Raw genomic sequence first — 52,360 nt, forward strand, 5'->3', positions numbered from 1 at the left:
CATGGTTCCATTCTACATGAAAAGCAGCGCCGAGTCCAGCATCATTTTTTAATTTCTTGGGGTGGCTGAGTAGTTACAAATTTTCTAGACAGGAGCCGCCGCCTCGGTTAAAATGGAGGTATCATGGGTGAAAGGAGCAACCGGTAATTAAATGCACCTGCAGGGAACAATGGTAATAAATGAACGCGGCCGGCTGGTCATCGGCGGTTGTGAGGTCGTCCAGCTGGCCCGCGACTTTGGTACCCCCCTTTATATTTTTGATGAAGACTGTATCCGGGAGAACTGCCGCCGGTTTTACCAGGCCTTTAACGCCGGCAGCGGCCGGGCGGAGGTCATCTATGCCGGCAAGGCCTTTCTTACTACAGCCATGTGCCGCATCATCGCCAGTGAAGGTCTGGGGCTGGACGTTGTCTCCGGTGGCGAATTATATACCGCCCTGGCGGCCGGCTTCCCCGTGGACCGGATCTACTTCCACGGCAATAACAAGAGTTATGCCGAGCTTTGCCAGGCCCTGGCGGCCGGGGTGGGCCGGTTTATGGTCGATAACTTTGCCGAGCTGGAGTTATTGAGCCGTCTAAGCGTGGAACGGGGCCAGGTGGCCAAGGTTATCCTCAGGGTTACCCCCGGGATTGAGGCCCATACCCATGAGTATATCCGCACTGGGCAGATAGATTCCAAGTTTGGTTTTACCCTGCCGAACGGCCAGGCCTTGGCGGCGGCCAGGAGGGCCGACGAATTACCGGGTATTGAGTTTAAGGGCCTGCACTGCCATATCGGTTCCCAGATCTTTGAGCTGGAGCCTTACAGTGAGGCGGCGACGGTAATGATGGAACTGGCCGCCGCTGTAAAAGAAGCCACCGGCCTGGTGACCGCCGAGCTGGATCTGGGCGGCGGTTTCGGCATATACTATTCTGCCGGCGATGAGCCCCGGCCGGTTAGCGCCTGGGCGGCAGCCATCTTGACCAGGGTGGAGGCGGAAGCCCGGCGCCTGAATCTGCCGCAACCGCGGGTCCTGGTGGAACCAGGCCGGGCCATTGTCGGGCCGGCAGGCAGCACGGCCTACACTGTGGGAAGTATAAAAGAGATACCCGGTGTCCGCAAGTATGTCGCCGTGGATGGCGGCATGGCGGACAACATCCGCCCGGCCCTCTACGGGGCCAAGTATGAGGCGATCCTGGCCAACAAGGCTAATCTTCCACCTGCTGAGAGGGTGGCCATTACCGGTAAGTGTTGCGAATCCGGCGACATGCTCATCTGGGAGGCAGAACTACCCCGGATAGAAAGCGGCGATATCTTGCTCATATCCTGCACCGGGGCCTATGGCTACACCATGGCCAGCAATTATAACCGCCTGGGCCGGCCAGCCGCCGTCCTGGTCCGGGATGGCGTGGCGGACCTGATTATCAAGCGCGAAGACTACAGTGATCTGATCCGCAACGACGTGCTGCCGGCCCGCCTGGTCCGTACCTGTTAGACCTGGACGACCATGATACCCTACCGGAAACTCTTTAACCAGCGCCAGCTGCACATCCTGGCCCGGGCCAGGAAAATAGCCTGCCTGAAGGGACAGCGGGTCTTTCTGGTGGGGGGTACGACCCGGGACCTCTTGCTGGAGCGACCCCATGTCGACCTGGACCTGGTAGTGGAAGGACAGGGGCTCCCCTTTGCCCGGGAACTTACCCACCGGCTGGGAGGCCGCCTGGCCTACCATGAACCCTTCCTCACGGCTAGTATTTTCTGGGCCGGGGAAAGGATCGACGTGGCTACAGCTAGGCGGGAGCACTACCCCCACCCCGGTGCCTTGCCGGAGGTTGAGCCGGCTACCTTGGACGAGGACCTAGCCCGGCGCGATTTTAGCATCAATGCCCTGGCCCTGCCTTTAACAGCCCGGGATCTAGGAGAAATCATCGACCCTTTTAACGGCCGGGATGATTTGGCGGCCGGGGTTATCAAGGTCTTACACCCGGCAAGTTTTCAGGACGATCCCACCCGCCTCCTGCGCGGTGTGCGCCTGGCAACCAGATTACACTTCCAGCTGGCGGGGGCGACCAGGGAACTGGCCCGGGAAGCCCTGGCTGCCGGCTACCTGGACCTGGTGGCACCCCGGCGTTTCTGGCAGGAGTTTATCCTGCTCCTCAAGGAACCGCGGCCGGTTGCCGCTTGGGAAGCCCTCCTCGACCTAGGCTGGCGGGGCCTGCCCGGGGGAGGCGGCCCTCCTGATGTGGCGGCTGGTTTCCGGACGGAAAAGCTCCTGCGCCAGTGGCAGTGGCTGGGCCTGCACCCCCCTGACGCGATGCTTGTTTATTTTTTGGCGGCTACGGCTAAATTAAGCCCGGCCGCCCTGGAAGTTGTTCTGGAGGAATTAAACTGGGGCCGCAAGCGGCGTCGGGCAATTAACGCCGCCAGGGTTCTACAACAGGAGTATTGTTTTGGACCGGCACCTGGTCTACCTCCGGGCGAACTGCTGGCCGGGCCGCGCCCGGCCCCGGAGGCGCTGATCTTCGCCCTGGCCCAGGCGGGCGCGAGCCAGTTGCCAGGCTGGGCTTTACCCGGCGGGAAAGGAGACGGCCATGCACCTACAAAACTTGACCCAGTTACTCCTAGGAATTCCAGCCATCTTAATCGCCCTGACCTTTCATGAGTACGCCCACGGCAAGGTGGCCTATTTCTTGGGGGACCCGACGGCCAGAAATCAAGGTCGCTTAACCCTAAACCCTTTGGCCCACTTGGATATTTTGGGAACTCTTTTGCTCATCGTAGCCGGCTTTGGCTGGGCCAAACCGGTGCAAATCAATCCCTTCTATTTTCAAATGGACCGGCGTAAAGGGATGATGCTGGTGGGCCTGGCCGGCCCCGTAATGAACCTGGTCCTGGGGTATCTAGCCGCCGTCCTCCTGAATATCTTGCTGCGGATGAATCTGGGCGGCTTATGGCTCCAGACCTTTTTAAACCTGCTGGTGGGTTATAACGTCGTCCTGGCCGTTTTCAACCTGATTCCCGTACCGCCCCTGGACGGCTCCCGGGTCCTGGCCGGTATCCTGCCCCCGGAAGGAGCGGCGGCTGTATACCGGCTGGAGAGTTATGGCACCCTGATTTTATTGCTCCTGATAGCTACCGGGATAATTGGTCATATCCTGGGCCCCCTGGTGAACCTGGTCCTTAATCTCATTATTACTGCCAGCGGCCTGGCCTTCGTGTGAGCGCTGGCCATGGGCAATCCATGAGGTCGGGGGGAGTTAACCCTTCCGGGAGGGGGCGGTTGCTGGGTAACGTACGCCTGGATGTCTTCCAGGGCCCCCTGGACCTCCTCCTCACCCTGATCGAAAAGCAAGAAATCGACGTCCAGGCCATCCCGGTAGCAGAGGTCACGGCCCAGTACCTGGAGTATCTGGGTGAGGTCGAAGAATTGGATCTGGAATGGGCCAGCGAGTTTCTGATCCTGGGGACGGAACTCCTAGCCCTGAAGGCCAGGTTGCTGCTGCAACGCCCGGTTGAGGACGAGCCGGAAGAGAAGAATGCTGAGGAAACAGCCCGGGCCCTGGCCGAGCGCCTGCAGGCTTACCGTTGTTATAAAAGGGCGGCCGAACACCTGGGTGAATTAGCCGCCGCCGGGGCCCTGATCTTTACCCGGCCCAAGGACCAGGAGGCTGTGGTCCAGGCTATGGCCGGTATTAACCCCCTGGAAGGTGTTACCCCCCTGGACCTGGCCCGGGCCTTGGCGCACATCCTGGCCAGGAAGGGGCAGAAAAAGGAAGCAGACGCCCCCCGGGTCATACCTTGCCCGGCTTTTACCCTGGCCGGCCAGGTACGTCACATCTGGCGCCGCCTGCACCAGGAAAAATCCCTCAGCCTGGAGGAGCTCTTGAGTAAACGGCCGACCCGCCTGGAAGTAGCCCTGACCTTCCTGGCCCTGCTGGAACTGGCTCGTCGTGGTCGGATAATCATGGAACAGAAGGTTAATTTTGGAAATATTGAGGTCCAATTACTGCCCCACCAGGTAGCAAGGTGATTACCATTGCCTTTATTATTTAGTGACAACCTGCGGGCCGCCCTGGAGTGCCTGCTTTTTGTAGCCGGGGGGCCCGTCACTACTGCTGCCCTGGCCTCGTGCCTGGGCGTCAATCCCGCCGACGTCGACGAGCTGGCGGCAGAGTTACGCCAGCTCTATGAGCAAGAGGGCCGGGGCCTGCAGGTCCGCCACGTGGCGGGCGGCTACCAGATGTGTACCCGGCCCGAGTATGCCCCTTACGTGGAAGCCCTCCTGCGACCCGAGCTGCCGGTTTTATCCCGGGCGGCCCTAGAAACCCTGGCCATTATTGCCTACCGCCAGCCGGTGACCAGGGGCGAAATGGAATATATCCGGGGAGTTAAGGTAGATGGCGTTTTAAATACCCTCCTCAGCCGTGGCCTGGTCCAGGAGGTGGGTCGTAAAGACACCCCGGGGCGGCCTGTTCTCTATGGCACCACCTCCAAATTCCTGGAGTTTTTCGGCCTCCAGGACCTCCGGGAATTGCCGCCCCTGGAGGAGGCTGCCGCCAGCAGGGAAGGTGAACGGGAGACCGCGGCCCCTGACGGCGGCCCTGTTACGCCCAGGGAAGAGAAGTAACGGTAGTATAAATACACCCCTGGTGGAAGAATATTGAGGAATTGTTTCCCGAGGGGGTGAGGGCTTGCTCTGGGCCTGGCTAGCCGGTCTGCTGGTGGGGGGAGTAATCCTGCTCCTGGTACCGTTGCGCCTGGAGGTGGCCTACCGCCGCCTGGACCAGGATGACAGCCTCTGGCTGGAGTTCAGCCTCCCTGGCGACTGGGGCCTGTGGGAAGTCGAGATTCCTTCAATCCGTAACTGGTTGCCGGGATGGCCCCCTTTCCACTTGGAAAGCTTACTCCAGGCCGGGGGGGAAGGAACTCTGGCCGGGGAGGAACTGGCGGTCCGCCATCGCCGGAACGAGCTGCGCGCTGCAGGCCGGGTCCTGGGCTTTATCGCGAGGGGACGCCTGGCCAGGTGGCTTAATTTCCTGCGGCGGCTGCGTCTTATCTGGCGTCGTTTTTTTGCCAGGGTCACCTGCCAGCGCCTGCGGGTATTCCTGACCCTGGGAACAGGGGAACCGGCCACCACGGCCCTGGCCTACGGCAGCGCCTGGTCCTTGTTAGCCTGCCTGTACCAGAATCTCCGCCACCGGGCGCACCTGGATCTGCTAAAGCCAGAACTGCAGGTTACCCCCCGGTTTGCGGCTCCAGCCCTGCTGGGGGATTTTAACTGCATACTAACCTTTCGCCTGGGCCATATTATAAGCGCAGGTTTACATTCTTTATGGTTACTCCTTGGAATAATCCGGCAGGCGAGGGGAGCAAAAGAAAATGCCCGAACATCCCATCGAAGCCCTGATGAAGACAGCCATGGAAAGCATCAAGGATATGGTTGATGTCAATACGGTGGTGGGAGATCCCATTGAAACCCCGGACGGCCAGGTAATTGTTCCTGTGTCCCGGGTAACGGCCGGCTTTGCTGCCGGCGGTTCGGAGTATGAACCCGGGAACGCCGAAGGTGGCGGGGGGAGTAAGGAGGGGCTGCCCTTTGGCGGCGGCAGCGGCGCCGGTGTTTCTGTCCAGCCCGTCGGCTTCTTGGTAGTCGGCAAAGAGCAGGTCCGCCTGCTACCTGTTGACGGCAACGCCGTAGTCGACCGGATTATCGATGTCGCCCCCCAGGTACTAGAGAGGATCCAGGAGCTCCTGGGTAAGGGTAAGGCCCAGAAGAATAACGGCAACGGTACCCCGGCCACGGTGCGGACGAAAATGGTTCTGCGGCCTCAGGAGATAGAAGAATGAACCTGTAGCAACCCCTCCTGACAGAGTTCTATATATGATAACCCCTTCATAAATCTTACTAAGCGAGGTAATTTATGGGGGGGTTCTCGGTGGTCAATCTCATTTGGTTGTTAATGCTCCTGGCTGGCATTATAGTGGCCGGTATCAACGGCCACATCGAGATCGTCACCGATGCCTCCCTGGAGGCGGCCCAGACGGCGGTCACCCTGGCCTTTGAACTGATCGGCCTTATGGCTATGTGGCTGGGGCTGTTAAAGATTGCCGAGGACGCCGGCCTAGTGGCCCTCCTGGCGCGCCTCCTGCGCCCCTTTACCCGTTACCTTTTCCCCGAGATACCCCGGGACCACCCCGCCATTGGTTCCATAATCATGAATATGAGCGCCAACATCCTGGGCCTGGGTAATGCCGCCACCCCCTTCGGCCTCAAGGCCATGCAGGAACTGCAAACCTTAAATCCCCGCCCTGATGAAGCCACCCCTGCCATGTGCACTTTCCTGGGCTTAAATACCGGCTGTCTAACCCTAATTCCAGCGACCATTATCGGTATCCGGGCGGCGGCCAATTCTACCGATCCGACTATTATCGTCGCTCCCACCATCCTGGCTACCGGCTTCAGCATGATCATGGCCGTGGTGTTTGATCGCCTCTTCCGCCGTGTTTATGGCAGGCGCCGGGGGTGATGAGATGACGGATGCTTTTATTACCGTCTCCCGCTGGGCCATCCCCGTCCTTCTCTTTTTAATCCCCCTCTATGGCTACCTGCGCGGGGTGCCAGTTTATGAAACCTTCGTTGCCGGGGCCGAAGACGGCTTTCAGGTGGCCATCAAGATCATTCCCTTCCTGGTAGGGATGCTGGTGGCCATCAGCGTTTTCCGGGCCTCCGGGGCCATGGACCTTTTTGCCCGGGCCTTAAACCCCTTCCTGCACCTGGTGGGCATCCCCGGTGAAGTCCTGCCTCTGGCAGTCATGCGACCCCTTTCCGGCGGCGGCGCCCTGGGGATCGCGGCCGAGTTGATTGGCAATTACGGCCCGGATTCCTTTATCGGCCGCCTGGCCTCGGTCATGCAGGGGACTACCGACACGACCTTCTATGTTTTAACCGTTTACTTCGGCTCTATAGGAGTGCGGCACTACCGGTACGCCTTGGCCCTGGGGCTGATCGCCGACATCTCCAGTCTGCTGGCGGCGGTAGTTATCTGCCATTTGCTTTTTGGTTAGCCGGGTTATGATGTTCCAAGGCTAAAAGCCATTCCTTGACTGCCAGGCCGCCGCCGAAACCCACCAGTCGGCCATCCTTACCAATAACCCGGTGACAGGGGATAATAATCCCCACCGGGTTTTTGCCGATGGCCTGACCGGTGGCCCGGACTGCCCGGGGCCGGCCGATGGCCCGGGCCAGGTCAATGTAACTGCAGGTGGTTCCATAGGGTATTGCTTGCAGGGCTGTCCAGACTGCTTTCTGGAAGGGGGTGCCGTGGAGATCCAGGGGGAGGTCAAAGGCGCGACACCGGCCGGTAAAGTAGGCATCCAGTTGGGAACAGGCTGCTTGTATGAGGTTGTTCCCAGGGTGGCTGGAAAAGGTCGCTTCTTTGAATACCCTTGCCAGGTTGGCCCGCAGGGCAGTGCCATCCTCGTTGGCAAAGGCCAGCCGGCAGATGCCGGCTGGGCTGGCGACGAGGGTCAGGACACCGACCGGGGAGTTATATTGACTGATGGTGAGCTGAAGCGAAGGCATCGTGAATTTTCCTCCCCTATATATTTAAATATATTAAGGCCACCAGAGGCGGCACAGGGCCAGGACGGCCACGCCGGCGGCATAGCCGGCCAGGATGTCGGTGGGGTAATGGACGCCCAGATACAGGCGGCTCAGGCCCAGCAACAACAGGAAAACAACAGTACCCCGGATGACTAAAGGCTGGCGGCGGGGGAATATTTTTTTTAGCAGCATTAAGGCCAGCAGGCCAAAGAAGACGGTCCCCATCAGAGCATGGCCGCTGGGGAAGCTAAAACCGGGTACCTGCTCCAGGGGACCCAGGGTGGGGCGGGGCCGCTGGTAAAAGGCCTTTAACCCCTCCATCAAGGCCCAGGCGCCGTTCATGGTCAGGAGTAGGGCGGCGCAACCTCGCCAATCACGGTCCATGACCAGAATTATCACCACAATGGTGGTAGCCGGGAAGAAAAAGAGGGAGGTACCGAAGAAGGTGATCCCTTGGAAAAAGATTGTAGCCGCCGGGTTACGATAAACCATGAGCCACTTGAGGACCTGTTCATCCAGGTGCTGGATCACCGGCTGTTTGATGGCAGCAGTTAACAGGAGAAAGATCAGGGCCATAAAAAGGGTCAGCAGTAAGAGATGGTGCTTTCTGGACAATTGCCGGGCCTCCTTCTAAAATAATAGATAATAATAGATATAGATGGAGAAGGTGGAGGCAATAATGCGTTTACAGAAATACCTCGCCCTGGCCGGGGTGGCCTCCCGGCGCCGGGCCGAGGAATTAATCCGGGCCGGGCGGGTGCGGGTTAACGACCGGGTCATAACCGCCATGGGCGTCCAGGTAGAGCCAGGGCAGGACATGGTGGCCGTCGACGGCCGCAGGGTAGAATTAGCAGAGCAAAAATACTACGTCCTGCTCTATAAGCCGGCCGGTTATGTAACTACCACTGCCGACCCCCGCGGCCGGCTCAAGGTTACCGACCTGGTGCGGGATATTCCCGCTAGATTATATCCCGTCGGCCGCCTGGATTATGCCACCGAGGGTTTATTGTTGCTATCCAACGACGGCGAATTAACCCTGCGCCTGACCCACCCCCGTTACGGGGTGGAGAAAACCTACCTGGCCCTGGTCCGGGGCCTGCCCGATGCTAATACTATCGCCCATTTACGTCGCGGTGTCAACCTGGAGGACGGCCCTACAGCCCCGGCCCGGGTGCACTTACGCCGGGCCGGTAAAAATGAAGCCTTGCTGGAACTTACCCTCAGGGAAGGCCGCAACCGGGAGGTGCGGCGCATGTTGGCAGCAGTGGGCCACCCCGTTTTGCGCCTACGGCGTATTCGCCAGGCTTTTCTCACCCTGAAAGGCTTGAAACCCGGCGCTTACCGCCACTTGACACCGGCAGAAGTAGAGGGCCTCTACCACCTGGTAGGCTTAAATATAATAAGGTAGGCTAGGTGACGGGCTGGTGGGTACAGGCGGAAGGTCAGGGTATCCCTCTGAATGGAAGTGGTGGCATGTTCCCCTCGCCAGGTGACCCTTAACGTGGTAAAATGAAACAAAATGGCTCGGGAGGAGAAAACAATGGCAGGTTTAGAACAGGGATTGGTCCAGGTCTACACCGGCGAGGCCAAGGGTAAGAGCACTGCCGCCTTTGGCCTGGCCCTGCGGGCGGCGGGCCATGGCCTTAAAGTACTTATCATCCAGTTCATGAAAACACCCGATTATGGTGAGCACCGTTCTTTTCGGCGCCTGGCGCCGGAGATCGAGGTTAAAACCTTCGGTCGCAAAGGCTTTATTCACCGAGGCGGTGCCCGGCCGGAGGATCATGAGCAGGCAGCGGCGGCCCTGGCCTGCGCCCGGGAGGCTATGCTTGGCGGCACGGTGGATATCCTCATCCTGGACGAGATTAATAATGCTCTCTTTTTTGGCCTCCTCAAGGAAGAAGAGGTTCTGGATTTCCTGCAGGAGCGACCGCCGCAGGTGGAAGTCGTCCTGACTGGCCGCAATGCCCCGGCCGGGGTTATCGCTGCCGCCGACCTGGTCACTGAGATGCGCCAGGTAAAGCACCCCTACGAAAAGGGGATAAAAGCGCGGCCAGGAATCGAATACTAGCAGAAAAGCGATGGGATTTTTATTGTCCAGGCAGGAATTTCCGCATCAGTTGCGAATAACTAGGTTTAATACCATCATCAGGAGGTGAATTCCTGACCACATTTTACCGGTCAGGAGCGAAGTGGCAGTTGTTTATTATGATCAGGATGCTGATTTAAGTATCCTAAAGGGCAAAAAGATTGCCGTCATGGGTTACGGTAGCCAGGGACACTCCCAGGCGCAGAATTTAAAGGATAGCGGCCTGGACGTGGTTGTCGGCCTGCGTCCGGAGAGTAAATCCCGGGAAGCAGCTCAAGCCGCCGGCCTAGAGGTAAAAACGGTAGCTGAGGCTGCCGCCGAGGCTGACATTATCCAGATCCTGCTCCCGGATGAAACCCAGGCCCGGGCTTACCGGGAGGAGATCGCCCCTTACCTCAAGGGCGGCAAAGTATTGATGTTTTCCCATGGATTCAATATCCACTTCAACCAGATCGTACCCCCGGCCGATGTGGATGTCATTATGGTCGCCCCCAAGGGTCCCGGTCACCTGGTCCGCCGGACCTATGTCGAGGGTCAGGGAGTTCCGGCCCTGATTGCCATCTACCAGGACGCCAGCGGCCGGGCAAAAGAGATTGGCCTGGCTTATGCCAAGGGCATCGGTGCCACCCGTGCCGGGGTTATCGAGACTACCTTTAAAGAGGAAACGGAAACAGACCTCTTTGGCGAACAAGCAGTCCTCTGTGGCGGCGCCACTGCCTTGATCAAGGCCGGTTTCCAGACCCTGGTAGACGCCGGTTACCAGCCGGAGATTGCCTACTTTGAGTGCTTGCATGAACTAAAGTTGATTGTTGATCTGATCTATGAGGGCGGCATCAAGAATATGCGCTACTCCATCAGCGATACGGCCGAATACGGGGATGTCACCCGGGGACCGCGCATCATTGATGACCATGTCAAGGCAACTATGAAAGAAATCCTCAAGGAGATCCAGGACGGGAGCTTCGCCCGGGAATGGATCCTGGAAAACCAGGCCGGTCGCCCCAGCTTCAGTGCTTACCGGAAGAAAGAGCGGGAACAACTCATTGAACAGGTGGGGGACCAATTGCGGGAAATGATGTCTTGGTTAAAGAAATAATTAAGCAACCGGGTAGCCTTGGCAAAGGCCCCGGGGAACCCGGGGCCTTTGCATAATAACGAATGAGGGTTGATAGATCAGGAAAAGGGGTAAATTAGATATCGGCCGGGTGTAGATACTGAATTCTTCTACCGGCCGTAGCAACCAAACGCCAGCGGTCGCGACACTCTCAGAGCTCAATTCACAGGAAATGAGGGGATAAGCGAGATGGAGTTGTTTCCAATTATTCCAGTCGGCGGAATCCTGGGCGTGCTTGTTGCCATTTATATGACCTCCAGTGTTTTGAAAGAAGATACCGGTCCTAAAGAGATGCAGGACATTGCCGCTGCTATCCGGGAAGGGGCCATGGCCTTCCTGAACCGCCAGTACCGTACCATTGCCGGCCTGGCCATCATCGTGGCCGTACTACTGGCCCTCCTCACTCGCCAGTATCATACAGCCGTCGCTTTCATTACCGGTGCCTTTGCCTCGGCCCTATCCGGCTATATTGGCATGTATGTAGCGGTAAACGCCAACCTCCGGGTAGCTGCCGGGGCACGAAAAAGCATGAACAACGCCCTGACCGTAGCCTTTCGCGGTGGGGCGGTCACCGGGTTGGCGGTTACGGCCCTATCCCTGCTGGGCGTAACTATCCTGTTTTACGCCTTTGGCGGGCTGGCCAATCCCACCCGGGCACCATTAAATATCGTCGGTTTCGGTTTTGGTGCCAGTTTTGTGGCCTTATTTGCCCAGCTGGGCGGCGGTATTTATACCAAAGCTGCCGACGTCGGCGCCGATCTAGTAGGCAAAGTGGAAGCCGGTATCCCGGAAGACGACCCGCGTAACCCGGCGGTAGTAGCCGACCTGGTTGGCGATAATGTCGGCGACTGCGCCGGCCGTGGCGCCGATCTCTTTGAATCCACAGCGGCAGAAAACATTGGCGCCATGATCCTGGGTATTGCTCTGTTCCCGGTTTTCGGCGTCAAGGGGATCATTTTCCCTCTGGTAGCCCGGGCAGCAGGAATTATTGCCTCTATTATCGGGATGTTTTTCGTCCATGCCGAAGAGAACCAGGACCCCATGGCTGCCTTAAACCGGGGCTACATAGTGACCAGCATAGTGGCGATGATCTTCTTATATCCCATCAGCCATACCATGCTGAGCGGCTCCGGAGTCAACTTCATCTATTTCTACGGCGCCGCCCTCATTGGTATTGTCCTTAGTTTTATCTTCGTCCTCATCACCCAGTATTACACCTCCTATAATTACCGGCCGGTCAAAGAGATTGCCCGCGCCTCCTTAACCGGGCCGGCCACCAACATTATTTCCGGTGTCGCCGTGGGCTTTGAGAGCACAGCCCTGCCGGTTGTCTTTATCTCCCTGGCCATCCTCGGCGCCTACTGGCTGGGCCAGCAGAGCGGCATGCCCGGCGGTGGGCTCTACGGTACGGCGGTAGCGACCATGGGCATGCTCAGCACGGCAGCCTACATCCTGGCCATGGATACCTACGGCCCCATTACCGATAATGCCGGTGGCATCGTCGAGATGTCCGGAGCGCCGGAAGAGGTACGCAAGCGCACGGACCGCCTGGATGCCTCGGGTAATACTACCAAAGCCCTGACTAAGGGTTACGCCATTGGCAGCGCCGCCCTAGCCACCTTCCTGCTCTTTTCGGCCTATATTGATGAGGTTAAGCTCGCCCTGAACATTAAGGGTAACTTCCCGGTGGATATCGGTAAACCGGAGGTCTTCGTCGGTGCCTTTATCGCTGCCATGATGGTCTTACTCTTTAGTTCTACGGCCATCAGGGCAGTGGGCAATGCCGCCCAGTACGTCATCCTGGAGGTCAGGCGCCAGTTTAAGGAGATACCAGGCATCATGGAGGGCACCGCCAAACCGGAGTACGGCACCTGCGTGGATATTGTCACCCGCGGTGCCTTGAAGGAAATGATCCTCCCCGGCATCATTGTGGTCGTTACCCCCATTATCGTCGGCCTGGTCTTAAAAGCAGAAGCTGCGGCGGCCTTCTTGATGGTCGGTACCATTACCGGGGTAATCATAGCCCTGTTCCTCAACAACGGCGGCGGTGCCTGGGATAACGCCAAGAAATACATCGAACTGGGTAATTACGGCGGCAAGGGTTCTGAAGCCCATAAAGCCGGTGTAGTCGGTGATACTGTGGGCGATCCCTTTAAAGATACTGCTGGTCCGTCCCTGCACGTTCTCGTAAAGCTGATTAGTACCATTACCCTGGTCCTGGCCGCCCTGTTTATCTAATGGTGGTAACAGGAATAAAATACGGCCTTTAGGGGCTGGGGGTCCAGCCTCCAGCCCCAGCCCAGACCAGTATTCGAGTAGAATGCTAGTTTCGCCGGGAGAACGCGACCGCTACAGCGAATTAAAAAGGGAAGAGGCCAACGCCCCTTCCCTTAAATATTTATGGACTCTCTAGGCACTTCCCAGGAGGGCCTGGCGCAGGGCTTCCACCTCTTCCGCCCTGGCGGCAGCAATGACCTGGTCCCCGGGCAGCAAAACAACATCACCGCGGGGGAAGATTAGATCCTCCTGGCGCAGGATAGCCATCAGCAAGCACTGCTCCGGCAGTATAAGATCCTTGACGGCCACATGGGCGGCCGGGGCCTCCGGGGTCAGGACGGTTTCTAAAAATTCCACTTCGCCGCCCTTGAGGGTAAGTAAAGGAATCAGGCCGCAGACATCGACTTCTTGCAGGACCAAGCGGTAGATCAACCGGGTACTGTTGATGATATTATTGATGCCCAGCAGGCGAAAGGCGTCTTCATTCTGGGGGTTATTGACCCGGCCGATGACCCGGTTAACCCCGAAGACCTTCTGGGCCAGCCGGCAGATCATAATATTATCCTCATCGAAACCGGTGACGGCGGCCACCACATCGGCCCGCTTGGCTCCGGCTGCTTCCATGGTAGCTACCTCGGTGGCATCGCCCCGCAGGACTACCTGACCCAGGCGATCCTCCAGCCAGCGAGATTTGCGCGGATCCTTCTCGATTAACAGGACCTCCTGACCACCGTCCAGAAGGGTTTTGGTAAGGTTAAAGCCGATCTTACCACCACCGGCTACTATAACATACATTATTGGGCACCCCCCAGTTGCGCCATGACATAATCAATACCCAGGGTAGTCGGACAGAAGATATCCAACCCCATGGCCCGGTAAGCACCGGCAGCCTTGGGATCATAGACCCGGGCAATGACCCGGGGGATATGAAACTTTTCCCGGGCTACCTGGGCGGAGACCAGATTGGCGCTGTCCCGATCAGTGACGGCGATGAGGACATCGGCATTATCCGCCCCGACCTGGGTTAGTAACTCCAGGTCAATACCTACCCCCTGGTAGACCTGACCGGGAAAATCATGGGGCAGGCGTTCCAGGGATTCGGCCCGGGCATCAATAACGCTGACTTCGTGGCCGGCGGCAGCCAGTTGGATAGCTAAACTGGCCCCCAGGCGGCTGCAGCCGATGATTATAACGCGCATAATAACACCCCCTACGCAGGTTGACGGTCAATCAGTAATTCGCAGGTGGCCCGGCGTAAGAGCCATTCTGAGGTGCTTCCCAGGCCGCCGAGCTGGCGTTTGGGCCGGGCGCCAATAACGATCAACTGCACCTCTTCCTCGGTAGCGGCTTGCAGGATACCGGTACCCGCCGTCCGGGCCCTTATAATCCTGGTCCTGCTGGGCAGTTGATGAAAATTAACGATTTCTACCCCTTGTTGCAGGACCTCATTTAAGCGGGCCTCGGTCCCCGGCAGGGCTACCCCTAAGGGAGAGGTGAGGGGCACCTCCAGGACGGCCAACAAAATGATCTCGGCCTTTTGTTCGGTCCCCAGGCGGCAGGCCAGTTCAATGGCCCGGCGGGCATAATCGCTGTCCACTACTGGGACCAGGATCCGTTTTACGGCCTGGACAGTCCTGGTGACATGGGCGACTTCATAGGGAATGGCCGGCGGTACATGCAGCATCCACCAGAAAAGGCGGCCCATACTGACGATAAAAACCAGGGCCAGGAAAATACCCAGGGGATGGGTATGAATCGCCGTCATGCGCGGACCTCCTTGTGGCGCCGGGTGAAATAACGGATGAAGGCCAGGGCGCGGTAAATCCCGAGGCCCAGGAAACCGGCGCCGACTACCCAGGCCATGGGGCTGGGATGGACCAGGGCGCGGACCCAGATGGCCGGTCCCAGGAACAGCATGGCCAGGGTGGTCACCATCTGGTAGTAATCACGCCAGGTGAGGGACTGGCAAACCTTACGGCTGCTTCTTTTAGCTGCCATGGGCAACAGCCTCCTTGCAATCCCGTTCGGCCAGGGCCTGTTTGTACTCCTCCAGGAGATCGTACTCCTCCGCTGCCTCCAGGACCTTTAATTGCTGGCCTTCCCAATCCCGGGGTATATTACCGAAGACAGGGAAGCCATGCTTGCGACGGTAATAGAAATAATAAATAAAACAGAGGAGGATCCAGGCCGGGCCGGCGATGCGGCCAATGGCATGGGTCAGGATAACCTCAAAAAGAATGGTACTGATGCCCAGGGTGCCGATAACCCCCAGGAGGGGGAATTCCACCGTCCGGCCGCGGTAGTTAATTTTAATGTTTAAGGGTACTTTATAGGGCCGGGGCGCATAGGGGTCGGTGAAACGTAACTTAATTAGCGCGATAAAGACCAGGATATAGCCGGTGGTAGCCCCAAAGGCGTACATGTTACCCAGGGTATCCATGGCGTTGGGCGTTAAGAAAGAAAGGACGAGCTGCAGGACGCCGATGCCGGAAAAGACCAGGATGGTCCGGTAAGGGGTCCGGAAACGCGGGTGGACGGCATTGAACCAGTCGCTGATAAAGTGAAACTGGCTCATGGCGAAGGTAAGCCGTGAGGCGCTCATGACGCCGGAGTTGGCCGAAATCAGCAGGATGGTGGCCCCCAGCAGGGCGGCAAAGGGGCCGGCGATAATGCCGATAAAGGGGATGGCATGGGCCAGGGTAGCCACCGGGTCGCCGACGGCCTCGGCAATATCCTGCCACGGCAGGACGCCCAGGCTCATGGTGGAAAAGGCAGTAGCAAAGATAAATACGGTGAAGATGAGGCCGACGGAGGTCCGGGGCACAACCGTTGCCGGCCGTTTGGTTTCCTGAGCCGCCTGGGAAATGGATTCCAGGCCGACGAAGGAGATGATGGCCAGGGAGGAACCGTAAGCAAATTCCTTAAAAGTAGGGAACTGGGTGATCCACTGGTGGGCCAGGAGTTCCGGACGCCAAGCAAAGAGGAAGCCAAAGACAATAATGGTCGATTCCGTCAGGATATCAATGGCTCCCAGGATTTCGTTGAGCAATGAGGATTCCCGCATCCCCCGGATGTTGAGGGCGATAAGAAAGATAACCAGGACCAAGGCTTCGGCCATCCAGACCAGGTTGACGTGATGCAGGGGCCCGATGCTAATAGCCAGGGAATCAACATTGATGCTAAATAGATAAGGCAAAAAGAAGTTGATATAGCCGGCGGAAGCAGTAGCAAAGAGGGCAATATCGATAGTATAGTCCAGTAATAAGGCCGATCCGGCCACAAAGCCCCAGAAATCGCCCAGCCCACGCAGGGTGAAGAACTGCCCCCCGCCGGCCACGGGGTAGGTAGCGGCCAGTTCGGTATAGGCGAGACCGATCATAATGTACACCAGCCCGGCCAGGGCGAAGGCCAGACCGGTAGCCCCTTTAGCCCAGAGCATGACCAGGCCCAGGGCGGCGTAGATATCGGCGCCGACATCAGCGTAACCCCACATATAGGAGCCCCAGACGGTGACCTCCCGGCGTAACTCTAACTTTTCTGTCGCCGCAGCCAAATGCAACCCTCCTCCAGTCAAAAAACAAAACCAGAATAAACCAGAATAAACCAGGATAAACCAGAATAAAAGGAATAGAAAAAACCAGCCGACCCCTTATGGCCCCCCGCTGGTTTTCATCATGAATTCATCTCCCCTCCAGCCTGCGAGGTTAGCTGCCGGGTTCGGGCCGGAGCAAGCCCTACCCCACTCCCAGTCTGCCAGCTCCGTTACTCGCCAGTACCCTGAATTACCTGGAGTAATAAAGTAGACTGAGGGCAGGGATTCACCCCTGTGGTGGTTCCCCCGTTCCCTATTATTTGCGGGATTCGGCCTTCTCATGTCTTACAGGCATTTCGCGTTAATGTTAGCAGCCGGCAATCAGACTGTCAAAAGAGCCTTGGCCTGGTATATAATACTCTCGGTTTAAATAGGCCGGCATTTTTGTGTGATGGCTACAGGGCTTTGAAAAATAACAGTTTGCTATTCCGTAATGCTTCTTGCGGTACTGGCCTGGATGTAATATAATCGGTGCAAGCAAAAATAGGTGGTGGCATTTATGGAGTATGGCAGCAAAAAAGTGGCGGCAGTAGCCATTAAGATGGCCCTCTCGGAAAGCCGGGAGGAAGAGGCCCGGCTGAAAAAGGAGTATGCCGCCGGCGGTATAGCCACGGCGGCAGTGGATTACGGCGGGGAATTTATCAATTCCGTACAGAAAATAGTTGAACGGGCGGTGGTGGCGGCCAAGCGGGAAGGGGTTATCAAAGAGACCCATCTCGAAGAGGGAGCCATCGCCGGGGCGACCCGGGAAGCCCTGTCCCAGATGATGCCCAAGGCCATCGGCCTGAATGTAGGGGGCAAGATTGGCATCGCCCGCTGGCAGGATCACCTGAGTGTAGCCATCTTCTTCGGCATCGGCCTGCTCCACCTGGATGAAGTCGGCATCGGCCTGGGACACCGGGCTGTGTGAAAAACATGACCGATAAGGATATCATGAACGCGGTTTCCAGACCCCGGTGGGGTAATATTATCTACCGGCAGCGGGATTAAAGGCTGTTACCGTAGTACGGTAGGAGGGTTACGATGACGGATCAAAAGGATAAGGATAGACTGAAAAAGAGGGTCCGGGGCCTGCGCGGTGCCGTAGACGTACCGAAAAACACACCCCCGGCGATTATCGCCGCCACCGCAGGGTTGCTGCGGGAGATAGTGGCGCGTAACAACCTGTTAGTCGAGGATATTATCAGCGCCTTCTTTACCGTGACCCCGGACCTCAACGCCGCTTTCCCGGCCGCAGCCGCCCGTCGTCTGGGCTGGGTGGATATAGCCTTGATGTGTGCCACGGAGATACCGGTACCGGGAAGCCAGCCGGGAATTGTCCGGGTTTTAATTCATGCCTATAGTGATCAGGAACCGGTCCATGTCTATTTAGGCCGGGCAGCAGAATTACGTCCAGATTTGAGTTAAGACCTGAAATATTTATTGACAGTCCCTAATCCTGTATGGTATTCTTTTACCAACAACTGAATATATGCATGAGCAGAGTTGAGTCGAGTTAAGTTTGAGTTGAGCCTGGAGTTTGAGCGGGTAATAGTTAAACCTGACCAGGGCTTACTTAAGCGCTGGTTTTTATTTTGCCCTCGGGGAGGGATTAACGTTGTTCCATCCCGACCGGGAGACCTTCCTGGCCATGGCCAGGGAAGCCCCCTACGTACCTGTCTGGACGGAAATCCTGGCCGATACGGAAACCCCCATCTCCCTTTACTTAAAATTTAGCGGCACCCGCGATAGTTTCTTGCTGGAGAGTGTCGAGGGTGGAGAAAACCTGGGCCGCTACTCCCTCATCGGCTTTGATCCATTGCTGACCTTTACTGTCAGGGATGGCAGGGCCTATTTAACCTCGGCCGGTGTTACCAGGATGCTGGAGGAAAAACCCCTGGCGGCCTTGTATAGTTTAACAGGCCGCCTGGCGCTGCCCCCTGGCGACGGCCCTCGTTTTCAGGGTGGCCTGGTGGGCTATCTTGGTTATGATCTGGTGCATGAACTGGAGGCTTTACCGGGGGGACCAGTCAATGATCTACAGTTGCCTGACACCCACTTAATCCTGAACCGCTGCTATCTGGTTTACGACCATGTTTTGCAGACAGTAAGGATTACCTGCTTGGGACGAGGCGGTAAGGATGCCAGCGATGGTTACGCCGAGGCGGTGGCCATGGTACGGCAGATTCTGGCGGAATTAGGGCGGCCTTTAGCGGAAAAAACTTTGACCGGCTGTCATGACTGGAGTCTACCGGCAGGCAGGCCGCCTATGCCGGCAGGGATTCCCTGGCAGGCCAGCGTCAGCCGGGAAGATTTTATCAAGATGGTTACGAAAGCCAAAGAGTATATTGCCGCCGGGGATATCTTCCAGGTGGTACTCTCCCAGCGGTTGAGCCTTCCCTTCAGGGGCGATCCCCTGGCCGTATACCGCCGCCTGCGGGCTTTGAATCCTTCTCCCTATATGTTTTACCTGAATTTCCCGGAGGTACAACTAGTGGGCGCTTCGCCGGAAATGCTGGTCCGGGTGGAAAAGGGGGTCATCGATTACCGGCCCATTGCCGGCACCAGGCCCCGGGGCCATACCGCCGCTGAGGACCGGGCCCTGGCCGCGGAACTCCTGGCCAGTGAAAAGGAGCGCGCCGAACACCTGATGCTCCTGGACCTGGGCCGTAACGACGTCGGCCGGGTGGCTGCGCCGGGCAGCCTTCAGGTACCCCGGCAAATGGTGGTGGAATATTACTCCCATGTCATGCATCTGGTTTCCCATATTACCGCCCGGTTGGACGCCGGCAGGGAGGCCCTGGATGCCATGAAGGCCTGTTTCCCGGCTGGCACAGTAACGGGAGCCCCCAAGGTACGGGCCATGGAGATTATCGCTGAACTGGAACCAACTGCCCGGGGGCCCTATGCCGGGGCTGTCGGCTACCTGGGCCTCCACGGCAACCTAGATACCTGTATAACTATCCGCACCATCGCCTTTACCCGTGACCGGGCCTTTATCCAGGCCGGAGCAGGCATTGTCGCCGACTCTGATCCCGAGGCCGAGTATGAAGAGACCCTGAATAAAGCCCGGGCCCTACTGCAAGTATTAAGGGACCAGGAGGTGGTGTTCCGTGCTGTTAATGATTGATAACTACGATTCCTTTACTTACAACCTGGTACAGTACTTCCGGGAACTGGGACAGGAGGTGACGGTGCGGCGGAATGATGCCATAACCCTGGAGGAGATTGCCGGCCTGCAGCCTGCTTACCTGGTCCTGTCCCCTGGTCCCTGCACCCCTGACGAAGCCGGTATCTCCCTGGCGGCCATAACCGCCTTCAGCGGCAAAATCCCCATCCTGGGGGTTTGCCTGGGCCACCAGAGCATTGCCCAGGCCTTCGGTGGGCGGGTAGTCCGGGCCGGGAGGCTGATGCACGGCAAGACCTCCAATATTACCCACGACGGTAAAACTATTTACCAAGACATCCCCAATCCCTTTACTGCCACTCGCTACCATTCTTTAATCGTTGACGAGGCCACCTTGCCTCCCTGCCTGGAGGTGACCGCCCGGAGCGAAGCCGGAGAGCTCATGGGCCTGCGCCACCGCCAGTTACCCATTGAAGGCGTCCAGTTTCACCCCGAGTCCATCCTGACGACAGCAGGAAAACAACTCCTGCAAAACTTCCTGGTAAGCTATGCCCATTAACCCTACCAAAATAAGAGAGGAGATGAGCCGAGTGTTAAAGGGTCAGATTAGTAAAGTAGTAGCCGGCCAGCACTTGAGCGAAGCCGAAGCCGGGGAAGCCATGGACATCATCATGACCGGCCAGGCCACCCCGGCCCAAATAGCCGCCTTTATTACCGCCCTGCGCCTTAAAGGAGAAACAGTAGATGAGATCACTGGTTTTGCCCGCAGCATGCGCCGCCACGCCACCAGTATCACCACCAGCCACCAGGTATTCGTCGACACCTGCGGCACCGGCGGTGATGGCCGCCAGACCTTCAACATCTCCACTACTGCCGCCTTCGTCGTCGCCGGCGCCGGGGTGGCCGTGGCCAAACACGGTAATCGTTCCGTTTCCAGTCGCTGCGGCAGCGCAGACATGCTCGAGGCCTTGGGCATCAAGGTCGACCTGCCTGCGGCCACAGTTGCTCGTTGCCTGGACGAAGTAGGTATGGCCTTCCTCTTTGCCCCCGTCTTCCACGGGGCCATGAAATACGCTGCCGGACCGCGGCGGGAGATCGGCATCCGCACGGCCTTCAATCTCCTGGGACCCCTGACCAACCCGGCCGGCGCCCCCTACCAGCTGGTAGGGGTTTACGACCCGGCTTTAACGGAGACTGTCGCTGCCGTCTTGGGACGCCTGGGCAGCCGCCAGGCTTACGTGGTCCACGGTAGTGACGGCCTGGACGAGATAACCACCACCGGTCCCAGCAAAATCACCTGCCTGGATAACGGCAGCATTAGAACTTATACCTTTGAACCTGCAGACGCCGGCTTGCCCCGGGCCACCCTGGCGGACCTGGTTGGGGGAACGGCAGCCGATAACGCCGCTATTGCCCGTGCCGTTCTTAACGGTGCCCGGGGTCCGGCCCGGGATGTCGTCCTGATTAACGCCGCCTTCGCCCTCCTGGCCGCCGGGGCCGCCGCTAACCTGGAACAGGCCCTTACCCTGGCGACAGGGAGTATTGATTCTGGGGCCGCGGCAGCTAAACTCCGGGCTATGATAGCCTGGGTGGAAAGATGGGCTGCTTGATGCTGGAGATACTGAAACACAAACGCCGGGAAGTAGCGGCCGCCAGGGAAGCCCGGCCCCTGGCGGCCTTGGAGCAGGCGGCGGCCGCCCTCCCTTCCACCAGGGACTTTGCCGCCGCCCTGGAACACCAGAGCAAAGGGTTAAAGGTTATTGCCGAATTAAAGCAAGCATCACCATCCCGGGGTCTGATCCAGAAGGATTTTAATCTGGAGGGGCAGGCCAAAAGTTATACGGCCGCCGGGGCCGCCGCTATCTCCGTCCTGACTGATGAACGGTTTTTCCGGGGCCGACCGGAATACCTGACCCGGGTACGCCGGGTAACCACCCTGCCCCTACTGCGCAAGGACTTTATTATCGAGCCTTACCAAATCTACGAGGCCCGGATCCTGGGAGCCGACGCCATCTTGCTCATTGTCGCCGCCCTGGAACAAGCGGAGTTGGAGGAATACCTGGCCCTGGCCGGGTACTTAGGGTTGGCGGCCCTGGTAGAGGTTCATACTGCCCCTGAGCTGGAAAGAGCCCTGCAGGCCGGAGCCAGGATTGTCGGCATCAATAACCGGGATCTTAAAACCTTTAGGGTTGACCTGCAAACGACTGCCCGCCTGCGGCCCCGGATCCCTCCAGGGATAATCGTTGTCAGTGAGAGCGGCATTAAAAACCGGGCCGATGCTGCCATGGTAGCCAGCGCCGGCGTGGATGCCATCCTGGTGGGTGAGGCCCTGATGACCGCCGGAGATGTGGCGGCCAAGATGGCCGAATTAAGCATGGCTGGAGGAGACAAAAAATGGTAAGGGTCAAAATCTGCGGTATCCGGGACTGGGAGGAAGCCAGGATGGTCCTGGACGCCGGCGTCGATACCCTGGGTTTCGTCTTCGCCAGGAGCCCCAGACAAATCAAACCGGAAGCCGCCCGGGAGATAATTACCCGGCTGCCGCCCTTCACCACCACCGTAGGCGTCTTCGTCAACGAGCCCCGCTATAGCCTCATGGAGATAGCCTTCTTTTGCCGCCTGGACGTTCTGCAGCTCCACGGTGACGAGCCGCCGGAGTACTGCCACGGCCTCTCCCAGCGGCTCATCAAGGCCGTCCGGGTACAGAATGCCGCTTCTTTAAAGGGCCTGGAGGCTTACCAGGAGGTTCAGGGGGTTCTCCTGGACGCCTACGTTCCCGGCCAGGCCGGTGGTACCGGGACCACTTTTAACTGGGAACTCGCCCAGACGGTACCAACAGCCGGAAAACCCATTATCCTGGCCGGGGGACTGACACCTGAGAACGTCGCCGCAGCCATCCGCCTGGTACGGCCCTACGCCGTCGACGTCTCCAGCGGCGTGGAAACCGGCGGTCGCAAAGACCCGGCGCGGATTACCGCCTTTCTGGCGGCGGTAGAGACAGCAGAGGAGGACTGATTTATGGCGCTGCCAGATAGCCAGGGCCATTTTGGCCCCTACGGGGGGCAGTATGTACCCGAGATCCTGATGCCTGCTCTGGGAGAAATTGAACATGCTTACCGGAAAGCCAGCCAGGATGCCAGCTTCCAGCAGGAACTCCAGTATTACCTCGAACAATACGCCGGCCGGCCGACGCCCTTGTATTACGCAGCCAACCTCACCCGGCACCTGGGCGGCGCTAGGATTTACCTCAAACGGGAAGATCTCAATCATACCGGCTCCCATAAACTCAATAACGCCCTGGGCCAGGCTTTACTCGCCCGCCGCCTGGGTAAGAAACGCCTTATCGCCGAGACGGGGGCCGGCCAGCACGGGGTGGCCACAGCTACGGCGGCAGCCCTCCTGGGTATGGAGTGTATTATCTATATGGGCGCCGAAGACACCCGTCGCCAGGCCCTGAACGTCTTTCGCATGGAACTCCTGGGGGCCAGGGTGATACCGGTAACCACCGGCAGCGCCACCTTGAAGGACGCCGTCAACGAGGCCCTGCGAGACTGGGTCACCAACGTCGAGACCACTTATTATCTCCTAGGTTCAGCAGTCGGCCCCCACCCCTTTCCCATGATAGTGCGGGACTTTCAATCCGTCATCGGCCGGGAGGTCGGGGAACAGATCCTGGCTGCCGTCGGTCGTTTGCCTGATCACCTGGTAGCCTGTGTGGGCGGCGGCAGCAACTCCATCGGCCTCTTTTACCCCTTTATCCCGGAAACAGGAATTAAGATGTGGGGCGCCGAAGCCGCCGGGCTGGGGATTGAGAGCGGCCAGCATGCTGCCTCCTTAACTGCCGGCCGCCCAGGGGTCTTCCAGGGGGCCTGCAGTTACCTTATCCAGGATGCCAATGGCCAGGTCCGGCCGGTTTACTCGCTCTCAGCGGGCCTGGATTACCCCGGCGTCGGGCCGGAGCATAGCTACCTCAAGGATAGCGGCCGGGTCACCTACAAAGCCGTAACTGATGCCGCTGCCCTGGAGGCCTTTCAACTCCTGAGCCGCACCGAAGGCATTATTCCGGCCCTGGAGAGTGCCCATGCCGTGGCCCTGGCCATGGAACTGGCTCCCCGGTTGGCTCCAGAAGAGATAATAATCATTAACCTTTCCGGCCGGGGGGATAAAGACGTCCAGCAAGTGGCCGCCATCCTCAAGGAAGGGAGTACTAACCATGGGCATTGAAAGAATAACTGCTACCTTTGCCGCCCGCCGGCAGGAGGGACGTAAAACCCTGATCGTTTACCTCTGCGCCGGGGACCCTTCCCTGGAGGTTACTGGGAAAGCGGTCCGGGAACTGGCTGTTGCCGGGGTTGATCTCATTGAACTGGGAGTTCCTTTTTCTGACCCGGTAGCCGATGGCCCGGTCATCCAGGCCGCCGGTAACCGCGCTCTGGCCGCCGGGGTAACCCTGGCCGGGATCCTCGACCTGGCAAAGGAACTGCGCACCAGCTTAGAGCTTCCCCTGGTCCTCATGAGTTACTATAACCCCCTCCTCCAGTACGGCCTGGAGCGGGTAGGCACCGACCTGGCTGCTGCCGGGGTTGATGGTTTGATTGTTCCTGATTTACCCCTGGAAGAGAGCGCTCCCTTAAGGCAGGCCGTGGAACCGGAAGCTCTGGCCCTGATCCCCCTGGTAGCCCCGACGACTCCACGGGAACGCCTGTTAAAAATTGCTGCTAACGCCCGGGGCTTTATCTACTGTGTCTCCGTAACGGGGGTTACAGGGGCCAGGGAGGGCCTGCCCCCGGGAATTAAAGAATACCTGGCGGCGGTGCGGGCGGTTACAGAACAGCCCTTAGGCATCGGCTTCGGTATCGGCAGCCCGGAGCAGGCCCGCCTGCTGGCTCCCCTGGTAGACGGTATTATCGTCGGTAGTGCCCTAGTCAAGGCCCTGCATGAGCAGGGGTTACCCGGCGCCCTGAAGCTGGTGCAAGGCCTCCGGGAGGCTATATAGCTCTAATTCTTTGGCCAGCCTTGCTTGTTTAGGCTGTACCCAGGTTTTGTCGTTTACCGGCGGCGATTATCCCCACCAGTTTGCCCCTTGCCAGGAGGGGGCAGCTGTGCTATATTCTATAGTGTAGGTAATGGTAGTATAGTGGGATAACATGCAGGGTTAGCGCCAAGGTAGGATGGTTAGGACGGCAGGAGAGTTTCTTTTGAACAAAAAACGTCACTCCTGGCGGGGGTGACGTTTTGTTTTCAGGGGGGTAAACCATGATTATCGTTATGCAACCCGGAGCCACTGAAGCAGAACAGCAGGGAGTCATCACCCGCCTGGAACGGGAGGGATTCAAAGTGCACCTGTCCCAGGGTATAGAGAGGACGATTCTCGGGGCTATCGGTGACAAAACGCGCTTAAAGTGTGAAACCGTGGCTGCCCTGGCCGGGGTGGAAAAGGTAGTCCCCATTTTGCAGCCTTACAAACTAGCCAGCCGGGATTTTCACCCGGAGGATACGCGGGTAGAGGTTGGTGGTCTTGTTGTCGGTGGCCGGGAGGTGCAGATAATCGCCGGGCCCTGCGCCGTTGAGAGTCGTGCCCAGCTCCTGGAGACTGCCGCTGCCGTCCGAGAGGCAGGGGCGACTATGTTGCGCGGTGGGGCTTACAAACCCCGTAGTTCACCCTACTCCTTTCAGGGACTGGCAACGAAGGGTCTGGAATTCCTGGCCGAGGCCCGGGAACGCACGGGCCTCCCTGTAGTCACCGAAGTAATGGATCAGAATCTGGTCGCCGAAGTGGCCGGTGTGGCCGATGTCCTCCAGATTGGTTCCCGCAATATGCAGAACTTCGCCCTCCTACAAGCCGCTGGGCAGACCGGTAAACCGATTCTCTTAAAGCGCGGCCTCTCAGCCACCATCGAGGAATGGCTCCTGGCGGCAGAGTACATTCTTAACGAAGGTAATAGCCGGGTAATTTTATGCGAACGGGGTATTCGCACCTTTGAAACCTATACCCGTAATACCCTGGACCTCAGCGCCGTACCGGCGGTAAAGCACCTCTCCCACCTGCCGGTCATCGTCGATCCCAGCCACGGGACCGGGCGCCGCTTTATGGTGGCCCCCATGGCCCGGGCCGCCCTGGCTGCCGGGGCCGACGGCCTCATGATCGAGGTCCATCCCAATCCCCAGGAGGCCCTTTCTGATGGATCCCAGTCCTTGAACCCGGAAGAATTCGCCGCTCTGGTAAGGGAAATCCGACCCATCATGGCCGCCGGCGGCCGGCTAGGGGAGGGATGGGCCTCATGAAGGGCATAGCCTACCTGGGCCCCCAGGGTACTTACTCCCACGAAGCCGCAACCATCTGGGGCCGGTTGACAGGCCAGGATCTCTTCCTGGCCTGTCCTGATTTACCTGAGGTCCTGGCTGCCGTCCGCGACAGTCGGGCTGTAGCGGCTGTTTTACCCGTAGAAAACTCCATCGAAGGGGCCGTCAACCTCACCCTGGACCTGATCCTGGAGACTCCAGAACTCCAGGTCACCGGTGAGGTCGTACTGCCTATCCACCACTGTTTAATTAGCCGGGCCGGTAACCTGGCAGCCATTAAGGAGGTCTGGTCCCACCCCCAGGCCCTGGCCCAATGTCGTCATTACCTGGCCCAAAATCTCCCCGGAGTTGCTATCAAACCGACAACCAGTACGGCCGCGGCTGCCAGCCAGGCGCAACAACGGCCCGACCTGGCAGCCATTGCCTCTACCTTCGCCGCCGGGTTGTACCAGGTGCCCCTGGTAGCTACAGAGATTGAGGACTATCCGGATAATAAAACCCGGTTCTGGATCCTGGGCCAGGGAACCCCGAAGCTACCCGGTCCTTATAAAACCTCCCTGGTGGTAGCAGCAGTGGCCAACCGGCCCGGCAGCCTCTATGCTATTTTAAAGGACTTTGCGGAGGCTGGGATCAACCTGACTAGGATTGAATCCCGGCCCACCAAACAAGAGCTCGGTGAATACTTGTTCTTTATCGATTGTGAAGGAAAAGCAACGGATTCGCCTTTAAAGGATGTCCTGGCAGGCCTGAAAAATAGAACGTCTTTATTATTGGTTCTGGGCTCTTATACCTGTAATGGGGGTGCAGATTATGAACGGTAACCACCCCATTATTGCTTCAGTTTTCACCGGCAAGCCGGTAAAGGACGAAGACCATCACTCCCAGGAAACACCAGCGCCAAATCCCCGTACTGCTACCAAGGTGCCGCTCTCTATTTCCCGGGTGGCCATCCTAGGGTTAGGGCTGATTGGCGGTTCCCTGGGGCTGGCCCTGGGCCGGTGCGGTGTTCAGGAAATAGCAGGTTATGATCGGCATCCGGAAACCATGACAGCGGCCCTGGAAAGCGGGGCCATCACCAGGGTGGCGACTGACCCGGCGGCTGCAGTCCAGGGTGCAGGGGTGGTTATCCTGGCCGTACCTGTGGGGGTCCTGGGACGGCTGGCAGGGGATATCGCCCCCTTCCTGGACCCTGGTACCATTGTCACCGACACCGGCAGTGTCAAAGGGGCGGTAGTCCGGGAACTAGAAAAGATCTTCCGGGGCCGGGCCCGTTATATTGGCGGGCATCCCATGGCCGGTTCCGAGCGCGCCGGTATCAGTGCTGCCGATGGTTACCTGCTGGAGAATGCTGTCTATATCCTGACACCAACTCCAAGCACTGACAGGGAAGCCCAACAAGACCTGACGAACCTGCTCCAGGCCCTGGGTTCCCGGGTTATTACCCTGGACCCTGACGAGCATGACCTCATTGTGGCAGGTATCAGCCATCTACCCCACCTTCTGGCCGTCAGCCTGGTGGGGGCTTCCGGGGAGCTAGCCCGGGAGCACCCCCTGACTTTGATGCTGGCCGCCGGTGGGTTCCGGGATACTACCCGCATCGCCGGAGGTGACCCGGTCATCTGGCGGGATATTTTTTTGCACAACCAGCAGGCCATCCTGGCCCTGCTGAATTCCTGGCGCGACCGGATTGACGCCCTGGCCGGGATGATCCGCCGGGGCGACGCTCAGGGCCTGGAAACCGCCCTCAGCCAGGCCCGGGCCTTGCGCTCCCAGGTTCCGGCCCGCCAGAAGGGCCTCCTGCCGGCCCTCTATGAACTGGTGGTTACCGTCCCCGACCGGCCCGGGGTTATCGCCGCCCTGGCCACTTCCCTGGGGAATGCCGGCATTAATATTATTGATATCGAGATCCTGCGGGTCCGGGAAGGGGAGGGAGGCAGCATCCGCCTGGGCTTTACCACAGCGGCGGCTGCCACCAGGGCTTTGGAGATCTTAAAGGATTCTGGGATTAACGTGCGAATGCTTTAAAGTCCTTGACAGCAGGGGTTATTCCTGGTAGTTTGAATTAAGTAGGCTGGGGAAGGGCTGACAACCATTTTTATATAGAATTTAGGAGATAGCATGGATCTTATAATCCAACCGCCGCATACCCTGGAGGGAGTCATCAAACCGCCGGGGGATAAATCCATCTCCCACCGGGCGGCCATCATCGGCGCCCTGGCCAATGGTACGACCACCATTAATGGCTTCCTGTCTGGGGCTGACTGCCTCTGCACCCTGGCCTGCCTGCGGGCCCTGGGGGCGGACATTACCGGTCCGGATGAAGGTAGGGTAACAGTACGGGGCCGGGGGTTAAATTCCCTCTGCGAACCGGAAACGATCCTCGATGCCGGCAACTCCGGCACTACCATGCGCCTGCTCCTGGGTGTGCTGGCCGGGCAGCCCTTTTACAGCGTGCTGAGCGGCGACCCTTCCTTACGCCAGCGGCCTATGGGGCGGGTAACCAGGCCTTTACAGGCCATGGGGGCGAAGATTTGGGGCCGGCGCGACGGCCAGCTGGCCCCTTTAAGCGTCCGGGGTGGCAACCTGCAGCCCCTGGAGTACACCCTTCCCGTAGCCAGCGCCCAGGTGAAGTCGGCTCTCCTCCTGGCCGGTCTCTTTACCCCCGGTGAGACGGTCATTACCGAGCCTTATCCCTCCCGGGATCACAGCGAGCGCCTGCTCCGGGCCGCCGCGGCCGACCTCCAGGTGGAGGGTAACCGGATCAGGATCAGAGGCCGGCAGCCCCTTCAGCCCCTGACCATCAATATACCAGGGGATATCTCGGCAGCGGCCTTCTTCCTGGTCGCCGGTTGCCTGCACCCCCGGGCGGAAATTACCCTGGAGGGTGTCAATTTAAACCCCAGCCGTACAGGAATAATCGATGCCTTGACGGCTATGGGAGCGCAGCTGGAGATAACCCCGGCGGAGGAAACAGGTGGCGAACCTGCCGGGAGCATTCGCGTCTCCTCCAGCTGCCTGCGGGGCCTGGAGATTGGTGGACCCCTAATACCACGGTTGATAGATGAGATACCGGTCCTGGCGGTGGCTGCCGTCCTGGCCGAAGGAGAAACCACCATCAGGGATGCCGCCGAATTAAAGGTCAAGGAAAGCGATCGCATTACCCTGGTAGCCACAGAATTGGCCCGGATGGGGGCAGATATTGCCCCCTGGTCTGATGGCTTCCTGATTAAGGGCCGGAGTCATCTCCACGGGGCCGTGGTGGACAGCCACGGCGATCACCGCCTGGCTATGGCTCTGGCTGTAGCCGGCCTGGTGGCTACCGGCACAACGGTTATCAGGGGAGCCGAATGTATGGCTGTATCCTATCCTGGTTTTACGGCCGACTTGGCCCGGTTGGGGGTTATATGGCGGGAAGGGGAGGCTTAAAAACCCGGCCTAGGCACGGTTATGCACGGTTATGCACGGTTATGATAGAAGAAATGGGAGAAAAGGATGACCTGGTTTGAGAGGTAATATTGCCATCGACGGTCCCGCCGGTGCCGGTAAGAGTACCGTGGCCCGGCTCCTGGCGGCCCGGCTTGGCTATCTCTATATCGATACCGGCGCCATGTACCGGGCCCTGACCTGGAAGGCCCTGCGCCAAGGAATCAAGCTTCATGACAATGAGCGCCTGGTAAAGCTGGCGCAGGAGACTGCTATTCGCCTGGAGGACCGGGGCGCCAGGGGTATAGCCGTTTACTGCGACGGCGAGGAAGTTACGGCGGCCATCAGGCAAACTAATGTCTCCCGTCACGTATCCCTGGTCGCCAGTGTACCTGAGGTGCGTCAACGGCTAGTAAAACTGCAGCGGGAAATGGCTACCTCCAACCGGGTAGTCATGGATGGTCGCGATATCGGCACCTGGGTCCTGCCCGGGGCCCCCTATAAATTTTTCTTGACAGCCAGCCTGGAAGAACGGGCCCGGCGGCGTCACCGGGAACTTCTGGACGCCGGCCAACCAGTCGAGCTGAAAAAAATTAAAGAAGAGATCCGTCGACGGGATGCCCTGGACAGCGGGCGGGAAGTAGCTCCTTTAAAGCCTGCCCCAGATGCGATTATTATCAATACCGATCAGATGACCGCTACCGAGGTAGTAGCCCGTTTGCTGACCCTGATTGACCCCTAATCGGTAATCATTTTATTTGGATGCCTCTTCATTGCGGAGGAGCCCCTCATGGGGGCTAACGCCCCCGCCATGAAGATATGAAAATATGGGTTGAGTAGAGGGCTGGCGGGTACAGGCGGAAGGCGACTTGGCTCGAGGCGTAAAGCAAACTCAGCGAAGCCGCAGTGAGGCGGCGGTGAACGGGATGGGGATCGTAACGTAAATTAAGGAACGAAGAGTTCCGCTCCCCGCTGCGTTTATTCAAAGAGATACAGCCGAGCCGCCCCCGCCGCCGAAAAAGGCTGAGCGCCAAGTTTGCTCGCCGAGAACCACGGAGCCTGGAGACCTGTACCGCCAGCCCCCTAGCCAAAGGCTTACTACAAGAATTTATTTTCGCAAGAACCCTATTTTCGGAGGAACCCAAGGTGTTTTACTACTTCGCCAAGTTCATCTGCTATCTTTTTCTCCGCTTTATCTGCCGCTGGGAAGTCCGGGGCCGGGAGAATATACCGGAGGTAGGCCCGGTGGTCCTCGTCGCCAACCATACCTCCTACCTGGATCCGGTGGCCGTCGGCGTCGCCTGCCCGCGCCTGGTGCGCTTTATGGCCAAGGAAGAACTTTTCCGCCTTCCCATTTTTAAATACATCATCAAGGGCCTGCAGGCCTTTCCGGTACGCCGTGAGGAAGCAGACCGGGCCGCCCTGAAAACCGCCCTGCAAGTCCTTCGCCAGGACCAGGTCCTGGGCATCTTTGCCGAGGGTACCCGGAGCCCGGACGGGCAATTGCTCCCCTTTCAGGCCGGGGCAGCGGTACTGGCTCTAAAGACCGGGGCGTCGCTGGTACCGGTAGCCGTTAAAGATACCAATAGGATCTTTCGCGGCGGCCGCATCAGGGTGACCTTCGGTCGCCCCTTAAAAATGACAATTTCCGGCAAAAGCTATACACCTCAGCAGGTCCAGGACTTAACCTCAGCCGCCTACCAGGAAATAAAGAAAATGCTGGTCTAATAAGCGGCTTTTTTTAGCGGCAGGCAGGATTTTACGGCTTTTTCGCGAAATGTAATATTGTTTGCCGGGAATCAGCAAACTAGTTTTTAGCCTGAGTAGGAGAAGATGTCTTTATCTCATGCCAGAACCAGTAATGGAAGTGATTGTGGCCGATTATGCAGGGTTTTGTTTCGGCGTCACGCGCGCCGTAGAAAAGGCCCGGCGGGCTCCCAAACCGGTGGCCTCCCTGGGTATGCTGATCCATAACCCCCAGGTGGTGGCGCAACTCGCCAGGGAAGGCGTCCGCCCGGTGGCCTCCCTGGCAGAGGTCGATTGCGACCGGATCTTGATTCGTTCCCACGGGACAACCCCGGAAACGTTGGACCGGGCCCGGGCTAAGGGCCTGGAGATCATCGATGCCACCTGCCCTTACGTGCGGCGGGCCCAGCGGCTGGCTCAAAAGATGGTTGCGGCCGGTTACCAGGTCGTAATCGTTGGCGAAGCCGGTCACCCCGAAGTTCAGGGCATCTTGGGCTGGGCCGGACCGGGGGCCGTGGTAGTTCCTGATAAAAAAGCAGCGGCAGCTTTACCCTTTCACCCGCGGCGGGCGGTCCTGGCCCAAACTACCCAGCCGGAATCCCGTTTGATGGAAGTTGCTGCAGCCTTGCGTTCCAATACGGATACTCTGGTAGTACACAATACCGTTTGCCAGGCCACCCACCAGCGCCAGGAAGCGGCAATCAGGTTGGCGCGCCAGGTAGACGTAATGGTCGTCGTCGGTGGTAAGGAAAGCGCCAATACCCGTCACCTGGCAGAACTCTGCCGGGCGACGGGGACGCCAACTTACCATGTGGAAAGGGCCGGGGAGTTGTGTCGCCAGTGGTTCATAAATACCCGGAGGGTCGGGGTCACAGGTGGCGCTTCGACCCCAGCGTGGATTATTGAGGAGGTAGTTGTAATGTTGACTGGAGAGGAAAAAACGATGGTCCCGGAAGAAGAAAAGGTACCGGTAACCGCCCAGGAACCAGCGGCCGCTGGCGAGGCGTCAGCCCCAGCAGAGCCAGAAGGTAACGCGGTAGTTGTCGAGCCGGAAAACGGGACCGGAGAACCGGCGGCAGGTACGGAAAATGCTGCTGCCGATGAGGAACAGGAGGTACCAGAGGGAGCTGCGGAAGAAACCGGGACCCAGGAAGAGCAGCGTAATGAGATGCAGCAGATAACCGCCAGGATGCCGGAACTGCGCCGCGGCAGCATCGTTAGGGGTACGGTCATCCAGATAACGGATAATGAAGTTATGGTAGATGTGGGAGGTAAATCCGAGGGGATCATTCCCTTGAACGAACTATCCCATCGTAACGTGACCGACCCCCATGAAGTGGTAGCCGAGGGCGATATGATAGAGGTTATGGTTTTACGGCCGGAAAATGAAGAAGGCCATCCAGTATTGTCCAAGCGACGGGCCGACCGGCGGGTGGCTTGGGAAAAATTAGAAGAGAAACTGGCCAGTGGCGAAGAGATCACCGGCGAAGTTATCGAAGTCGTCAAGGGTGGTCTCCTGATTGACGTCGGTGTCAGGGGCTTCTTACCGGCCTCCCTGGTAGAAAAGGGTTATGTTGAAGACCTGAACGCCTACCTGGGCCAGACCCTGCGCCTGCGGGTAATTGAACTCGACCGCAGCAAGAATAAAGTCGTTCTCTCCCGGAAGGCCATCCTCGAAGAGGAATATGAAAAACAGCGCCAGGCCACCTGGGAAAGCCTGGAGGCTGGCCAGGTACGGAAGGGTATTGTCCGGCGCTTAACTAACTTTGGTGCTTTCGTTGATCTGGGCGGGGTTGACGGCCTGCTCCATGTATCGGAAATATCCTGGGGCCGGGTCGAGCATCCCCGGGATGCCCTGAGCGAAGGCCAGGAAATTGAAGTAAAGATCCTGGGCATCGACCGGGAGGGCGGTAAGGTATCCCTGGGCCGCAAGCAACTTCTGCCCAATCCCTGGGACACAGCAGCCGAACGCTATCCGGTAGGAACCGTTGTTGAAGGTAAAGTTCTCCGCCTGGCCCCCTTTGGTGCCTTTGTGGAGGTTGAACCGGGTATTGAAGGCCTGGTGCACATCTCCCAGCTGGCTGACCGCCACGTCGATAAACCCGAGGACGTCGTCAGCGTTGGCGAAACCATCCCGGTAAAGATCCTGGGGGTAGATCAGGAAGCCCAGCGGATGAGCCTGAGCCTGCGCCAGGCTGCCCGGGAAAAGGCCAGGAAACAACCCCGGCCGGCGGAAAAGCCTGCCGAACCTCAAAGTGATAGCGGCGTTAAACTTGGCGACCTCTTTGGGGAGCTTTTTGAGGAAAACCAATCCGCCGACCAGTAACGCTGCCAGTGAGGGTTTGACGTGAAAGATAAAGAGAACGAAGGCCGGGGCCGGCGCAAGCTGGAACACCTGCGCCTTTTCCAGGGAGATAACAGCGGCGGCAACGGCCTGGAGGATGTCCACCTTATCCATCAGGCCCTGCCAGAACTTGACTGGTCCGATATCGATCTTAGTTGCCGGTGGCTGGGGAAAACCCTGGCCGCCCCTTTTATTATTAACGCCCTTACTGGCGGCCCGCCAGAGACAACGGCCATCAACGCCGCCCTGGCCCGGGTGGCGCGGAAGACGGGTATTGCCCTGGCCGTAGGTTCCCAGAAGGGAGCAGTGGAGAATAAAGAGTGGCGGGCGAGTTTTACCGTCGTGCGCCAGGAAAATCCGGACGGGTTAATCCTGGCCAACATCGGCGCCGGCAACCCCCCGGCCATAGCGGCTAAGGCGGTAGATATGATTGCCGCCGACGGGTTACAGGTACATCTAAATGCAGCCCAGGAGCTGGTCATGCCTGAGGGTGACCGCTCCTTCCGGGGCTGGCTGGATAATATCCGGGACCTCGTCGCTACCCTGGAGGTCCCGGTTATCGCCAAAGAAGTCGGCTTTGGCCTCTCCCGGGAAGCGGCCCGGCAGCTGTACCATGCCGGTGTCCGGATTCTCGATGTCGGCGGCCGCGGGGGGACCGATTTTGCTGCCATTGAAAACAGGCGCCGGGAACGCCAGATTACCGCTCTAACGGGATGGGGATTACCCACGGCAATAAGCATCCTGGAGATTAAATACCTGGGCCCGCTGGTAGAGATCGTAGCTACCGGCGGTATCCGCCACGCCCTGGATGCTGCCGGTGCCCTGGCCCTAGGGGCCAGAATCGTCGGCGCCGCTGGTTATTTTCTTAAAATCCTCCTGGAACAGGGTGAAGATAATCTGACCCGCGAGATCTTTAACTGGCAGGAAGACTTAAAACGCATCTGCCTGCTAACTGGTTGTCGTACTCCAGCCGACCTGGCCATCAGCCCGGTAGTCATCACCGGCCAGACCAGAGCCTGGCTGGAGGGAATACAATACCATCGGGTATAGTTAAAAAAGGGCTGGCGGATCTGGTGGAAGGCGATCCGGCTCGAAGCGTCAGTAAATTTAGCACGAAGCCGCGGCGAGGCGGTGGTAGAGAAGACCCGGATGCTTAGCATTCGGGCTTTTTTTGATGGCAGTATATTTCTATCCTGGCGGGGAAATCTATTCCTGGAAGGAGGATTCCCATGACGGGATATACCATTGGCGTTTTGTTGCTGGTTATTATCTTTGGCCTGGTTTATTTCGGCCTGGCTCACCGGGTCCTGGATCGCCTGTATTTGAACGATCGTACCGCCCTGGTCTTGATTGCGGCCATGATCGCCGGCAGCTTTATCAACATCCCCTTGACCAGCGGCCGCGTCGTTACTTCCCTCAATGTCGGCGGTACCCTGATACCCCTTGGCCTGGCCGTTTATGTCCTCTACCGGGCCGGTACAGCCCGGGAGACAGGGCGGGCCCTGCTGGGGGCGGTTGTGACTGCTGCCGTTCTTTTCGGCATCACCTACATCACCCGCGGCCGCGAAGCCTGGAATGTCTACGCCCTAAACCTCCTTGATCCCCTTTATTATTACCCCATCGTCGCTGGCTTAGTAGCCTACCTGGTCGGCCGTTCCCGCCGGGCAGCCTTTGTGGGAGCAATCCTGGGCGTCCTGCTACTGGACCTTACTGACCTTATCTTTTACCTGCGCTTGGGCCTGCGGGGGACTGTGGCCTTCGGCGGCGCCGGGATTATTGACGCCACCTTTATGGCTGCCGTGGTAGCTGTTCTCCTGGCAGAATTAATCGGGGAAATTAGGGAAAGGGTGCAGGGCGGCCCGCAAATTGGTACCCACGACCGTTCCTTGCTGGCAGGCCTGAAAGGTCCGACCCTGAAACGAACCCCGGCGGATACAAACACTGAGTCAACTCAAGGCAGAGGGGGCGAGGGTAATGAATAAAATCAGCCGTTCCATCCGCGTCTGGGGTGGGTTGGGTCTGCTAGTCCTGGCCCTGGCCCTGCTGGCCATTGGCTATAATCGGAATCAGGAGCGGGTACCGGCTGCCCGGGTTTTCAGCCTGACCGAGCTTTTGCCAGTTAACCATACCAGCGGTCAATACTCCATCCTGGTTGATGAGCAGGGCCGGGTCCTGGATATGATGGCTCGCAAAGTCTATATCCATGATGAGTTTATCTCCGCTGACAACCATCGTTACCGGGTAATCCGTATTGAGGGCAACCGGGGCATCTGCCGGGAAATAGGTATCGAGCAGATCTCCCTCAATGGGGAGGAGAGCCCCACCCTGGCCGGCCAACCCAGCCCTATGGGTAGTGCGGCTCCGGCTCAGGCCGGCAGCCAGATAATTGGCGTTTACCACTCCCATGACGATGAATCCTACGTACCTTCCGACGGTACGCAAAGTATTCCCGGCAACGGTGGTATCCTCAAGGTCGGTAGCGCCTTCAGTGATCGCCTGCGTAGCCTGGGGTTGACGGTCATCCACGATACGACTTCCCATGCCCCCCATGACGACGGCGCTTACCGGCGTTCCCGCCGCACGGCATTGTCCTTACTGCAAAAAGGGGCGGCGGCCCTGTTCGATATCCACCGGGATGGTGTACCTGATCCCACCTTTTACCGCCGCACCATTAACGGCCAGGATGTCACCATGGTCCGGCTGGTCGTCGGCCGGGAAAACCAGAATATGGGCGCCAACCTGGATTATGCTAAAAGATTGAAGGCAGCAGCCGATGCCCGCTACCCCGGCTTAATCAAAGGGATATTCATCGGTGCTGGTAGCTATAACCAGGACCTCTCCCCCAGGGCTATGCTCCTGGAGGTTGGTACCCATACCAACACCCGTCAAGAAGCGGAGCGGGGGGCTGCCCTCTTCGCCGACGTCGTACCACCGGTTCTGGGTTTCGCTGCCACTCCGACAGCGGCCCGGACTCCCAGTACGGCTGCCGACTGGAAAGGTGTCTTCTTTGTCCTGCTGGCCTTTGTCGTCGGCGGCGGTATTTTCCTCTTGATTTCGGCCGGCAGCTGGGAAAAGGCCCTGGTCAGGTTAAAACAATTTACCTCCATAGAATGGGTCAACCTGCTGGGCTGGCGCCAGGCCTCTAAACCCCTGGTGAACAAAGACCTTAAGAGTAATATCAATATCAATATTAAAAAGGAAGAGATCACTAAAGAAATGAGTGAGGAAGGGGATGCAGTCCGGCCGCTAGCTAAACCTCATACGAAGATTGACACCAATGACGAACGGGCGGACTGGCAAAAGGACTGAGATGCAGGTTATCTACCATTGCTTTGGCGGTTCCCACTCCTCGGTAACGGCAGCAGCCATCCACCTGGGGCTGCTGCCCCGGGACCGTTTACCTGCGGCAGCGGAACTCATGTCCCTGCCGTATTTTGATGCCAGCAGCCGGGGAGAAGAAGGGGAACTAAAATATATGGGCCGCGACCCTTACGGTAATAACGTTTACGCAGTGGGTAAAAAGAACCTGGGTGACCGTTTTGAAGCCCTCCTTTACGACCTGGCTGCAGCCCTGGGACTACCCCGGGGGGAGTTGCTACTTCTCAACACTTCCCCCTTCGTCAACCGGTTAATGGTCCTGGGGGGCTTCACCTCCCGGCGCCTTGGAATGACCACTCCTGGGCGGCCCCTGGTCATCCTGGGCACCCGGATAGCCTATTTCCAGCTGGTCGCATTTGTCGACCGCCACCGCCTCCTCTGGCAGAGGTAATATTCCAACTTCCCACATCCATTTTCGGAGGATCCCTCGATGATAGTTATTTACGCCTGCTTTAGCGGCACCCATGCCGGCGTCGTCGCCGCCGCCCTGCACCTGGGTTGGCTTACTCCCACTCAACTGCCGGACTGGCAACAGTTAAAAAAACTCCCCCACTTTGATGCTCCGGAAGGGCGGGGAGGCCTGCGCTACCTGGGTCAAGATCGCACCGGCACAGCAGTATATACCGCCGCCGTGGGTAATGACGGGGCAGCCGCCCGGTTGGCGGTGGCGAGTTTCCTGGCCATTATGGGACGGGAACAAGGGGAGGTAGTGTGGCTAGATGTCTCCCGGCGTGTCTCCCTCTTGTGGCGGGCGGGCGGTTTCTGCCGGCGCTACCGCCATCTGGCAACCCCGAGCCGGTGGCTATTATGTTGGAGTCTCAGGCGCGACTACCGGACCCTGGCTGGTCTAGTAGAAGAGGTCCAGGGGTGCCTATCTGGGGGGCTAAAACAACCGGTCCCTGCAGCCGGGTTGAAGCCCCGGTTGCAGGTAAAAACTTGACGATCGGGGTAAAATATTGGATAATTAGGGCGAAACAATGGAACCAGCAGGGAGCTGAGTTTTTTGCCCGAGGCGCGGGCAGTGATAACTGCCGTCCAACCCGATAGTATTGCTGCTGAACTGGGGATCACCCCCGGCGATGAAATAGTGACTATTAACGGCGAGCCAGTGCCTGACCTTATTGCTTACCATTATCTCTGTGCTGATGAAAACCTGCAGGTAAAGATCAAGAAGGCTGATGGTGAAACCTGGCTCCTGGACCTTGAAAAGGATTATGGTGAGGATCTGGGGTTGGAGTTTGCCAACCCCACCTTTGACGGCCTGCGGCACTGCGCCAACAAATGCCTCTTTTGCTTCGTAGATCAAATGCCGGCCGGTCTCCGCCGGGGCCTTTATCTCAAAGATGATGACTATCGCTACTCCTTTTTACACGGTAACTTTATCACCCTGACCAATTTAAAACCCCAGGATTGGGATTACATCGAGCGCTGGCATCTCAGTCCCCTCTATGTATCCGTCCATACCACCAACCCGGAGTTACGGCAAAGGATTCTGGGTAACCCAGGCGCCGGACCCATTATGGACCAGCTGCAGCGCCTGGCTGCGGCCGGCATCCAGGTCCATACCCAGATTGTCCTTTGCCCGGGGCTTAACGACGGCCCGGAGCTAGCGCGGACGGTAGAGGACCTGGGTGGCCTCTTCCCGGCGGTGCAGTCCATTGCCGTGGTCCCGGTAGGCTTGACTTCCGGCCGGGAGAAGTTATTCCCCTTGCGGCGGGTGGGACCGGCGGCGGCCGGGGAAATAATTGCCCGGCTCGCGGCCTGGCAGGCGGATTTCCGCCAGCGCCACGGCCGGGGCCTGGTCTATGGGGCCGACGAACTCTACCTGCTGGCGGGGGTACCTGTACCCCCGGCCGGTTATTATGACGACTTTCCCCAGACGGAAAACGGTATTGGTATCACCCGCCTCTTCCTGGATGAATTCGCCGGAGCGTTAAAAGAAAACCGCCCGGTGCCGTCCCGGCCGCGCCGGGTGGTGGTCGCCACCGGTACCCTGGCTGCTCCCCTCCTGACCGGACTGGTTCAACGACTTACCCGAAAAAGCCCTGGCCTGGAGGCCAGGGTAGTCGCTATACCCAACCGTTTCTTCGGGCCGGAGGTAACGGTGGCCGGTCTCCTCACCGGCCGGGATCTCCAGACCGGCCTGGCGGAAGCTGCTGCCTGGGCCCGGGAAAAGGATGGTGAGATTATCCTGCCGGATGTCATGCTCAAGAGCGATACCCCGGTTTTCCTGGATGATCTGACGCCGGCAGATCTCGCCCGGCAGTTAGGGTTAGCCGTCCGGGTTGTTCCGACCACAGGAGAGGGGCTGGTACAGAGCTTTTTTCAGCCCTATGGGGATAACTAATAGGACAGAGTCCCGCCACCCCTGCCGCCGAGGAAGGCTGAGCGCATAGTTTGCTAGCCGAGAACCACGGAGCCTGGAGCCTGTACCGCCAGCCCTGCAGCGATAATGCAAATCACATCCATTTATGGTGGAAGTCTATTTGCGGAGGAAATTATGCCCAAACCTGTAGTCGCCATCGTCGGCCGGCCCAATGTCGGCAAATCGACCCTGTTTAACCGCATCACCGGCGGCCGGGTGGCCATTGTCGAAGATACCCCCGGGGTTACAAGGGACCGCCTGTACCGGGACGCGGAATGGTGCGGCCGCCAGTTTACCCTAGTCGACACCGGTGGTATTGCCGCCCGCCTGGACGACCCCCTGGTAGCCAGGGTCAGGAGCCAGGCGGAACAGGCCCTGAAAGAAGCCGACGTGATCATCTTCCTGGTAGACAGCCGCACTGGGATAACAGCCGACGATGAAGAGATAGCCGCCCTGTTACGCCGCTCCGACCGGCCGGTGCTTTTGGTGGCCAACAAGGTTGAAGACTTCAGCGACCCCGCCGTAACCCACGAATTTTACCGGCTGGGATTGGGGGACCCCTTGCCTATTTCAGCGGCCCACGGGATGAATATCGGCGATCTCCTGGATCAAGTAATCGAGCTCTTACCGGAAACCCCCGCCGGGGAAGAGGGAGAAGCCCTGAAGGTGGCCGTAGTCGGGCGACCCAATGTGGGTAAATCATCCCTGGTCAACCACCTCCTGGGAGAGGAACGGGTGATTGTCAGCGAGCTGCCAGGCACGACCAGGGACGCTATTGACACCTATATCCGCCGGGGAGACAAGGAATACATACTTATTGACACTGCTGGTATGCGCCGGAAGAGCCGGATTACGGTGTCTACAGAACGTTATAGCGTTTTACGGGCCCTGCGGGCCGTGGAACGAGCCGATGTGGTTCTGATCGTCCTGGATGGCACCGAGGGTGTTACCGAACAGGATAAAAAAATTGCCGGTTATGGTCATGAGCAGGGCAAGGCGTCTATAATAATAGTGAACAAGTGGGACCTGGTGCCCCGGGATGATAAAACCATGGCCCGCTACCGGGAGGCAGTACAGCAGGAACTCATCTTTATGTCCTATGCTCCAGTGTTATTTATCTCCGCCCTGACTGGCCAGCGGGTAAACCAGGTCCTGGCGACTATCGATACTGTAGGTGCGGCAGCCAGCCGGCGGATAGCCACCGGGACGTTAAACACCGTCGTCCGGGAGGCAGTACTCCTGACACCACCGCCCGCGGTTAAAGGCCAGGAGGTAAAGATCTATTACGCCACCCAGGTGAAGGTTAAACCGCCGACCTTTGTCTTCTTTACCAACCGCCCCGAAGGTGTCCATTTCTCTTACCAGCGTTACTTGGAAAACCAGTTGCGACAGGCCTTTGGCTTTACAGGTACACCGGTTCGTTTAATCTTCCGGCGTGGCAGGGAACGTTAAAGCGGAAAGGAAGGGGAAAGTATGTGGTTGCTCGCCTTGGTGCTGGCCTACCTGGTAGGGTCCATTCCCACTGCCTATGTCGTTGGGCGCTATATTTACGGCTTTGATATCCGGCGGCGGGGTAGCGGTAATGTCGGGGCTACTAATACCCTACGAACCATGGGCACGATCCCCGGGCTGGTGGTCCTGGGGGTGGACGCCTTTAAAGGAGTGGTGGCTGTATGGCTGGGCCAGGCCTTCGGCGGTCCTGGGCTGGCCATCCTGACGGCCATGCTGGCCATTGCCGGCCACAACTGGTCCATTTTCTTGGACTTTCAGGGAGGTCGCGGCGTAGCCACCACTGCCGGGGCCTTGTTGGCCATGGCTCCCCTGGCGGCCCTGGGGGCCCTCTTAATCTGGCTAGTGGTAGTAATCTTTTCCCGTTATATTTCCCTGGGGTCCATTGTCGCCGCGGCTATTGCTCCCTTCCTGGTCATATACTTTCACCGTCCCTGGCCGTATATCCTGTTCACCTTTGCCGGGGCAGCCCTGATAATATATCGTCACCGGCCCAATATTGAACGCCTGCTGGCCGGGACAGAACATAAACTGGGGGAGCGGAGCTAAGTGCTGGAGCGAATTGCCGTTGTCGGTGCCGGCAGTTGGGGGACGGCCCTGGCTGTCCTGCTGGCGCGGAAAGGTTTCCGGGTTAATCTCTGGGCGCGGCGGCCGGAACAAGTGACCGCATTAAAGAAACTAAGGGAAAACAGGGCCTATTTGCCGGAGGTGGTCCTGCCGGCAACGATTACGCTTACAGCAGATCTGGCGGCGGCGATCAGGGAGGTAGATCTCGTCGTCCTCAGCGTTCCTTCCCACGCCGTCCGGTTAATGGCCCAAGAACTCCGACCTCTCTTACCTGCAGGTGTAATTATCGTCAATACGGCCAAGGGCCTGGAACTGGAGACGAAAAAACGCTTATCTACAGTTCTGGCTGAAGAGGGCCTGGACCGGGTGGTGGTTTTATCCGGCCCCAGCCATGCCGAGGAAGTGGGACGCGGCCTGCCCACCACCGTCGTGGTGGCTGCCGCCGACCGGCAAACAGCGGAGTACGTCCAGGACGTTTTTATGGATCCTACCTTTCGCGTTTACACTAACCCGGATATTACCGGCGTGGAGTTCGGCGGGGCCTTGAAGAACATCATTGCCCTGGCTACGGGAATGGCCGACGGCCTGGGGCTGGGAGATAATGCTCGCGCCGCCCTTATGACCAGGGGGATGGCGGAGATCGCCCGCCTGGGGGTGGCCCTGGGCGGCAAAATCCTGACCTTCGCCGGCCTTAGCGGCATCGGCGATTTGATTGTTACCTGCACCTCGATGTACAGCCGCAACCGCCGTGCCGGGATCCTCCTGGGGCAGGGTCAGGCCCTGGAGGAAGTCCTGGCGGCAGTAGGCATGGTGGTGGAGGGTGTCCGGACTACGGCCGCAGCCCGGGAACTGGCCCGCCAGTATAACATCCGCATGCCCATTACCGAAGAAATTTACCAGGTCCTTTATCAAGGCAAACCTGCCAGCGACTGCGTGGCCGCTCTGATGGAGCGCCCCCGGACCCACGAGGTAGAAATAGGCGCCTGGTAAAACCAATAACCCGCCCTCCTAGCGGGTTCTTTTCATGGTTCAAGCCGCATAGATTCTTTCTTAAGAGGTTAACCAGAAGGATAGCACTAACTGCCTACCCCTGGAATTAGGTTAATCCTAGGGGTTGTCCTAAAAAATTTTTTCCGGGTTATATTTTTATGGTTGACTCATATAAATGTACTGTTAAAACATGCCAGTAGCCATGCGGACGGAAAAATTCAGGTCTGGGGAGGGAGAATACGGGGTGGAAAAACGGGACATTTTCCGGGACATAACCGAACGTACCGGTGGCGATATTTATCTCGGTGTCATGGGGCCGGTACGCAGCGGCAAATCAACCTTCATCACGCAGTTCATGGAGAAGCTAGTGCTGCCGAACATCAAGAACCCCAACGATCGGGACCGGGCCAGGGACGAATTGCCCCAGAGCGGCGCCGGTCGCCTGATCATGACTACGGAACCCAAGTTTATTCCCAATGAAGCGGTGGAGGTCGCCGTCCGTGAGGGGCTGAAGATGCGGGTGCGGCTGGTGGATTGTGTCGGCTACACCGTACCAGGGGCCCAGGGTTATGAGGACGCCGAAGGACCCCGGATGGTGCGGACCCCCTGGTTTGAAAACCCGGTCCCCTTTCAGGAGGCCGCCGAGACGGGGACCCGCAAGGTCATTACCGATCACGCCACCATCGGCATCGTGGTAACTACTGACGGCAGTATTACCGAGATACCACGCCAGGATTATATTGATGCCGAAGAACGGGTCGTCTGGGAACTCAAAGAGCTGAGTAAACCCTTCGTTATTTTGCTCAATTCCCGGCACCCCCTGGACGAGGAGACCATCGCCCTTGCCGGTGAGCTGGAAGAAGCCTATGACGTGCCGGTGCTGCCGGTAAATTGCCTGAACTTAACGGAGGACGACATCCTCCATATCATGGAGGAGGCCCTCTACGAATTCCCTGTGGCCGAGGTCAATGTCAACCTGCCCCGCTGGGTAGACGAATTAGAAAACGACCATTGGCTGCGGCAGCAGCTGGAGAACGCCGTCCGGGAGGCCGTGGGCGAGGTCCGGCGCCTGCGGGATATCAACAACGCCATTGAAAAGCTGGGCGAAAACGAATATATTTCCCGCGTTGCCCTGAAGGATATGGACCTGGGTACCGGCACGGCTCACATTGATATGGGTACCCAGGAGGGTCTTTTCCACCGGGTGCTGCGCGAGCTCAGCGGCCTGGACATCAGCGGTGACCAGGACATCGTCCGCTGGATCCGGGAACTGGCGGGCATTAAAAAAGAATGGGATAAAATCGCCTACGGTATCCAGGAGGTCCGCAACACCGGCTACGGCGTGGTGACGCCCACCGAAGAAGAGATGGAGCTGGCGGAGCCGGAACTCATCAAGCAGGGCGGCCGCTCCGGCGTGAGGCTCAAAGCTACGGCGCCATCCTACCACTTCATCCGTGCCGACATCACTACCGAGGTAACGCCCCTTATCGGCACCGAGAAGCAGTGCGAGGACCTGGTCAAGTACATCATGGAAGAGTTTGAGGATAACCCCCAGAAAATCTGGCAGACCAACGTCTTCGGCAAGTCCCTGAGCGACCTGGTCCGGGAAGGCATCCAGAGCAAGCTCTACCGCATGCCGGAAAACGCCCAGGTGAAGCTTCAGGAGACGGTGGAGCGCATCGTCAACGACGGCGGCGGCGGGCTGATCTGCATCATAATTTAGGTTACAATAACGGCCGGGGTGCGAACCCCGGATTATTTTTTTTAGGAAATATCTGTTGTGGGGTTAAAATTAGGTATTGCAAAGGGTATAGTTATAGAAAAGGGTATTGGGGGTTAGCCTTCGGTTTTGCTTTTGGTCTTTATGGAAATTAAAGTAGCCGCCTATGCCGCCCAGGCGGTACCAGCATTGGGTGAAAAAGGCAAGGCGCGTTATTTGCAGGATAAGACTACACTAAGGAAGAGAAAAATTTTAATAGTAGCATGTAATTTAGAAGGAATTGTCTATCTAACGTCGAATATATGTATAGACAGGAAGACAGGCTAAGTAAAAATATTTCTCAAGGGGTAGATGGGAAAGGCATAAATTTTAGACCAAAGGTGCAGAAGGAGCTTTTATTTGAATTAAAATGCTGGAGGGTTAAAGTAAATGTTAATAATCGGCGAAAAGCTTAATAGCTCAATTCCAAGTATACGTCAAATTATTAATGATAAAGATATCGTGGCTATTCGGGACCTGGCACTCAGGCAAGTGGCGGCAGGAGCTGACTACTTGGATTTGAACACGGCACAGTGTAACGAAGTGGCTGATATGGAGTGGCTGGTGTGTACAGTGCAAGAGGTAACCAATGTGCCCCTATGCCTTGATAGCACAGAAGGGGAGGCAATAAAAAAGGGCCTGGAGACCGTCAAAGGCGATAAGAGCAAGGTGATAATCAACTCCATTTCCATGGAAAAAAAGCGCTTGGAGGAGGTGCTGCCCCTTGTGCTCGAATACCAGTGCCCGGTAATCGGCCTGACGGTGGACGACAACGGCATCCCGAAAACCGCTGAAGACAGACTTAAGATAACCGAGCGCTTGATAGAAACCCTGAGGAAAGAGAACTATGATTTGGACAAGGTGTATATCGACCCCCTGGTTCTTCCTTTGGCTGTTAACCATACCAATGCAGCGATGTTTTTCCAGTGCCTTATGGATATTAAACGATTGTTTAAAGTGAAAACGGTATCCGGTTTAAGCAATATTTCATATAACATGCCGAAGAGGAAGCTCATCAACCGATACTTCCTGACAATATGTATGGCGAGCGGCATGGACACGGCCATTCTCGACCCCCTGGACCGGAAAATCATGACCGCAGTCACCACCGCCGATCTATTGCTGGGTAACGACCGTTTCGGGAAGAACTTTTTAAAGGCGTATCGCCAAGATTTGTTAGAGGATTAAAGTAATACTTCAGCCATTCTACAGGTAAGCTACGATTTTCAAATTTATAGGGGGGTGGAGTAGTACGGTTGAGTAAGAAGAAATGAAAGAGGGACCTGATGTAGTGCATCATTTGAAGAATCACATAAGCAAAAGGAGGAATAAGGGTATATGAGTAATAAGGAAAAGCTCTATCAGGAACGGTTAAAGCGTTACTCCATAGCTATGGAATGCGGCAAGCCTGACAAGGTTCCGGTTGTTTTTCCATTGGGCGACTGGGTAGTTAGGTATACAGATAGCACTATTCAAGAAACGTATTATAATTTCGATAAAGAAACAGAAATTATCTGCGATATCGTTAAAGACCTTGATTTTGATACAATGTTTGGCTTCCTCATATTATGGTGGCCGCCCATATATGATGCCATGGGTTCCAAATACTATAAGTTTCCCGGCCTCCAAATGGAAGCAAACGTTGGTTACCAGTATGTAGAAGGAGAGTATATGAAGGCCGAAGACTATGATGATTTTATCGCCAATCCTACCGCATGGCTGGCCAATAAATTTTTACCCCGGATCAACGAGGAGTTTGCCGAACCGGGGTCATACCGGGCTACGGTGGCCTTAATTAAGAGCGCCGCAGGATTTGCTATGGCCAATGCCAACGCGGCTATAAAAGGTGAAAAACTGGCAAAAGAATATGGCGTAGTACCCAGTGGGACGGGGATGACCAAAGCCCCGTTTGATACCCTGGGGGATGCCTTGCGGGGGATAAAGGGTATCTTGTCGGACCTTCGCCGGCGACCCGACAAGGTTTTAGCCGCCTGCACGGCGATTGTACCCCATAACATCGCCTATGGCAGGATTACTGCAGCAGGCGATACATCCCTACCCTGTTTTGCCCCCCTACATCGCGGGTCGTACCCGTTCCTGAGCATGGAACAGTGGGAAAAATTCTACTGGCCGTCCTGGAAAGCGGTTATCGAGGGCCTCTGGGCGCAGGGAAAGAGGACCTTCTTCTTCGCCGAAGGAGACTGGACGCCGTACCTGGAGAAGATAGCCGAGCTACCCGAAAAAAGTATCGTCTTTGCCATTGATAATACTGATGCCCAAAAAGCGAAGAAGATTCTCGGCGGAAGGTTCTGCCTGTGGGGCGGTGTTCCCACCACGCTCCTCACTTATGGCACGCCGCAACAGGTAAAGGATTGTGTCAAGCAGGCTATTGACGAACTGGCCTGTGACGGAGGTTTTGTCCTTGCGCCGGGCGGGGTGGTTCTGGGTGATGCTAAGCGGGAAAACATCATGGCAATGCTCGAAGCGGCAAGGGAATACGGGGTTTATTAAAAAAGGAGGGATAGTCGATGGCGGACAAAAGGCAAATAGCATTCGTTCCGGAAGCCGGTACCTGTTTGCCATGGAGGGTTAAGATAGACGAAGTGGGGGAAATCCCCGGTAATGAGGAAATTGTTAAAAAAGAATGGGAGAAACTCGAGGCCTTTGCCTATGCCTTTATCTGGTACTGGGTACAGCGCTAGCCAGCAGTAATATTTAACTATTTAAAGTAGGAGTGAGGTATTTATGCTAGCAGATACTTTATCAAAGGCAATGGCAGAATTAGAAGAAGAGCAGGTACTCACGCAGGTAAAAGAACGCCTGGGAGGGGGAGTCGCGCCCTTGGAGATTGTCAAAACACTCCAGGAAGGTATGATGGAAGTAGGCAACCGGTTTGAGTCGGGGGAGTATTTCCTGAGTGAATTAGTTATGGCCGGCGAGATAATGAAAGGCGCTATGGATATCCTGGAACCACGCCTGGGCGGAGAGAGTGGAGATCACAAAGGAACTATAGTAGTCGGTACAGTGAAAGGAGATATCCACGACCTGGGTAAGAATATTGTCATCATGCTGCTAAAAGGGGCCGGGTATAAAGTGGTCGACCTGGGAGTGGATGTGCCGAAGGAGAAGTTTATTGAAGCCCTACAGGAAACGAAGGCGCCCCTGGTAGGCATGAGCGTGCTCTTAACCAGTTGCCAGGAGGCGATGAAAGAAACCATTGAAGCGATCCGGGGTGCAGGTCTGGACACCAGGGTGGTCATTGGAGGTAACTATATTGATGAAACTGTCAAGAACCATGTAGGAGCCGATTATTATGCTATCACGGCCACCGATGGAGTTAAGGTGGCGGCGGAAGTTTTCAAAGCATAGTGTTTGTGCATGGGAGGTTGACAGTGATAAGGGATGGGGCCTGAAACATGGCCCCTCTTTTTCACAGGGAAATTAGCAGGCATTGCTTTAAATAAAATTTAATTGTAACATGTTGTTATACAGCTTTGCTTTTCGGGAGGGGGGAAAATAGTGACGCCGGAAGAAAAGCAGGAGCAAATGTTCGCTTCGTGGCTTTCAGGCCAGGGCATCCATTTTGTTAGCCCGGAAGCGGAAAAGGCTTATAGAGAAAGGGTAAGCCGGCTAGAGGCCGCTATTCAGTTACAGAAGGTGCCGGATCGAGTGCCGGTATGCCCAATTACTGGTTTTTTCCCTGCTTATTACGACGGAATGACGGTTAAGGAAGCAATGTATGATTATGATAGGGCGGCAGCGGCCTGGAAAAAATACGTTCTGGATTTTGCACCGGATGCCTATATAAGCCTCTTCCTGGATCCGCCAGGTAGATTTTTTGAAATCCTCGACTATAAATTATACAAATGGCCGGGACACGGTACCCCTCCGGAAATAACTTATCAGTGTCTTGAGGCTGAGTATATGAAAACCGATGAATATAATGTTTTGATTCAAGACCCTTCTGATTTTTGGGTCAGGATTTACCTTCCCCGCATCTTTGGCGCCCTTAAACCCTTCGAGAAATTAGCCCCCCTCACCGACGTCGTAGAAATAGTGATGACCTGCGGCAGTTTTCTGCCCTTCGGGTTGACCGAGGTACAGGAGGCTTTTAAAGCCCTTTTTGCTGCGGGGAATGAGGTTCGCCGCTGGGTCAATATGCTGCGTATTGTGGATCAGGCGCTTCAAGGGCAGGGGTTTCCTGCCTTTCTAGGAGGGGTTAGCAAGGCTCCCTTTGATATCCTCGGCGACACCCTCAGGGGTACCCGTGGAATCATGCTGGATATGTACAGGCAACCAGAGAAACTGCTGGAGGCCCTTGACACCATAACCCCCCTCGCCATTAGGATGGGTGTGGCCACGGCCAGGGCCGCCGGCCACCCGCTAGTATTTATGCCTCTTCATAAAGGTGCCGATGGCTTCCTGTCAGATGAACAATACAGAACGTTTTACTGGCCGACGTTAAAAAAAGTTATTATGGGCTTATTTGAAGAAGGGCTGGTGCCTTTCCTGTTTGCCGAAGGCGGCTATAATTCCCGTTTAGAAATCATTAGCGATCTACCGCAGGGGAAAACGGTATGGCTGTTTGACGACACCGATATGGTCAGGGCTAAAGAAATCCTGGGTGACATAGCCTGTATCTCCGGCAATGTGCCCATTACCCTGTTAAGCCTTGGAACACCGGAAGAAATAAAAGAATACTGCAAGCAGTTAATAAAAACTGCCGGTAAGGACGGAGGTTTTATACTGGGCTCCGGAGCGGTAATCGAAAAAATAAAGCCGGAGAACCTGCGGGCGTTAATAGAATCCGCCAAAGAATTCGGCAGTTACTCCTGAGCCCTTATCCCGGCCGATTTTCCCGTGCCATCAGTTGGCCTACCGTTTTTGCGCTTCCTTGATACTTAAACCGGAGTGTAGATGATTTATAATCCTAATGATGACGGCCAATACCAGGATGCCGGATTGAGGGAATTAATTACCGCTATTGTCCCTCGCGGGGCGCAATTAAATGAGATATGCCCGGGAAGGGAGCGCCCATTGTAAAAATCTTGTAAGGAGGCAACTTTTTGCGCAGTCTGATTATCGCCTGCCGGGTCATGGAAGAGGAGCTACGTTCCCTAGCCACCGGTCGTGAGGAGCTGCTTTTCCTCGATCAGGGCCTGCATCGTTCTCCGGAGCGATTGCGGCAGGCCCTGCAGGAAGCTATTGACGCTGCTGTTGATTATGATATTATACTCCTGGGTTATGGGCTTTGCGGCGGGGCATTGGACGGCCTGCATGCTGGTCCCTGCCCCGTTATCATTCCTAAGGTTGATGACTGCATTCCCTTGCTTTTAGGATCCGTCGCTGCTAGGGGAGGGTGGCCGGCGGGAACCTACTTTTTATCATCCGGATGGTTGGCCGGGGAAGAAAATATAGTCCGTGAATACCGGCGTTGCCTGGAGCGCTACGGAGAAGAGCGCGGTCGCTGGATCTTGAAACAGCTTTATAATCATTATCAAAATCTTGTTTTTATCGAAACAGACTTCGGGCAGGGCACCTGCTCAACCGGGACAGAACTACAAGTTAACCCTGACGCTACTTCTTCCATGTCGTTGAACCCCGGGGCCCTGGCAATGGCTCGACAATTAGCTGTAAACCTGGGGTTAACTTTTAATGTATATCGGGGGAACAGCCTTTACCTGCAAAGGTTGACCCAGGGTCCCTGGGATAATAACTTTTTAAAAGTAGAACCACGGCAAAAAATTTCTACTACAGCTTTCTGGAACTTAGAGGTAGGTGAAAAATGAGAAATGGTCATTGATAAAAACTCCTTTGTCCCGCCATATTATCAATTAGCGCAGATACTTGAACAGCAGATTAAATCGGGTCAATATCGTCCCGGCGATAACCTCCCTTCAGAGGCGGAGTTAAGTGAAAAATACGGCCTTAGCCGGATGACGGTACGCCGCAGCCTGAGCCAACTGGCCCGGGGCGGGTTGATTTACAGTGAACAGGGGAAGGGTACTTTTGTCTCGCGTCCTCGCCTCGACCGAGCGGTTTTTGTCATGGAAGAGTTTCATACAGAGATGGCAGCCAGGGGTTTTTGCTCCAGCGTCCGCCTCATGGAGGCCAGATTGGTATCAGCTCCTGAAAAGGCGGCAACCAAACTCCAGTTGCCGGCAGGAGAGAAGGTCCTGTATATTCGCCGCTCCCTCCTGGCTGATGGCGAGCCAATGGCTTACGATCGTAAGTACCTGCGCTATGATCGTGGCCGACCGATCCTTGAGAACGAACTCCAATACCAGGCACTATTGCAAATGGTGGAAAAACACGCCGAAGTCCTGCCGGTGAGCAGTCAGATGACCCTGCAGGCAACGGTTCTAAATGAAGAAGAAGCTCGGGCCCTGCGCGTTGCTCCGGGAACGCCGGCTTTTTTACTGGAACAAATCCTTTTTGATAATATGGAGAAGCCAGTTGGATGGGGATGGTGCCTATATCGCGGTGACAGGTACCAGTTGAGTTCCCAGCCGCCTGTTTTCTAATTAATACCAGAAGTCTGGAGGTGGACAGTTTGAGCCTTTTAGCCCAGGCTATGGGAAAATTGGAGGAAAAAAAGGTACTGGAACTCGTCAGTCACAGCCTTGCTGTCGGGCAAGCACCCCTGGCAATTGTTGAAGAATGTCGTAGGGGATTGAATATAGTTGGCGAGCTTTACGCCCGCGGCGAGTATTTTTTGAGCGATCTGGTGATGTCTGCGGAGATTTTCCAGGAAGCCTTGAAACTTATCGAACCTTATCTGAAAGCACCCCTTGCTGATATGCAAGAACCAGCCAAAGCAGATATTGTCTTTGGTACAGTTGAAGGGGATATCCACGACATCGGCAAAAATATTACTATCTCCCTACTGCGTTGCGAAGGTTTTCGGGTCTATGATGCCGGAGTAGATATACCACCGGACGTCTTTTTAACAATACTCCAGAAAACTGGTGCCCGGATTCTGGGCCTCTCGGCCCTGTTGACTTCTTCCTTTGAGTCTATGCGTCGCACCGTTCACCTGATACACCTGGTGAAAAGCACGGCCCCGGTAAATATTCTCATCGGTGGCCTGGTTAATGAACGTGTCTGCCAGTACGTTGGCGCCGACGCCTGGGTCCGGGAAGCCGGGGAGGGAGTAGCCATCTGCAGCCGCTGGTTGCGGGGAGACGACAGGAAAAAATTTGCCGACAGCTAATAAATGAACCAGTTGGGTGGATTTCTCTAAAACATTCCGTCCTACCCTTTTATCTTATCGCCGGATATGATAGAATTAAACAAGAGGTAGGACCACTTGTCCATGGGTAGGAGAGGTACTTTTGCGCCATAACCTGACAGATGAGAAATTGTTCCAACCCATCAACCGCAACCCGAAGAGTGTCTATAACCGGGTGGTAGATGAAATTAAAAAAAGCATCTTTGAGGGTAAAATGAGCCCCGGCGACCGCCTGCCGGCGGAACGGGAGCTGGCCGAGATGCTGGGGGTGAGCCGGACTTCCGTCCGGGAGGCCCTCAAGATGCTGGCAGTCGAAGGCCTGGTGAGCATCCGCCACGGCCAGGGGGCCTTCATCAGCGAGCAGGACCCGGATGAGTACTTAAAGCGTTTTGCCAGCCACCTGCCCGTCAACCAGGATACCGTCCTGGATCTCTTCGAGGTGCGCAAAGTTCTGGAGCCGCAGACGGCCCGTTGGGTAGCCGAAAGGGGGAGCCAGAGCGCTATCCAGGAACTGGCTTCTATGGTTACGACCACCAGGGAGCAGCTGGGGCGGTTGCGGAGCGGGCGCCTTTCCCTCCTAGCTGGCCATGACAGCAACTTCCATTACCACCTGGCCCTGGCAACCGGCAATGCCGTCCTGGTAAGGTTGATGCACAGTATGCTGGATCTCCTGGCTGATAGTCGTTCCCGCAGTCTGGCCATCCCCGGCCGGGGGGAACGCTCGGTGGATGAGCACTACGAAATTGTCCAGGCCATCTTACGCCGGGACGCCGAGGCAGCTGCCATCGCCATGTTGCATCACCTGGAAGACGTCGAGAAGCAGGTAGCTGCCGCCTGGAAAGCATAAAACAGTGCTGACGCATTAACAAAAAGGACCTTGCGGCGCTTGGATTAATTACAGGTAGCCAAAAAATTTTATTGCAAATAGGACTGGACAGGCACGAGCCAATCTGAGATAATAGCCTCGGAGAAATGGAGAGGTGAA

The 52,360-nt window shown here is 57.1% G+C and carries 56 protein-coding genes and 1 riboswitch; of the genes, 49 read left to right on the forward strand and 7 right to left on the reverse strand.

Annotated elements, in window-relative coordinates:
- The first annotated feature begins 151 nt into the window (after positions 1 to 151).
- The 9 genes from lysA to SDD30_RS12530 all read left to right on the forward strand — a co-directional run bounded on the left by lysA (position 152) and on the right by SDD30_RS12530 (position 7,044).
- Positions 152 to 1,474, forward strand: coding sequence for a diaminopimelate decarboxylase (gene lysA / locus SDD30_RS12490; protein WP_434075254.1), 1,323 nt, complete (start codon positions 152 to 154; stop codon positions 1,472 to 1,474).
- Positions 1,475 to 1,486: 12 nt separating this feature from the next.
- On the forward strand, positions 1,487 to 2,641 hold the full coding sequence (locus SDD30_RS12495; protein WP_434075255.1) for a tRNA nucleotidyltransferase/poly(A) polymerase family protein: 1,155 nt from the start codon (positions 1,487 to 1,489) through the stop codon (positions 2,639 to 2,641).
- Positions 2,571 to 3,200, forward strand: coding sequence for a site-2 protease family protein (locus SDD30_RS12500; RefSeq protein ID WP_434075256.1), 630 nt, complete (start codon positions 2,571 to 2,573; stop codon positions 3,198 to 3,200). The genes SDD30_RS12495 and SDD30_RS12500 overlap by 71 nt, the downstream gene beginning before the upstream one ends.
- 59 nt (positions 3,201 to 3,259) lie before the next feature.
- Positions 3,260 to 4,009, forward strand: coding sequence for a segregation and condensation protein A (locus tag SDD30_RS12505; protein WP_434075257.1), 750 nt, complete (start codon positions 3,260 to 3,262; stop codon positions 4,007 to 4,009).
- Positions 4,010 to 4,015: 6 nt separating this feature from the next.
- Entirely contained in the window at positions 4,016 to 4,606 is a 591-nt protein-coding gene (gene scpB / locus SDD30_RS12510) for an SMC-Scp complex subunit ScpB (protein ID WP_434075258.1), read from the forward strand.
- A gap of 64 nt (positions 4,607 to 4,670) precedes the next feature.
- The gene (locus tag SDD30_RS12515; protein ID WP_434075259.1) at positions 4,671 to 5,423 is read left to right on the forward strand and encodes a DUF2953 domain-containing protein; all 753 of its coding nucleotides are present in this window, start codon (positions 4,671 to 4,673) and stop codon (positions 5,421 to 5,423) included.
- Entirely contained in the window at positions 5,359 to 5,826 is a 468-nt protein-coding gene (gene ytfJ / locus SDD30_RS12520) for a GerW family sporulation protein (protein ID WP_434075260.1), read from the forward strand. Before SDD30_RS12515 ends, ytfJ begins: the two co-directional genes overlap by 65 nt.
- An 89-nt stretch (positions 5,827 to 5,915) precedes the next feature.
- Complete coding sequence (locus tag SDD30_RS12525; RefSeq protein WP_434075261.1) at positions 5,916 to 6,506, forward strand: nucleoside recognition domain-containing protein; 591 nt, start codon at positions 5,916 to 5,918, stop codon at positions 6,504 to 6,506.
- Positions 6,507 to 6,510: 4 nt separating this feature from the next.
- Positions 6,511 to 7,044 (forward strand): spore maturation protein, encoded by a 534-nt coding sequence (locus SDD30_RS12530; RefSeq protein WP_434075262.1) that lies wholly within the window; start codon positions 6,511 to 6,513, stop codon positions 7,042 to 7,044.
- On the opposite strand, the gene SDD30_RS12535 is transcribed toward SDD30_RS12530, so the two are convergent.
- Both SDD30_RS12535 and SDD30_RS12540 read right to left on the reverse strand, forming a co-directional pair.
- Positions 7,019 to 7,561, reverse strand: a complete 543-nt coding sequence (locus tag SDD30_RS12535; RefSeq protein WP_434075263.1) for a methylated-DNA--[protein]-cysteine S-methyltransferase — start codon at positions 7,559 to 7,561, stop codon at positions 7,019 to 7,021. The two genes, SDD30_RS12530 and SDD30_RS12535, sit on opposite strands and share 26 nt — an antisense overlap.
- 33 nt (positions 7,562 to 7,594) lie before the next feature.
- The gene (locus SDD30_RS12540; RefSeq protein WP_434075264.1) at positions 7,595 to 8,197 is read right to left on the reverse strand and encodes a phosphatase PAP2 family protein; all 603 of its coding nucleotides are present in this window, start codon (positions 8,195 to 8,197) and stop codon (positions 7,595 to 7,597) included.
- Between the two features lie 64 nt (positions 8,198 to 8,261).
- On the opposite strand from SDD30_RS12540, the gene SDD30_RS12545 reads away from it, so the two are divergent.
- The 4 genes from SDD30_RS12545 to SDD30_RS12560 all read left to right on the forward strand — a co-directional run bounded on the left by SDD30_RS12545 (position 8,262) and on the right by SDD30_RS12560 (position 13,023).
- Positions 8,262 to 8,990: a pseudouridine synthase gene (locus SDD30_RS12545; protein ID WP_434075265.1), complete on the forward strand. Its 729-nt coding sequence runs from the start codon at positions 8,262 to 8,264 to the stop codon at positions 8,988 to 8,990.
- A gap of 132 nt (positions 8,991 to 9,122) precedes the next feature.
- Positions 9,123 to 9,653: a cob(I)yrinic acid a,c-diamide adenosyltransferase gene (cobO, locus tag SDD30_RS12550; RefSeq protein WP_434075266.1), complete on the forward strand. Its 531-nt coding sequence runs from the start codon at positions 9,123 to 9,125 to the stop codon at positions 9,651 to 9,653.
- A gap of 121 nt (positions 9,654 to 9,774) precedes the next feature.
- Positions 9,775 to 10,767: a ketol-acid reductoisomerase gene (gene ilvC, locus SDD30_RS12555; RefSeq protein WP_434075267.1), complete on the forward strand. Its 993-nt coding sequence runs from the start codon at positions 9,775 to 9,777 to the stop codon at positions 10,765 to 10,767.
- A 207-nt stretch (positions 10,768 to 10,974) separates the two neighbouring features.
- The gene (locus SDD30_RS12560) at positions 10,975 to 13,023 is read left to right on the forward strand and encodes a sodium-translocating pyrophosphatase (RefSeq protein WP_434075268.1); all 2,049 of its coding nucleotides are present in this window, start codon (positions 10,975 to 10,977) and stop codon (positions 13,021 to 13,023) included.
- 171 nt (positions 13,024 to 13,194) lie between these two features.
- On the opposite strand, the gene SDD30_RS12565 is transcribed toward SDD30_RS12560, so the two are convergent.
- Genes SDD30_RS12565 through SDD30_RS12585 form a run of 5 tightly spaced genes read right to left on the reverse strand, consistent with a single transcriptional unit; the run spans position 13,195 to position 16,615 of the window.
- Entirely contained in the window at positions 13,195 to 13,857 is a 663-nt protein-coding gene (locus SDD30_RS12565; RefSeq protein ID WP_434075269.1) for a potassium channel family protein, read from the reverse strand.
- Entirely contained in the window at positions 13,857 to 14,261 is a 405-nt protein-coding gene (locus SDD30_RS12570) for an NAD-binding protein (RefSeq protein ID WP_434075270.1), read from the reverse strand. Before SDD30_RS12570 ends, SDD30_RS12565 begins: the two co-directional genes overlap by 1 nt.
- A gap of 11 nt (positions 14,262 to 14,272) precedes the next feature.
- The gene (locus SDD30_RS12575; RefSeq protein ID WP_434075271.1) at positions 14,273 to 14,827 is read right to left on the reverse strand and encodes a universal stress protein; all 555 of its coding nucleotides are present in this window, start codon (positions 14,825 to 14,827) and stop codon (positions 14,273 to 14,275) included.
- Positions 14,824 to 15,060, reverse strand: coding sequence for a hypothetical protein (locus SDD30_RS12580; protein WP_434075272.1), 237 nt, complete (start codon positions 15,058 to 15,060; stop codon positions 14,824 to 14,826). Before SDD30_RS12580 ends, SDD30_RS12575 begins: the two co-directional genes overlap by 4 nt.
- Positions 15,050 to 16,615, reverse strand: a complete 1,566-nt coding sequence (locus SDD30_RS12585; RefSeq protein ID WP_434075273.1) for an APC family permease — start codon at positions 16,613 to 16,615, stop codon at positions 15,050 to 15,052. The genes SDD30_RS12580 and SDD30_RS12585 overlap by 11 nt, the downstream gene beginning before the upstream one ends.
- 126 nt (positions 16,616 to 16,741) lie before the next feature.
- Positions 16,742 to 16,939: riboswitch (cyclic di-AMP (ydaO/yuaA leader) on the reverse strand.
- A gap of 214 nt (positions 16,940 to 17,153) precedes the next feature.
- Here SDD30_RS12585 and SDD30_RS12590 point away from each other — a divergent pair.
- The 36 genes from SDD30_RS12590 (at position 17,154) to SDD30_RS12765 (ending at position 52,222) form a co-directional block, all read left to right on the forward strand.
- Positions 17,154 to 17,564 (forward strand): HutP family protein, encoded by a 411-nt coding sequence (locus SDD30_RS12590; RefSeq protein ID WP_434075274.1) that lies wholly within the window; start codon positions 17,154 to 17,156, stop codon positions 17,562 to 17,564.
- Between the two features lie 113 nt (positions 17,565 to 17,677).
- Positions 17,678 to 18,061: a chorismate mutase gene (aroH, locus tag SDD30_RS12595; RefSeq protein WP_434075275.1), complete on the forward strand. Its 384-nt coding sequence runs from the start codon at positions 17,678 to 17,680 to the stop codon at positions 18,059 to 18,061.
- Between the two features lie 190 nt (positions 18,062 to 18,251).
- Positions 18,252 to 19,763, forward strand: coding sequence for an anthranilate synthase component I (gene trpE / locus SDD30_RS12600; protein ID WP_434075276.1), 1,512 nt, complete (start codon positions 18,252 to 18,254; stop codon positions 19,761 to 19,763).
- Entirely contained in the window at positions 19,747 to 20,319 is a 573-nt protein-coding gene (gene pabA, locus SDD30_RS12605; RefSeq protein ID WP_434075277.1) for an aminodeoxychorismate/anthranilate synthase component II, read from the forward strand. The genes trpE and pabA overlap by 17 nt, the downstream gene beginning before the upstream one ends.
- A gap of 31 nt (positions 20,320 to 20,350) precedes the next feature.
- Entirely contained in the window at positions 20,351 to 21,370 is a 1,020-nt protein-coding gene (gene trpD, locus SDD30_RS12610; protein ID WP_434075278.1) for an anthranilate phosphoribosyltransferase, read from the forward strand.
- Positions 21,370 to 22,161: an indole-3-glycerol phosphate synthase TrpC gene (trpC, locus tag SDD30_RS12615; protein ID WP_434075279.1), complete on the forward strand. Its 792-nt coding sequence runs from the start codon at positions 21,370 to 21,372 to the stop codon at positions 22,159 to 22,161. The genes trpD and trpC overlap by 1 nt, the downstream gene beginning before the upstream one ends.
- Positions 22,155 to 22,775 carry a phosphoribosylanthranilate isomerase gene (locus tag SDD30_RS12620; RefSeq protein ID WP_434075280.1) on the forward strand — a complete coding sequence of 207 codons (621 nt, stop codon included), beginning with the start codon at positions 22,155 to 22,157 and terminating at the stop codon, positions 22,773 to 22,775. Before trpC ends, SDD30_RS12620 begins: the two co-directional genes overlap by 7 nt.
- Before the next feature lie 3 nt (positions 22,776 to 22,778).
- On the forward strand, positions 22,779 to 23,984 hold the full coding sequence (trpB, locus tag SDD30_RS12625) for a tryptophan synthase subunit beta (protein WP_434075281.1): 1,206 nt from the start codon (positions 22,779 to 22,781) through the stop codon (positions 23,982 to 23,984).
- Complete coding sequence (trpA, locus tag SDD30_RS12630; protein WP_434075282.1) at positions 23,974 to 24,756, forward strand: tryptophan synthase subunit alpha; 783 nt, start codon at positions 23,974 to 23,976, stop codon at positions 24,754 to 24,756. Before trpB ends, trpA begins: the two co-directional genes overlap by 11 nt.
- A gap of 260 nt (positions 24,757 to 25,016) precedes the next feature.
- Positions 25,017 to 26,045: a 3-deoxy-7-phosphoheptulonate synthase gene (gene aroF / locus SDD30_RS12635; RefSeq protein ID WP_434075283.1), complete on the forward strand. Its 1,029-nt coding sequence runs from the start codon at positions 25,017 to 25,019 to the stop codon at positions 26,043 to 26,045.
- The gene (pheA, locus tag SDD30_RS12640; RefSeq protein ID WP_434075284.1) at positions 26,042 to 26,884 is read left to right on the forward strand and encodes a prephenate dehydratase; all 843 of its coding nucleotides are present in this window, start codon (positions 26,042 to 26,044) and stop codon (positions 26,882 to 26,884) included. The genes aroF and pheA overlap by 4 nt, the downstream gene beginning before the upstream one ends.
- The gene (locus SDD30_RS12645; protein WP_434075285.1) at positions 26,874 to 28,088 is read left to right on the forward strand and encodes a prephenate dehydrogenase/arogenate dehydrogenase family protein; all 1,215 of its coding nucleotides are present in this window, start codon (positions 26,874 to 26,876) and stop codon (positions 28,086 to 28,088) included. Before pheA ends, SDD30_RS12645 begins: the two co-directional genes overlap by 11 nt.
- 93 nt (positions 28,089 to 28,181) lie before the next feature.
- Complete coding sequence (aroA, locus tag SDD30_RS12650; protein ID WP_434075286.1) at positions 28,182 to 29,489, forward strand: 3-phosphoshikimate 1-carboxyvinyltransferase; 1,308 nt, start codon at positions 28,182 to 28,184, stop codon at positions 29,487 to 29,489.
- A 76-nt stretch (positions 29,490 to 29,565) separates the two neighbouring features.
- The gene (gene cmk, locus SDD30_RS12655) at positions 29,566 to 30,228 is read left to right on the forward strand and encodes a (d)CMP kinase (protein WP_434075287.1); all 663 of its coding nucleotides are present in this window, start codon (positions 29,566 to 29,568) and stop codon (positions 30,226 to 30,228) included.
- A 404-nt stretch (positions 30,229 to 30,632) separates the two neighbouring features.
- The gene (locus tag SDD30_RS12660) at positions 30,633 to 31,214 is read left to right on the forward strand and encodes a lysophospholipid acyltransferase family protein (RefSeq protein WP_434075288.1); all 582 of its coding nucleotides are present in this window, start codon (positions 30,633 to 30,635) and stop codon (positions 31,212 to 31,214) included.
- A gap of 118 nt (positions 31,215 to 31,332) precedes the next feature.
- Complete coding sequence (locus SDD30_RS12665; protein WP_434075289.1) at positions 31,333 to 33,558, forward strand: bifunctional 4-hydroxy-3-methylbut-2-enyl diphosphate reductase/30S ribosomal protein S1; 2,226 nt, start codon at positions 31,333 to 31,335, stop codon at positions 33,556 to 33,558.
- Between the two features lie 21 nt (positions 33,559 to 33,579).
- A complete protein-coding gene (gene fni / locus SDD30_RS12670; protein WP_434075290.1) occupies positions 33,580 to 34,626 on the forward strand; it encodes a type 2 isopentenyl-diphosphate Delta-isomerase in 1,047 nt (348 codons plus the stop codon).
- A 179-nt stretch (positions 34,627 to 34,805) separates the two neighbouring features.
- The gene (locus SDD30_RS12675) at positions 34,806 to 35,558 is read left to right on the forward strand and encodes a DUF1614 domain-containing protein (RefSeq protein ID WP_434075291.1); all 753 of its coding nucleotides are present in this window, start codon (positions 34,806 to 34,808) and stop codon (positions 35,556 to 35,558) included.
- Positions 35,551 to 36,885, forward strand: coding sequence for a stage II sporulation protein P (spoIIP, locus tag SDD30_RS12680; RefSeq protein ID WP_434075292.1), 1,335 nt, complete (start codon positions 35,551 to 35,553; stop codon positions 36,883 to 36,885). The genes SDD30_RS12675 and spoIIP overlap by 8 nt, the downstream gene beginning before the upstream one ends.
- Before the next feature lies 1 nt (position 36,886).
- Positions 36,887 to 37,345, forward strand: coding sequence for a DUF3189 family protein (locus SDD30_RS12685; protein WP_434075293.1), 459 nt, complete (start codon positions 36,887 to 36,889; stop codon positions 37,343 to 37,345).
- 39 nt (positions 37,346 to 37,384) lie between these two features.
- On the forward strand, positions 37,385 to 37,894 hold the full coding sequence (locus tag SDD30_RS12690) for a DUF3189 family protein (protein WP_434075294.1): 510 nt from the start codon (positions 37,385 to 37,387) through the stop codon (positions 37,892 to 37,894).
- 63 nt (positions 37,895 to 37,957) lie between these two features.
- Complete coding sequence (locus SDD30_RS12695) at positions 37,958 to 39,301, forward strand: DUF512 domain-containing protein (RefSeq protein WP_434075295.1); 1,344 nt, start codon at positions 37,958 to 37,960, stop codon at positions 39,299 to 39,301.
- A gap of 153 nt (positions 39,302 to 39,454) precedes the next feature.
- Positions 39,455 to 40,771, forward strand: coding sequence for a ribosome biogenesis GTPase Der (gene der, locus SDD30_RS12700; RefSeq protein WP_434075296.1), 1,317 nt, complete (start codon positions 39,455 to 39,457; stop codon positions 40,769 to 40,771).
- 21 nt (positions 40,772 to 40,792) lie between these two features.
- Positions 40,793 to 41,377 (forward strand): glycerol-3-phosphate 1-O-acyltransferase PlsY, encoded by a 585-nt coding sequence (gene plsY, locus SDD30_RS12705; protein ID WP_434075297.1) that lies wholly within the window; start codon positions 40,793 to 40,795, stop codon positions 41,375 to 41,377.
- Positions 41,378 to 41,380: 3 nt separating this feature from the next.
- On the forward strand, positions 41,381 to 42,385 hold the full coding sequence (locus SDD30_RS12710; RefSeq protein ID WP_434075309.1) for an NAD(P)H-dependent glycerol-3-phosphate dehydrogenase: 1,005 nt from the start codon (positions 41,381 to 41,383) through the stop codon (positions 42,383 to 42,385).
- Positions 42,386 to 42,629: 244 nt separating this feature from the next.
- Positions 42,630 to 44,108: a stage IV sporulation protein A gene (gene spoIVA, locus SDD30_RS12715; RefSeq protein ID WP_434075298.1), complete on the forward strand. Its 1,479-nt coding sequence runs from the start codon at positions 42,630 to 42,632 to the stop codon at positions 44,106 to 44,108.
- Between the two features lie 126 nt (positions 44,109 to 44,234).
- Positions 44,235 to 44,432 (forward strand): hypothetical protein, encoded by a 198-nt coding sequence (locus SDD30_RS12720; RefSeq protein ID WP_434075299.1) that lies wholly within the window; start codon positions 44,235 to 44,237, stop codon positions 44,430 to 44,432.
- A gap of 102 nt (positions 44,433 to 44,534) precedes the next feature.
- Positions 44,535 to 45,332, forward strand: a complete 798-nt coding sequence (locus tag SDD30_RS12725; protein WP_434075300.1) for a dihydropteroate synthase — start codon at positions 44,535 to 44,537, stop codon at positions 45,330 to 45,332.
- A gap of 150 nt (positions 45,333 to 45,482) precedes the next feature.
- Positions 45,483 to 46,655, forward strand: a complete 1,173-nt coding sequence (locus SDD30_RS12730; RefSeq protein ID WP_434075301.1) for a uroporphyrinogen decarboxylase family protein — start codon at positions 45,483 to 45,485, stop codon at positions 46,653 to 46,655.
- A 17-nt stretch (positions 46,656 to 46,672) separates the two neighbouring features.
- Positions 46,673 to 46,846 carry a hypothetical protein gene (locus tag SDD30_RS12735; protein ID WP_434075302.1) on the forward strand — a complete coding sequence of 58 codons (174 nt, stop codon included), beginning with the start codon at positions 46,673 to 46,675 and terminating at the stop codon, positions 46,844 to 46,846.
- 43 nt (positions 46,847 to 46,889) lie between these two features.
- Positions 46,890 to 47,513: a cobalamin B12-binding domain-containing protein gene (locus SDD30_RS12740; protein ID WP_434075303.1), complete on the forward strand. Its 624-nt coding sequence runs from the start codon at positions 46,890 to 46,892 to the stop codon at positions 47,511 to 47,513.
- 150 nt (positions 47,514 to 47,663) lie between these two features.
- Positions 47,664 to 48,980 carry a uroporphyrinogen decarboxylase family protein gene (locus tag SDD30_RS12745; RefSeq protein ID WP_434075304.1) on the forward strand — a complete coding sequence of 439 codons (1,317 nt, stop codon included), beginning with the start codon at positions 47,664 to 47,666 and terminating at the stop codon, positions 48,978 to 48,980.
- A 230-nt stretch (positions 48,981 to 49,210) separates the two neighbouring features.
- A complete protein-coding gene (locus SDD30_RS12750; protein ID WP_434075305.1) occupies positions 49,211 to 49,933 on the forward strand; it encodes a DUF1638 domain-containing protein in 723 nt (240 codons plus the stop codon).
- 3 nt (positions 49,934 to 49,936) lie between these two features.
- Positions 49,937 to 50,668 (forward strand): GntR family transcriptional regulator, encoded by a 732-nt coding sequence (locus SDD30_RS12755; protein WP_434075306.1) that lies wholly within the window; start codon positions 49,937 to 49,939, stop codon positions 50,666 to 50,668.
- A 29-nt stretch (positions 50,669 to 50,697) separates the two neighbouring features.
- Entirely contained in the window at positions 50,698 to 51,357 is a 660-nt protein-coding gene (locus SDD30_RS12760) for a cobalamin B12-binding domain-containing protein (protein WP_434075307.1), read from the forward strand.
- A 121-nt stretch (positions 51,358 to 51,478) separates the two neighbouring features.
- Positions 51,479 to 52,222 carry a FadR/GntR family transcriptional regulator gene (locus SDD30_RS12765; RefSeq protein WP_434075308.1) on the forward strand — a complete coding sequence of 248 codons (744 nt, stop codon included), beginning with the start codon at positions 51,479 to 51,481 and terminating at the stop codon, positions 52,220 to 52,222.
- Positions 52,223 to 52,360: the final 138 nt, after the last annotated feature.

Source organism: Moorella naiadis (nom. illeg.) (genome assembly GCF_051020825.1).
GTDB lineage: Bacteria > Bacillota > DSM-521 > Neomoorellales > Neomoorellaceae > Neomoorella > Neomoorella naiadis.

What these genes read in the sequence shown, in the direction of transcription:
- lysA (WP_434075254.1), top strand. Translation starts at nt 152, where the DNA reads ATGCACCTGCAGGGAACAATGGTAATAAATGAACGCGGCCGGCTGGTC.
- SDD30_RS12495 (WP_434075255.1), top strand. Translation starts at nt 1,487, where the DNA reads ATGATACCCTACCGGAAACTCTTTAACCAGCGCCAGCTGCACATCCTG.
- SDD30_RS12500 (WP_434075256.1), top strand. Translation starts at nt 2,571, where the DNA reads ATGCACCTACAAAACTTGACCCAGTTACTCCTAGGAATTCCAGCCATC.
- ytfJ (WP_434075260.1), top strand. Translation starts at nt 5,359, where the DNA reads ATGCCCGAACATCCCATCGAAGCCCTGATGAAGACAGCCATGGAAAGC.
- SDD30_RS12530 (WP_434075262.1), top strand. Translation starts at nt 6,511, where the DNA reads ATGACGGATGCTTTTATTACCGTCTCCCGCTGGGCCATCCCCGTCCTT.
- SDD30_RS12535 (WP_434075263.1), bottom strand. Translation starts at nt 7,561, where the DNA reads ATGCCTTCGCTTCAGCTCACCATCAGTCAATATAACTCCCCGGTCGGT.
- SDD30_RS12545 (WP_434075265.1), top strand. Translation starts at nt 8,262, where the DNA reads ATGCGTTTACAGAAATACCTCGCCCTGGCCGGGGTGGCCTCCCGGCGC.
- cobO (WP_434075266.1), top strand. Translation starts at nt 9,123, where the DNA reads ATGGCAGGTTTAGAACAGGGATTGGTCCAGGTCTACACCGGCGAGGCC.
- SDD30_RS12560 (WP_434075268.1), top strand. Translation starts at nt 10,975, where the DNA reads ATGGAGTTGTTTCCAATTATTCCAGTCGGCGGAATCCTGGGCGTGCTT.
- SDD30_RS12565 (WP_434075269.1), bottom strand. Translation starts at nt 13,857, where the DNA reads ATGTATGTTATAGTAGCCGGTGGTGGTAAGATCGGCTTTAACCTTACC.
- SDD30_RS12570 (WP_434075270.1), bottom strand. Translation starts at nt 14,261, where the DNA reads ATGCGCGTTATAATCATCGGCTGCAGCCGCCTGGGGGCCAGTTTAGCT.
- SDD30_RS12575 (WP_434075271.1), bottom strand. Translation starts at nt 14,827, where the DNA reads ATGACGGCGATTCATACCCATCCCCTGGGTATTTTCCTGGCCCTGGTT.
- SDD30_RS12580 (WP_434075272.1), bottom strand. Translation starts at nt 15,060, where the DNA reads ATGGCAGCTAAAAGAAGCAGCCGTAAGGTTTGCCAGTCCCTCACCTGG.
- SDD30_RS12590 (WP_434075274.1), top strand. Translation starts at nt 17,154, where the DNA reads ATGGAGTATGGCAGCAAAAAAGTGGCGGCAGTAGCCATTAAGATGGCC.
- aroH (WP_434075275.1), top strand. Translation starts at nt 17,678, where the DNA reads ATGACGGATCAAAAGGATAAGGATAGACTGAAAAAGAGGGTCCGGGGC.
- trpC (WP_434075279.1), top strand. Translation starts at nt 21,370, where the DNA reads ATGCTGGAGATACTGAAACACAAACGCCGGGAAGTAGCGGCCGCCAGG.
- SDD30_RS12620 (WP_434075280.1), top strand. Translation starts at nt 22,155, where the DNA reads ATGGTAAGGGTCAAAATCTGCGGTATCCGGGACTGGGAGGAAGCCAGG.
- trpB (WP_434075281.1), top strand. Translation starts at nt 22,779, where the DNA reads ATGGCGCTGCCAGATAGCCAGGGCCATTTTGGCCCCTACGGGGGGCAG.
- trpA (WP_434075282.1), top strand. Translation starts at nt 23,974, where the DNA reads ATGGGCATTGAAAGAATAACTGCTACCTTTGCCGCCCGCCGGCAGGAG.
- aroF (WP_434075283.1), top strand. Translation starts at nt 25,017, where the DNA reads ATGATTATCGTTATGCAACCCGGAGCCACTGAAGCAGAACAGCAGGGA.
- pheA (WP_434075284.1), top strand. Translation starts at nt 26,042, where the DNA reads ATGAAGGGCATAGCCTACCTGGGCCCCCAGGGTACTTACTCCCACGAA.
- SDD30_RS12645 (WP_434075285.1), top strand. Translation starts at nt 26,874, where the DNA reads ATGAACGGTAACCACCCCATTATTGCTTCAGTTTTCACCGGCAAGCCG.
- aroA (WP_434075286.1), top strand. Translation starts at nt 28,182, where the DNA reads ATGGATCTTATAATCCAACCGCCGCATACCCTGGAGGGAGTCATCAAA.
- SDD30_RS12665 (WP_434075289.1), top strand. Translation starts at nt 31,333, where the DNA reads ATGCCAGAACCAGTAATGGAAGTGATTGTGGCCGATTATGCAGGGTTT.
- SDD30_RS12675 (WP_434075291.1), top strand. Translation starts at nt 34,806, where the DNA reads ATGACGGGATATACCATTGGCGTTTTGTTGCTGGTTATTATCTTTGGC.
- spoIIP (WP_434075292.1), top strand. Translation starts at nt 35,551, where the DNA reads ATGAATAAAATCAGCCGTTCCATCCGCGTCTGGGGTGGGTTGGGTCTG.
- SDD30_RS12685 (WP_434075293.1), top strand. Translation starts at nt 36,887, where the DNA reads ATGCAGGTTATCTACCATTGCTTTGGCGGTTCCCACTCCTCGGTAACG.
- SDD30_RS12690 (WP_434075294.1), top strand. Translation starts at nt 37,385, where the DNA reads ATGATAGTTATTTACGCCTGCTTTAGCGGCACCCATGCCGGCGTCGTC.
- der (WP_434075296.1), top strand. Translation starts at nt 39,455, where the DNA reads ATGCCCAAACCTGTAGTCGCCATCGTCGGCCGGCCCAATGTCGGCAAA.
- plsY (WP_434075297.1), top strand. Translation starts at nt 40,793, where the DNA reads ATGTGGTTGCTCGCCTTGGTGCTGGCCTACCTGGTAGGGTCCATTCCC.
- SDD30_RS12725 (WP_434075300.1), top strand. Translation starts at nt 44,535, where the DNA reads ATGTTAATAATCGGCGAAAAGCTTAATAGCTCAATTCCAAGTATACGT.
- SDD30_RS12730 (WP_434075301.1), top strand. Translation starts at nt 45,483, where the DNA reads ATGAGTAATAAGGAAAAGCTCTATCAGGAACGGTTAAAGCGTTACTCC.
- SDD30_RS12735 (WP_434075302.1), top strand. Translation starts at nt 46,673, where the DNA reads ATGGCGGACAAAAGGCAAATAGCATTCGTTCCGGAAGCCGGTACCTGT.
- SDD30_RS12740 (WP_434075303.1), top strand. Translation starts at nt 46,890, where the DNA reads ATGCTAGCAGATACTTTATCAAAGGCAATGGCAGAATTAGAAGAAGAG.
- SDD30_RS12755 (WP_434075306.1), top strand. Translation starts at nt 49,937, where the DNA reads ATGGTCATTGATAAAAACTCCTTTGTCCCGCCATATTATCAATTAGCG.